This window comes from Streptomyces chattanoogensis (assembly GCF_001294335.1).
Lineage (GTDB): Bacteria > Actinomycetota > Actinomycetes > Streptomycetales > Streptomycetaceae > Streptomyces > Streptomyces chattanoogensis.
The window spans coordinates 1-57,671 of sequence record NZ_LGKG01000140.1; the positions used below are offsets into that span (position 1 = coordinate 1).

48 protein-coding genes (1 of these 48 running past the window's edge) are annotated in these 57,671 nt (G+C 69.7%); 15 read left to right on the forward strand and 33 right to left on the reverse strand.

The genetic code is table 11. The features are described from left to right. Positions 1-302: 302 nt before the first annotated feature. From ADL29_RS19345 to thyX, 3 genes are all read right to left on the reverse strand, one after another. Positions 303-1,988 carry a ribonuclease J gene (locus ADL29_RS19345; RefSeq protein WP_053924913.1) on the reverse strand — a complete coding sequence of 562 codons (1,686 nt, stop codon included), beginning with the start codon at positions 1,986-1,988 and terminating at the stop codon, positions 303-305. Between the two features lie 128 nt (positions 1,989-2,116). Next, positions 2,117-3,016, reverse strand: coding sequence for a 4-hydroxy-tetrahydrodipicolinate synthase (dapA, locus tag ADL29_RS19350; RefSeq protein ID WP_053924914.1), 900 nt, complete (start codon positions 3,014-3,016; stop codon positions 2,117-2,119). A gap of 198 nt (positions 3,017-3,214) precedes the next feature. Next, positions 3,215-3,973 (reverse strand): FAD-dependent thymidylate synthase, encoded by a 759-nt coding sequence (gene thyX / locus ADL29_RS19355; RefSeq protein ID WP_046925701.1) that lies wholly within the window; start codon positions 3,971-3,973, stop codon positions 3,215-3,217. Between the two features lie 243 nt (positions 3,974-4,216). On the opposite strand from thyX, the gene ADL29_RS19360 reads away from it, so the two are divergent. Together ADL29_RS19360 and ADL29_RS19365 are read left to right on the forward strand one after the other, a co-directional pair. Continuing rightward, positions 4,217-4,456, forward strand: a complete 240-nt coding sequence (locus ADL29_RS19360; protein ID WP_053924915.1) for a hypothetical protein — start codon at positions 4,217-4,219, stop codon at positions 4,454-4,456. Positions 4,457-4,558: 102 nt separating this feature from the next. Further along, positions 4,559-5,116: a hypothetical protein gene (locus tag ADL29_RS19365; protein ID WP_053924916.1), complete on the forward strand. Its 558-nt coding sequence runs from the start codon at positions 4,559-4,561 to the stop codon at positions 5,114-5,116. A 67-nt stretch (positions 5,117-5,183) separates the two neighbouring features. Here the strand turns inward: ADL29_RS19365 and ADL29_RS19370 are convergent, their stop codons facing one another. The 6 genes from ADL29_RS19370 to eccD form a co-directional block, all read right to left on the reverse strand. Further along, positions 5,184-5,636, reverse strand: a complete 453-nt coding sequence (locus tag ADL29_RS19370) for a tetratricopeptide repeat protein (RefSeq protein ID WP_046925704.1) — start codon at positions 5,634-5,636, stop codon at positions 5,184-5,186. A 14-nt stretch (positions 5,637-5,650) separates the two neighbouring features. Further along, positions 5,651-6,403: a 4-hydroxy-tetrahydrodipicolinate reductase gene (gene dapB / locus ADL29_RS19375; RefSeq protein ID WP_046925705.1), complete on the reverse strand. Its 753-nt coding sequence runs from the start codon at positions 6,401-6,403 to the stop codon at positions 5,651-5,653. 47 nt (positions 6,404-6,450) lie between these two features. Further along, positions 6,451-7,830 carry a M16 family metallopeptidase gene (locus ADL29_RS19380; RefSeq protein WP_053924917.1) on the reverse strand — a complete coding sequence of 460 codons (1,380 nt, stop codon included), beginning with the start codon at positions 7,828-7,830 and terminating at the stop codon, positions 6,451-6,453. Further along, entirely contained in the window at positions 7,827-10,043 is a 2,217-nt protein-coding gene (locus ADL29_RS19385; RefSeq protein WP_053924918.1) for a polyribonucleotide nucleotidyltransferase, read from the reverse strand. The genes ADL29_RS19380 and ADL29_RS19385 overlap by 4 nt, the downstream gene beginning before the upstream one ends. Before the next feature lie 269 nt (positions 10,044-10,312). Beyond that, positions 10,313-10,600: a 30S ribosomal protein S15 gene (rpsO, locus tag ADL29_RS19390; protein ID WP_006602744.1), complete on the reverse strand. Its 288-nt coding sequence runs from the start codon at positions 10,598-10,600 to the stop codon at positions 10,313-10,315. A 152-nt stretch (positions 10,601-10,752) separates the two neighbouring features. After that, the gene (gene eccD / locus ADL29_RS19395) at positions 10,753-12,216 is read right to left on the reverse strand and encodes a type VII secretion integral membrane protein EccD (RefSeq protein WP_053924919.1); all 1,464 of its coding nucleotides are present in this window, start codon (positions 12,214-12,216) and stop codon (positions 10,753-10,755) included. Positions 12,217-12,469: 253 nt separating this feature from the next. Between eccD and eccCa the strand changes: the two genes are divergently transcribed. Next, entirely contained in the window at positions 12,470-16,426 is a 3,957-nt protein-coding gene (gene eccCa, locus ADL29_RS19400; RefSeq protein ID WP_053924920.1) for a type VII secretion protein EccCa, read from the forward strand. An 82-nt stretch (positions 16,427-16,508) separates the two neighbouring features. Here the strand turns inward: eccCa and ADL29_RS19405 are convergent, their stop codons facing one another. Both ADL29_RS19405 and ADL29_RS19410 read right to left on the reverse strand, forming a co-directional pair. Then, a complete protein-coding gene (locus tag ADL29_RS19405) occupies positions 16,509-17,261 on the reverse strand; it encodes a WXG100 family type VII secretion target (RefSeq protein ID WP_078971131.1) in 753 nt (250 codons plus the stop codon). Continuing rightward, positions 17,258-17,566 (reverse strand): hypothetical protein, encoded by a 309-nt coding sequence (locus ADL29_RS19410; protein WP_046930736.1) that lies wholly within the window; start codon positions 17,564-17,566, stop codon positions 17,258-17,260. Before ADL29_RS19410 ends, ADL29_RS19405 begins: the two co-directional genes overlap by 4 nt. A gap of 237 nt (positions 17,567-17,803) precedes the next feature. Here ADL29_RS19410 and ADL29_RS19415 point away from each other — a divergent pair, with 237 nt between their 5' ends. The 3 genes from ADL29_RS19415 (at position 17,804) to ADL29_RS19425 (ending at position 22,060) form a co-directional block, all read left to right on the forward strand. Continuing rightward, on the forward strand, positions 17,804-18,205 hold the full coding sequence (locus ADL29_RS19415; RefSeq protein WP_046925711.1) for a hypothetical protein: 402 nt from the start codon (positions 17,804-17,806) through the stop codon (positions 18,203-18,205). A 427-nt stretch (positions 18,206-18,632) separates the two neighbouring features. Further along, the gene (locus ADL29_RS19420) at positions 18,633-20,738 is read left to right on the forward strand and encodes an ATP-binding protein (RefSeq protein ID WP_245689528.1); all 2,106 of its coding nucleotides are present in this window, start codon (positions 18,633-18,635) and stop codon (positions 20,736-20,738) included. Next, positions 20,735-22,060 carry an SUKH-4 family immunity protein gene (locus tag ADL29_RS19425; protein WP_053924922.1) on the forward strand — a complete coding sequence of 442 codons (1,326 nt, stop codon included), beginning with the start codon at positions 20,735-20,737 and terminating at the stop codon, positions 22,058-22,060. Before ADL29_RS19420 ends, ADL29_RS19425 begins: the two co-directional genes overlap by 4 nt. Before the next feature lie 284 nt (positions 22,061-22,344). On the opposite strand, the gene ADL29_RS19430 is transcribed toward ADL29_RS19425, so the two are convergent. Then, entirely contained in the window at positions 22,345-22,644 is a 300-nt protein-coding gene (locus ADL29_RS19430; RefSeq protein WP_078971132.1) for a hypothetical protein, read from the reverse strand. 382 nt (positions 22,645-23,026) lie between these two features. Between ADL29_RS19430 and ADL29_RS19435 the strand changes: the two genes are divergently transcribed. Then, positions 23,027-23,356: a WXG100 family type VII secretion target gene (locus ADL29_RS19435; protein WP_046925714.1), complete on the forward strand. Its 330-nt coding sequence runs from the start codon at positions 23,027-23,029 to the stop codon at positions 23,354-23,356. A gap of 199 nt (positions 23,357-23,555) precedes the next feature. Further along, positions 23,556-24,656, forward strand: coding sequence for a WXG100-like domain-containing protein (locus ADL29_RS19440; RefSeq protein WP_107095026.1), 1,101 nt, complete (start codon positions 23,556-23,558; stop codon positions 24,654-24,656). A gap of 1,005 nt (positions 24,657-25,661) precedes the next feature. Here the strand turns inward: ADL29_RS19440 and ADL29_RS41230 are convergent. The 7 genes from ADL29_RS41230 to ADL29_RS19465 form a co-directional block, all read right to left on the reverse strand. Then, complete coding sequence (locus ADL29_RS41230; RefSeq protein ID WP_078971133.1) at positions 25,662-27,020, reverse strand: S8 family serine peptidase; 1,359 nt, start codon at positions 27,018-27,020, stop codon at positions 25,662-25,664. Between the two features lie 90 nt (positions 27,021-27,110). After that, positions 27,111-28,604 carry a WXG100 family type VII secretion target gene (locus tag ADL29_RS43555; protein WP_157878541.1) on the reverse strand — a complete coding sequence of 498 codons (1,494 nt, stop codon included), beginning with the start codon at positions 28,602-28,604 and terminating at the stop codon, positions 27,111-27,113. 126 nt (positions 28,605-28,730) lie between these two features. After that, a complete protein-coding gene (locus tag ADL29_RS19445; RefSeq protein ID WP_053924924.1) occupies positions 28,731-29,045 on the reverse strand; it encodes a hypothetical protein in 315 nt (104 codons plus the stop codon). 2 nt (positions 29,046-29,047) lie between these two features. Then, positions 29,048-30,331, reverse strand: a complete 1,284-nt coding sequence (locus tag ADL29_RS19450) for a S8 family serine peptidase (RefSeq protein ID WP_053924925.1) — start codon at positions 30,329-30,331, stop codon at positions 29,048-29,050. 245 nt (positions 30,332-30,576) lie between these two features. Then, the gene (locus tag ADL29_RS19455) at positions 30,577-30,870 is read right to left on the reverse strand and encodes a WXG100 family type VII secretion target (RefSeq protein ID WP_053924926.1); all 294 of its coding nucleotides are present in this window, start codon (positions 30,868-30,870) and stop codon (positions 30,577-30,579) included. Positions 30,871-30,976: 106 nt separating this feature from the next. Further along, positions 30,977-31,303, reverse strand: coding sequence for a WXG100 family type VII secretion target (locus tag ADL29_RS19460; protein WP_053924927.1), 327 nt, complete (start codon positions 31,301-31,303; stop codon positions 30,977-30,979). Positions 31,304-31,610: 307 nt separating this feature from the next. Beyond that, positions 31,611-33,272 (reverse strand): type VII secretion protein EccB, encoded by a 1,662-nt coding sequence (locus tag ADL29_RS19465; protein ID WP_053924928.1) that lies wholly within the window; start codon positions 33,270-33,272, stop codon positions 31,611-31,613. A gap of 344 nt (positions 33,273-33,616) precedes the next feature. On the opposite strand from ADL29_RS19465, the gene eccE reads away from it, so the two are divergent. The 3 genes from eccE (at position 33,617) to ADL29_RS19480 (ending at position 38,725) form a co-directional block, all read left to right on the forward strand. Beyond that, the gene (gene eccE, locus ADL29_RS19470; protein WP_053924929.1) at positions 33,617-34,846 is read left to right on the forward strand and encodes a type VII secretion protein EccE; all 1,230 of its coding nucleotides are present in this window, start codon (positions 33,617-33,619) and stop codon (positions 34,844-34,846) included. Next, on the forward strand, positions 34,846-35,685 hold the full coding sequence (locus ADL29_RS19475; RefSeq protein ID WP_046925724.1) for a hypothetical protein: 840 nt from the start codon (positions 34,846-34,848) through the stop codon (positions 35,683-35,685). The genes eccE and ADL29_RS19475 overlap by 1 nt, the downstream gene beginning before the upstream one ends. Before the next feature lie 349 nt (positions 35,686-36,034). After that, complete coding sequence (locus ADL29_RS19480) at positions 36,035-38,725, forward strand: SCO5717 family growth-regulating ATPase (protein WP_053924930.1); 2,691 nt, start codon at positions 36,035-36,037, stop codon at positions 38,723-38,725. Between the two features lie 66 nt (positions 38,726-38,791). On the opposite strand, the gene ADL29_RS19485 is transcribed toward ADL29_RS19480, so the two are convergent. Then, positions 38,792-39,739: a bifunctional riboflavin kinase/FAD synthetase gene (locus ADL29_RS19485; protein WP_053924931.1), complete on the reverse strand. Its 948-nt coding sequence runs from the start codon at positions 39,737-39,739 to the stop codon at positions 38,792-38,794. 517 nt (positions 39,740-40,256) lie between these two features. On the opposite strand from ADL29_RS19485, the gene ADL29_RS19490 reads away from it, so the two are divergent. After that, positions 40,257-41,492 carry a hypothetical protein gene (locus ADL29_RS19490; protein ID WP_053924932.1) on the forward strand — a complete coding sequence of 412 codons (1,236 nt, stop codon included), beginning with the start codon at positions 40,257-40,259 and terminating at the stop codon, positions 41,490-41,492. Positions 41,493-41,575: 83 nt separating this feature from the next. On the opposite strand, the gene truB is transcribed toward ADL29_RS19490, so the two are convergent. The 7 genes from truB to rimP form a co-directional block, all read right to left on the reverse strand. Beyond that, positions 41,576-42,502: a tRNA pseudouridine(55) synthase TruB gene (gene truB / locus ADL29_RS19495; RefSeq protein ID WP_053924933.1), complete on the reverse strand. Its 927-nt coding sequence runs from the start codon at positions 42,500-42,502 to the stop codon at positions 41,576-41,578. Continuing rightward, positions 42,499-42,954 carry a 30S ribosome-binding factor RbfA gene (gene rbfA, locus ADL29_RS19500; protein ID WP_046925728.1) on the reverse strand — a complete coding sequence of 152 codons (456 nt, stop codon included), beginning with the start codon at positions 42,952-42,954 and terminating at the stop codon, positions 42,499-42,501. Before rbfA ends, truB begins: the two co-directional genes overlap by 4 nt. A 64-nt stretch (positions 42,955-43,018) precedes the next feature. Continuing rightward, positions 43,019-43,312 carry a DUF503 domain-containing protein gene (locus ADL29_RS19505; protein ID WP_046925729.1) on the reverse strand — a complete coding sequence of 98 codons (294 nt, stop codon included), beginning with the start codon at positions 43,310-43,312 and terminating at the stop codon, positions 43,019-43,021. Between the two features lie 138 nt (positions 43,313-43,450). Next, entirely contained in the window at positions 43,451-46,537 is a 3,087-nt protein-coding gene (infB, locus tag ADL29_RS41235; RefSeq protein WP_078971136.1) for a translation initiation factor IF-2, read from the reverse strand. Positions 46,538-46,732: 195 nt separating this feature from the next. Then, entirely contained in the window at positions 46,733-47,011 is a 279-nt protein-coding gene (locus tag ADL29_RS41240) for a YlxR family protein (RefSeq protein WP_078971137.1), read from the reverse strand. 129 nt (positions 47,012-47,140) lie between these two features. Beyond that, positions 47,141-48,133, reverse strand: a complete 993-nt coding sequence (nusA, locus tag ADL29_RS19515; RefSeq protein ID WP_053924934.1) for a transcription termination factor NusA — start codon at positions 48,131-48,133, stop codon at positions 47,141-47,143. 2 nt (positions 48,134-48,135) lie between these two features. Next, the gene (gene rimP / locus ADL29_RS19520; protein ID WP_046925731.1) at positions 48,136-48,633 is read right to left on the reverse strand and encodes a ribosome maturation factor RimP; all 498 of its coding nucleotides are present in this window, start codon (positions 48,631-48,633) and stop codon (positions 48,136-48,138) included. A 118-nt stretch (positions 48,634-48,751) separates the two neighbouring features. On the opposite strand from rimP, the gene ADL29_RS19525 reads away from it, so the two are divergent. From ADL29_RS19525 to ADL29_RS19535, 3 genes are read left to right on the forward strand one after another with little or no spacing between them, the layout of a single operon-like run. Then, complete coding sequence (locus ADL29_RS19525) at positions 48,752-49,249, forward strand: hypothetical protein (protein ID WP_245689532.1); 498 nt, start codon at positions 48,752-48,754, stop codon at positions 49,247-49,249. A 25-nt stretch (positions 49,250-49,274) separates the two neighbouring features. After that, entirely contained in the window at positions 49,275-49,745 is a 471-nt protein-coding gene (locus tag ADL29_RS19530; protein ID WP_053924936.1) for a ferritin-like domain-containing protein, read from the forward strand. Positions 49,746-49,781: 36 nt separating this feature from the next. After that, positions 49,782-50,687 (forward strand): aminoglycoside phosphotransferase family protein, encoded by a 906-nt coding sequence (locus tag ADL29_RS19535; protein ID WP_053924937.1) that lies wholly within the window; start codon positions 49,782-49,784, stop codon positions 50,685-50,687. A 157-nt stretch (positions 50,688-50,844) separates the two neighbouring features. Here the strand turns inward: ADL29_RS19535 and ADL29_RS19540 are convergent, their stop codons facing one another. The 6 genes from ADL29_RS19540 to dxr all read right to left on the reverse strand — a co-directional run. Further along, on the reverse strand, positions 50,845-52,554 hold the full coding sequence (locus tag ADL29_RS19540; RefSeq protein WP_053924938.1) for a proline--tRNA ligase: 1,710 nt from the start codon (positions 52,552-52,554) through the stop codon (positions 50,845-50,847). 98 nt (positions 52,555-52,652) lie between these two features. After that, complete coding sequence (locus tag ADL29_RS19545; protein ID WP_053924939.1) at positions 52,653-53,189, reverse strand: GNAT family N-acetyltransferase; 537 nt, start codon at positions 53,187-53,189, stop codon at positions 52,653-52,655. 126 nt (positions 53,190-53,315) lie between these two features. After that, entirely contained in the window at positions 53,316-54,161 is an 846-nt protein-coding gene (locus tag ADL29_RS19550; protein ID WP_053924940.1) for a GNAT family N-acetyltransferase, read from the reverse strand. Between the two features lie 211 nt (positions 54,162-54,372). Then, positions 54,373-55,530: a flavodoxin-dependent (E)-4-hydroxy-3-methylbut-2-enyl-diphosphate synthase gene (gene ispG, locus ADL29_RS19555; RefSeq protein WP_053924941.1), complete on the reverse strand. Its 1,158-nt coding sequence runs from the start codon at positions 55,528-55,530 to the stop codon at positions 54,373-54,375. 193 nt (positions 55,531-55,723) lie between these two features. After that, positions 55,724-57,025: a M50 family metallopeptidase gene (locus ADL29_RS19560; protein ID WP_053924942.1), complete on the reverse strand. Its 1,302-nt coding sequence runs from the start codon at positions 57,023-57,025 to the stop codon at positions 55,724-55,726. Further along, positions 57,022-57,671, reverse strand: partial view of a 1-deoxy-D-xylulose-5-phosphate reductoisomerase gene (dxr, locus tag ADL29_RS19565; RefSeq protein WP_053924970.1) — the 3' portion only. It continues 622 nt past the right edge of the window; 650 of the gene's 1,272 nt are visible here — the last part of the coding sequence; its start codon lies beyond the right edge, outside the window — the gene reads right to left on this strand; its stop codon occupies positions 57,022-57,024. The genes ADL29_RS19560 and dxr overlap by 4 nt, the downstream gene beginning before the upstream one ends.

Genomic DNA, 57,671 nt, shown 5'->3' on the forward strand with positions numbered 1-57,671 from the left:
TGACCGTCCGGCTTTCGCTTTTCGGTCTTTCCGACTTTAGCAGATCCGGGCCTCGCCGTTTCCGGTCGAATTTCGGTTCCGATTTCCCGTCGGAGGGGGCGCCTTTCGGCTTGTCCGACTTTAACAGAATGTTTTGGGTCGGAATTCCGCTACCGCGGGGGAGGCATGTCCGTACGCGCTGGCGTGCAGGGCTTCCCGTTCGGGCGGAGCCGTAAACCTACTGGAGCGGGGCGCCCGGATGCAAATCCGGGTGCCCCGCTCCGACTTGAGGACCTTCGTACGACTTCGTACGGCCTCGGGCGTCAGACCTCGACGACCACGGGGAGGATCATCGGGCGCCGACGGTAGTTGTCGGACACCCACTTGCCGACCGAGCGGCGGATCAGCTGCTGGAGCTGGTGGGGCTCGGTGATGCCGTCCTGGGCCGACTTGGCCAGGGCCTCCTCGATCTTCGGGATGACCCCCTGGAAGGCCGTGTCGTCGATGCCGGAACCGCGGGCGTGCACGTCCGGACCGCCGGTGACCTTGCCGGTGCTGCTGTCCACGACCACGAAGACCGAGATGATGCCTTCGTCGCCGAGGATGCGGCGGTCCTTGAGGTGGGTTTCGGTGACATCGCCGACCGAGAGGCCGTCGACGTAGACATAGCCCGCCTGGACCTTGCCGGCGATCTTTGCGACGCCATCGACGAGATCGACCGCGACGCCGTCCTCGGCGATGACGATGCGGTCCTTCGGTACGCCGGTCAGGGCTCCCAGTTCGGCGTTGGCGCGCAGATGGCGCCATTCGCCGTGCACCGGCATCAGGTTTCTGGGCTTGCAGATGTTGTAGAAGTATAGGAGTTCGCCGGCCGACGCATGGCCGGAGACATGCACCTTGGCGTTGCCCTTGTGGACGACGTTGGCGCCCCAGCGGGTCAGGCCGTTGATCACGCGGTAGACCGCGTTCTCGTTGCCCGGGATGAGGGAGGACGCCAGGATCACGGTGTCGCCCTGGACGATGCGGATCTGGTGGTCCCGGTTGGCCATACGGGAGAGCGCGGCCATCGGCTCGCCCTGGGAGCCGGTGCAGACCAGGACGACCTCGTCGTCGGGGAGGTCGTCGAGGGTCTTGACGTCGACGACCAGGCCCGCCGGGACATTGAGGTAACCCAGGTCGCGGGCGATGCCCATGTTGCGGACCATCGAACGGCCGACGAAGGCGACCCGGCGGCCGTATTCGTGGGCGGCGTCGAGGATCTGCTGGATGCGGTGCACATGGCTGGCGAAGCTGGCCACGATGATGCGCTTCTGGGCGTTGGCGAACACCTGGCGCAGCACGTTCGAGATGTCGCGCTCGGGCGGGACGAAGCCCGGGACCTCGGCGTTCGTGGAGTCGGAGAGGAGAAGGTCGATGCCTTCCTCGCCGAGCTTGGCGAAGGCGGGGAGGTCGGTGAGGCGGCGGTCCAGCGGGAGCTGGTCCATCTTGAAGTCGCCGGTGTGGACGATCATGCCCGCCGGAGTGCGGATGGCCACTGCCAGGGCGTCCGGGATGGAGTGGTTGACGGCCACGAACTGGCAGTCGAAGGGCCCCAGGCGCTCGCGGTCGCCCTCGGCGACCTCCAGCGTGTAGGGACGGATGCGGTGCTCCTGGAGCTTGGCCTCGATCAGGGCGAGGGTCAGCTTGGAGCCGATCAGGGGGATGTCCGGCTTCTCGCGCAGGAGATAGGGGACACCGCCGATGTGGTCCTCGTGGCCGTGCGTGAGCACGATGCCGTCGATGTCGTCGAGGCGGTCCCGGATGGACGAGAAGTCCGGCAGGATCAGGTCGATTCCGGGCTGCTCCTCCTCGGGGAAAAGCACTCCGCAGTCGACGATCAGCAGCCGGCCGCCGTACTCGAAGACCGTCATGTTGCGGCCGATCTCACCCAGGCCGCCGAGGGGGGTGACGCGCAGGCCGCCCTTGGGAAGCTTCGGCGGGGCGCCGAGCTCGGGATGCGGATGACTCAAAAGACTCTCCTCACCACACGCGCCACGCTGCCGTCGAGGCACGTGGCGCGCATGACATTCGTGCACTTGCTATGTGGCGGTTGTTGGTCGGTATGCAGTTGTGCGGTGTTCAGTTGTGAAGTCTGTGATCAGAGTTGTACCCCGCCGGCGGCAAGGTCGCGCTTGAGCTGTTCGGTCTCCTCGGGGGAGAGCTCGACCAGCGGCAGGCGCAGCGGCCCTGCGGGCAGGTCCTGAATGCCGAGGGCGGCCTTGGTGGTGATCACGCCCTGGGTGCGGAACATGCCGGTGAAGACGGGCAGCAGCTTCTGATGGATCTCGGTGGCCTTGGTGACGTCGCCGTTGATGTGGGCGTCCAGGAGGGCGCGCAGCTCGGGCGTCACGAGGTGGCTGACGACGGAGACGAAGCCCACGGCGCCGACCGAGAGCAGCGGGAGGTTGAGCATGTCGTCGCCGCTGTACCAGGCGAGACCGGAGCGGGCGATGGCCCAGCTGGCGCGGCCCAGGTCGCCCTTGGCGTCCTTGTTGGCGACGATCCGGGGGTGCTCGGCGAGCCGGACGAGGGTCTCGGTGTTGATCGGGACGCCGCTGCGGCCGGGGATGTCGTAGAGCATGACCGGCAGGTCGGTGGCGTCCGCGATGGCGGTGAAGTGACGCAGCAGGCCCTCCTGCGGGGGCTTGCTGTAGTACGGCGTCACCGCGAGCAGGCCGTGGGCGCCGGCGTCCTGGGCGGCGCGGGCGAGCTCGAGGCTGTGCCGGGTGTCGTTGGTACCGACTCCGGCCAGGACAAAGGCGCGGTCTCCGACGGCATCGACCACGGCGCGTACGAGCTGGGCTTTCTCGGCATCGCTGGTGGTCGGGGACTCACCGGTGGTGCCGCTGACGACGAGGCCGTCGTTGCCGGCGTCCACCAGATGGGCGGCGAGCCGCTGGGCGCCATCGAGGTCGAGTGCGCCATCCGCCGTGAACGGCGTGACCATGGCGGTCAGCACCCGCCCGAAGGGGGTCTGCGGTGTGGAAGTCGGAGCCATGGGTCCCACGCTACTCGTAGCGCACCTCGGGATGCGCGCCTGGGGAGCAGGGATGTGGACTCCGGCACTGCCTGCTCGGGGGTTCAAGCAGTGCCGGGTCCGTTTGTTCAGAGTAGATGAACTTCTCAAAGTGCCGCAATCCGGACACTTCAGGCATCCACTCCCCTGCCTGCGGCGCCCCGCCCGCCGCCTGGTGCTTTACGGCGCAATGCGGCCGTTCGCATTGAATGCGCCGTGGGTGAGCGGCATGAGTTCGGCCCAGTGGGCCTCCATCTGCTCGCCGACCATCTCGATCTCGCGCTGGGGGAAGGAGGGCACCTTCGCCTGCTCGTGCTGGGTGCGCAGGCCGAGGAAGTGCATCAGCGAGCGGGCGTTGCACGTCGCGTACATCGAGGAGAACAGGCCGACGGGGAGGACGGCGCGGGCCACCTCACGGGCGACGCCGGCGGCGAGCATCTCCTGGTAGGCCTCGTAGGCCTGGCGGTAGGTGTCCTCCATGACGCGGGTGGTGAGCTCGTGCTGCGCCGGGGTGCCCTCGACGAACTCGTACTTGCCGGGGCGGCCCTGCTGGACCAGCTTGCGGGACTCGCCGGGAACGTAGAAGACCGGCTCCAGCTGCCGGTAGCGGCCGGACTCCTCGTTGTACGACCAGCCGACGCGGTGCCGCATGAACTCGCGGAAGACGAAGATCGGCGCGCTGATGAAGAACGTCATGGAGTTGTGCTCGAAGGGGCTGCCGTGGCGGTCCCGCATGAGGAAGTTGATCAGGCCCTTGGAACGCTCGGGGTCCTTCTGGAGCTCCTCCAGGGACTGCTCGCCGGCCGTGGAGACGCGGGCGGCCCAGAGCACGTCACTGTCGGCCGCGCTGTGCTTGACCAGCTCGACCGTCACCTCGCTCCGGAAGCTGGCGGCTGCGCCGTCAGGGCTCTCAGTGCTCTCGGCGGGGGTGTGGGACACCGGCGGTTCCTTCCAATCGATCCTCGTGCGGCGCCCAGCCTACGGCCCGCCACCGACAGGCCGGGAAAGCTCCGGAACCGACTCCTGATACCTCGTTAGCCGCAAAACGGACCCCGCGTGCCCAGGAGTGGGCCGGCGCTTGATATTTTTCACAGAAGACGCTGAAAACGGGCACCAAACGGACGACAAAGACGTCTACCCCTGTGACAGTGCCCACTTCGAGGTTCCTAGGAGAGCCCGCTCATGTTCCGCCGGCGAGAGCCCGTCCCGTTCGCCTTCGTTGCCGAGGCAGACCGGTTCCGCAGCAATGTCACTCCCCCGCCGCGCCAGCGCGCCTCACGGACGCAGCTTCTCGGCCATTCCCTGATCACCCTGACCGTCGTGGGCGGCCTGGCCGGTGCCCTGCTGTTCGGCATTCCGTCGCTGCAGCAGGACAGCTCCGGCCCCAGCCGGGTCCATCACTCCGAGGCGGCGCACCGCTGACCGTGCGGGCGGCGGAGCGGCACCGGGTGGTTCCGCTCCGCGGGGCCCGATAGCCTCACCGGTCACAGCATCCGTATGCGTGTCCATGAGTGAGGTTCTGCCGTGCCCCTGCCCTTCCTGACGGCCGACCGCGACCTCGACGGCGGTGGCCGTACGGCGGACCGGGCCGCACTCCCGCATACCGGGCCCGACCGCTGGCGCCGTCCCTACCGCCCCGGACCGTGGCGAGTGGGGACGGCGGCGGTGTTTTTGCTGCTCGCCTCGTTCGTCCTGCTGTCGGCGATGATCATCGGGCTGGCCGGTTCGCTCACCGGCGCCGTGATCTGTGGGGTGGTCGCGGCGCTGCTGATCGCCTTCGCCCTGCGCCTGTTGCGCGCGGGGGTGTGGGTGAGCGCGAGCGGTCTGCGGCAGGTAGGACTGCTGCGTACGACGACCGATCCGTGGAGCGCCGTCGCCATGGTCCGTACGGTGCAGCAGCCGGTGCGCTGGCTGGGGCTGCCGCGTACGGTGCAGGGCCAGGCCGTGATCGTCCACCGGGTGCCGGCCGAAGAGCCCCGGGTCCTCATCACGGACCGCAACAGTGACTTCCAGTCCCGCGCCGATGCCTTCGAGCGGGCGGCGGATGTGCTGGAGGCATGGGCGGCGGAGTACCGCTCCTAGCGCGGCCACGCGGCCACGCAGCCGCCCCGGCCGGACGGCCGCCCCGCACCCCCGAGCCCGTACGGATTCAGCTCCGTACGGGCTTCTTGTCGTGCAGGGCGATGGCGTGCTGCATCGCCTTGCGGGCGCGTGGGGTGTCGCGGGCGTCGTGGTAGGCGACCGCGAGGCGGAACCAGGTGCGCCAGTCGCCGGGGGCCTCCTCCGTTTCGGCCTGCCGCCTGGCGAAGACCTCGTCGGCCGAGTCGCGGTCGATCCGGCCGCCGGGGGTGCGCCGCAGCTCGTCGACCGGCAGCCCGCCCTCGGCCTCCAGCTCGCGCGCAAGGATGCCGGCCCTGCGCGCGAACCGGGTGGTGTGCCAGAGGAACCACAGGCCGATGAACGGCAGGATCAGGACGGCGGCGCCGAAGGCGACGGTGACCGCGGTGCCCTGCTCGATGAGCAGGACGCCGCGGCTGCCGACCAAAACGAAATAGACGACGAGAACGGCCGCGAGGACGAAGTAGGTGATCTTTGCGCGCACGGTGGGGTTGCCCGTCAGCCCAGGTCGAGGAAGTTTTCCAGGCCCACTGTCAGGCCCGGGGTGGTCACCACACGGCGCGCACCGAGCAGGATGCCCGGCATGAAGCTGCTGTGGTGGAGGGAGTCGTGGCGGATGGTGAGGGTTTCCCCCTCGCCGCCGAGGAGGACCTCCTGGTGGGCCAGCAGGCCCCGCAGCCGTACGGAGTGGACGGGGATGCCGTCGACGTCCGCGCCGCGGGCACCGTCCAGGGCCGTGGTGGTGGCGTCCGGCTGCGGGGCGCTGCCCGCCTTCTTGCGGGCGGCGGCGATCAGCTGGGCCGTACGGGCCGCCGTACCGGACGGGGCGTCCGCCTTGTTCGGGTGGTGCAGCTCGATGACCTCGACGGACTCGAAGAAGCGGGCCGCCTGCTGGGCGAACTGCATGGTGAGCACCGCGCCGATGGAGAAGTTGGGTGCGATGAGCACGCCGACCTCCGGGGAGGCGGCGAGCGAGGTGCGCAGCTGCGCGAGGCGGTCGTCGGTCCAGCCGGTCGTCCCGACGACGGCGTGGATGCCGTGCCGGACGCAGAAGTCGAGGTTGCCCATCACGGCGCCCGGGGTGGTCAGCTCGACAACCACCTGGGCCTCGGCCTCGACCAGGGTCTCCAGCTTGTCGCCCCGGCCCAGGGCCGCGACCAGCTCCATGTCCTCGGCGGCCTCGACGGCCCGTACGGCCTCCGACCCGATGCGGCCCTTGGCACCCAGGACGGCCACGCGCAGCTTGCTCATCGTTTCCAGCTCTCTCTCGTGATACGGCGCTCTACGGGGTACGGCGGCTAGGCGACGGCGGCGTCGAGTCGGGCCGCCTGCCGGTCGTTCAGCGGGCCGATGACGGACAGCGAGGGGCGGGCGCCCAGGACCTCGCGGGCCACCTCGCGGACCTCGTCGGGAGTGACGGCGGCTATCCGGGCGAGCATCTCGTCGACCGACATCTGCTCTCCCCAGCACAGCTCACTTTTGCCGAGGCGGTGCATCAGCGCGCCGGTGTCCTCCAGGCCGAGGACGGTGGAGCCGCGGAGCTGGCCGATCGCGCGGCGGATCTCGTCGTCGGTGAGGCCGTCGGCGGCCACCTGGGCGAGTTCGTCGCGGCAGATCTTGAGGACGTCGTGCACCTGGTTGGGGCGGCAGCCCGCGTAGACGCCGAACAGCCCGCAGTCGGCGAAGCCGGAGGTGTATGAGTACACGCTGTAGGCCAGGCCGCGCTTCTCGCGGACCTCCTGGAAGAGGCGGGAGGACATGCCGCCGCCGAGGGCGGTGTTCAGGACGCCCATGGCCCAGCGGCGGTCGTCCGTCCGGGACATCCCGGGCACGCCGAGGATGACATGCGCCTGCTCGGTCTTGCGGCCGAGGTGTTCGACGCGGCCGGCGGTGCGCAGGGCGCGGCTGCCGGAGCGCGGGCCGATCGGGGTGGCGTCCGTACGGCCGAGGGCCCCGGCCCGCTCGAAGGCGCGGCGGACGAGGCGGACGACCTTGGCGTGGTCGATGTTGCCCGCGGCGGTGACCACGAGGTGGGTGGGGTCGTAGTGCTTCTTGTAGAAGCGGCGGATGCGCTCGGGGGTGAGGGCGTTGACGGTGTCGACGGTGCCCAGGACCGGGCGGCCGAGGGGGGTGTCGCCGAGCATGGTGTGCGCGAACAGGTCGTGCACACAGTCGCCCGGGTCGTCCTCGGTCATCGCGATCTCCTCGAGGATGACGCCGCGCTCGGCGTCCACGTCCTCGGCCTCGATCAGCGAGCCGGTGAGCATGTCGCACACCACGTCGATGGCGAGCGGCAGGTCGGCGTCGAGCACCCGCGCGTAGTAGCAGGTGTATTCCTTCGCGGTGAAGGCGTTCATCTCGCCGCCGACGGCGTCGATGGCGGCGGAGATGTCGAGTGCGCTGCGCTGTTCGGTGCCCTTGAAGAGCAGGTGCTCGAGGTAGTGCGTGGCGCCGTTGAGCGTCGGGGTCTCGTCGCGGGAGCCGACGTGGGCCCAGATGCCGAAGGTGACCGAGCGGACCGAGGGCAGCGTCTCGGTGACGATCCGCAGACCGCCGGGCAGGGTGGTCCGGCGGACCGTGCCGGCGCCCGCGGCGCCCTTGAGAAGCGTTTGGGTACGGGCGACGGCCCGCCCCTCCGAAGAGGTGCGGGCCGTCGCCTGCGAGCTACGGGACGTCACTTGTCGGCGTCGTCCTTCTTGTCGGCGTCGTCTTCACCCTCGATGACGGGGATCAGCGACAGCTTGCCGCGCTGGTCGATCTCGGCGATCTCGACCTGGACCTTGGCGCCCACCGCGAGCACGTCCTCGACGTTCTCCACGCGCTTGCCGCCGGCCAGCTTGCGGATCTGCGAGATGTGCAGCAGGCCGTCCTTGCCCGGGAGCAGGGAGACGAACGCACCGAAGGTGGTGGTCTTGACGACCGTGCCCAGGTAGCGCTCGCCGACCTCCGGCATGGTCGGGTTGGCGATGCCGTTGATCGTGGCGCGGGCGGCCTCGGCGGCCGGACCGTCGGCGGCACCGATGTAGATGGTGCCGTCGTCCTCGATCGTGATGTCGGCGCCGGTGTCCTCCTGGATCTGGTTGATCATCTTGCCCTTGGGGCCGATGACCTCACCGATCTTGTCCACCGGGATCTTGACGGTGATGATCCGCGGCGCGTTCGGGGACATCTCGTCCGGAACGTCGATCGCCTCGTTCATCACGTCCAGGATGTGCATCCGGGCGTCGCGGGCCTGCTTGAGGGCCGCGGCCAGGACGGAGGCCGGGATGCCGTCCAGCTTGGTGTCCAGCTGGAGGGCGGTCACGAAGGTCTTCGTGCCGGCGACCTTGAAGTCCATGTCACCGAACGCGTCCTCCGCACCGAGGATGTCGGTGAGGGTGACGTAGTGGGTCTCGCCGTCGATCTCCTGGGAGATCAGGCCCATGGCGATACCCGCGACCGGGGCCTTGAGCGGCACACCGGCGTTGAACAGCGACATGGTCGAGGCGCAGACCGAGCCCATGGACGTGGATCCGTTGGAGCCGAGGGCCTCGGAGACCTGACGGATCGCGTACGGGAACTCCTCGCGGGTCGGCAGCACCGGCACAATGGCGCGCTCGGCCAGCGCGCCGTGGCCGATCTCGCGGCGCTTGGGCGAGCCCACGCGGCCGGTCTCACCGACGGAGTAGGGCGGGAAGTTGTAGTTGTGCATGTAGCGCTTGCGGGTCACCGGGGAAAGGGTGTCCAGCTGCTGCTCCATGCGGAGCATGTTGAGGGTGGTGACGCCCAGGATCTGGGTCTCGCCACGCTCGAACAGGGCGGAGCCGTGCACCCGCGGGATCGCCTCGACCTCGGCGGCGAGCGTACGGATGTCCGTGAGGCCGCGGCCGTCGATGCGGACCTTGTCCTTGATGACGCGCTCGCGCACCAGGGACTTGGTCAGCGACCGGTAGGCGGCGGAGATCTCCTTCTCGCGGCCCTCGAACTCCGGCAGCAGCTTCTCGGCGGCCAGGCCCTTGACGCGGTCCAGCTCGGCCTCGCGGTCCTGCTTGCCGGCGATGGTCAGCGCCTGGGTGAGCTCGTCCTTGACGGCCTTGGTCAGCGCCTCCAGGACGTCGTCCTGGTAGTCGAGGAAGACCGGGAACTCGCCGGTCGGCTTCGCGGCCTTGGCGGCGAGGTCCGACTGGGCCTTGCACAGGACCTTGATGAAGGGCTTCGCGGCCTCGAGACCGGCGGCGACGACCTCCTCGGTGGGAGCCTCGGCACCGTCCTTGACCAGCTGGATGGTCTTCTCGGTGGCCTCGGCCTCGACCATCATGATCGCGACGTCGCCGTCGGGGAGGACCCGGCCGGCCACGACCATGTCGAAGACGGCGTCCTCGAGCTCGGTGTGCGTCGGGAACGCCACCCACTGGCCCTTGATCAGGGCGACGCGGGTGCCGCCGATGGGACCGGAGAAGGGCAGGCCGGCCAGCTGCGTGGAGCAGGAGGCGGCGTTGATGGCGACCACGTCGTAGAGGTGGTCGGGGTTGAGCGCCATGATCGTCTCAACGATCTGGATCTCGTTGCGCAGGCCCTTCTTGAAGGACGGGCGCAGCGGCCGGTCGATCAGCCGGCAGGTGAGGACGGCGTCCTCGGAGGGACGGCCCTCACGGCGGAAGAAGGAGCCGGGGATCTTCCCGGCTGCGTACATCCGCTCCTCGACGTCGACGGTCAGCGGGAAGAAGTCCAGCTGGTCCTTGGGCGTCTTGGAAGCGGAGGTGGCCGACAGCACCATGGTGTCGTCGTCCAGGTACGCCACGGCGGAACCGGCGGCCTGCTTGGCCAGGCGGCCCGTCTCGAAGCGGATGGTACGGGTGCCGAACGAACCGTTGTCGATCACGGCCTCGGCGTAGTGGGTCTCGTTCTCCACTAGGAATATCTCCTCGTCTGCGTCCGCTGCCCGTGTGGCAGCGGACCTTCTGCGGTGGAGCGCCGTACGGGCCGGTCTTCGATCGAAGCTCCCGGAGATCTCCGGGGGCCACTACCGAGGACCGGCGGCCAGGTGGCGCTCCCCTGCGTTCGCTTTTGCGATATGGCACCAGACTACAAACCTTCCGTCCACCGCGTAGTGGCGAAAGGGTCCGGCACGTATGGCAAAGGGAGCGGCCCCCGGGTGGGAACCGCTCCCTCTACGGCGTCCTACTTGGCGCCCGCCGCACCACGGCGGATGCCGAGGCGCTCGACCAGCGCACGGAAGCGCGTGATGTCCTTCTTGGCCAGGTACTGCAGCAGGCGGCGGCGCTGGCCGACCAGCAGCAGCAGACCACGGCGGGAGTGGTGGTCGTGCTTGTGGGTCTTCAGGTGCTCGGTCAGGTCCGAGATGCGGCGGGAGAGCATCGCAACCTGGACCTCGGGGGAACCGGTGTCACCCTCCTTGGTGGCGAACTCGGCCATGATCTGCTTCTTCGTTGCGGCGTCGAGCGACACGCGGACTCCTTAAGGATCTGGTCCTTGAGCGCCCCTGGTTTGCTTCACAGGGAATCTTGGATGACTCGAGCGGACCGTCACACAGCGTACCAGCAACAGAACGGCCCCCCGACCGGGTGGTCGGGGGGCCGCCGCAGGACCGTGGCCGGCCGCTAGCTGCCGGTGAGGCCGCGCACCGTGGCGTACACGTCGAGCACCGCGAGGCACAGCGGGACCAGGGACAGCAGGACCAGACCGTCGAAGATGTCGAAGATCCGGCCCCAGAAGGGGGTGACACCCTTGCGCGGGACGATCAGGCCGACGCCGACGAGGACGGCGGCGCCCACCGCGATGCTGGAGGAGAACCAGACGGTGTGGATGTTGAGCGGGCCGGAGTCGTTGAACCGGAGGAAGTCGGTGATGATGTCCGTCGGCGGGTGCAGCGCGATGCCCAGGATGAGCAGGACGATCGTCAGGATGCCGGCGATGGTGAGGCAGGCGACCTGCGCGGTGTAGTCGAAGAGCCGGGCGCGCAGCATGATCGTGATGCCGGCGGCCAGGGCCAGCAGCTGGGCCCACATGTTGTCGGAGAAGCCGAGGACGATACCGGCGGAGCCGACGACGAGGGCCGCGCAGCCGGCGACGAGGCCGAGGAGCAGCTCGTGGCCGCGCTTGGCCTGGTTGCCGATCTTGATGAAGTCGACCGACTCGGTCTCGCCGCGCTCGCCGTCGTAGCCCTTGGCGATCTGGTCGGGCGACTTGTAGCCGATGGGCAGCCGGGCGAAGCGGGCGGAGAGGCCGGGGAGCCAGGCGACCATCGCGATGGAGACGACGGCGGTGACGGCGGCGACCTCGCGGCCCTGGGCGTCGGTGAGGATCGCCGCGAAGACGGCCAGGGTGCCGATGGCGGACAGGAAGGCGGCGGCCACGAAGGGGGCGTCACCGCGCGGCAGCAGGACCACCAGCAGGATGGACGCGATCAGTACGGTCACACAGCCGACGAGGAGGTGGAGCCTGCCGGGCCCGTGGCCGGCCTCGACGGGGACGATGCCGGAGCCGGCGATCAGCAGATGGGGCAGGGACGCCAGGCCCAGGGCGATGGAGGAGCCGTGGTCGTCGTAGACCCTGGCGCGGACGCCGGACAGGGCGACCAGGACGATGCCGGTGACGCCGGCGATGATGCCGGGCAGGCGGTGCATATCGCGGTCGAGGGGGTTCGAGAACCACAGCGCGAACGCCATCATCGTGAGCAGCAGGACGCCGGCGGTGAGGCCGACGAAGTTCATCAGGTCGTCGCTCCAGCGGCTGCGGTTCTGCTTGACCGCAGAGGCGACGGCGTCGGAGACGTCGTCGAAGACCGGGAGGGGCAGCGACTCCGCGAACGGCTTCAGGAGAAGGAGGTCGCCGTCGAGGATCTGCTGCTGCGCGAGCGACTGTCCGGCGTCAAGTACCGTGCCGTCGCGGCGTACGAGGTGGTAGCCGGTCGGAGCGCCCTCGGCCTGGGACTGCCCGGAGAGCCGCAGGATCTCCGGATAAATGTCGACGAGTGCGACGTCCTCCGGCAGCGCCACGTCGATCCGTGCATCCGGCGCGGCCACTGTGACCCGGCAGAAGCCGGTGCCAGTGCTCGTGCTCACCTGGCGGTTCCCCCTATCCGTTGGGCGTTTTGTCGCGTCACGCGCCCTATATATAAAGCCGTCACTACGGGGCTGTGGCACGCTCGCGGTGCGTCAGCGTACCGTCCGTTCAGGGGGCTTACCCACCCACCCCTTGGCTTGACGCTTAACAGTAGGATCAACGCCTGCGTCGGGCCAAGCACTTGGCTCGGGGGACCGTCAGACCAACGGGGGCGGTCCGAGACTGCGAGATGCATGAAGGACTGATGCCTCGGTGAGCGTTGTCATCGTCAAGCGCCCGCCCCGCGCGCTTCCGCCCGAAGTCCCCTCGGAGGAGGTGACACTGGAGGCGCCCCCAGAGCTTCCCCGCGAAGGGGAGTCGGAGAACCTGCTGATGACCTTCATGCCCATGATGGGCATGGCGGGGTCGGCGGGCTTCCTCTTCATGGGCAACCAGCCGTTCATGAAGATCATGGGCGGCTTCATGGTGGCGTCCACCCTGGCAATGGCGATCATGCAGATCGTCAAGGCCCGCCAGGGTCCTTCCGGACAGATGGTGCAGGAGCGCCAGGACTACCTCAAGTACCTTGCGCAGAAGCGCAAGGAGGTGCGCCGGACCGCCCGTAAGCAGCGGGACGCCCAGCTCTACATCCACCCGGACCCGGCCCAGCTGTGGTCGGTGGTGGCCGAGGGCAAGCGGGTGTGGGAACGGCGGGCGACGGATCCGGACTTCGCGCAGGTACGTCTGGGGCTGGGGCCGCAGCAGCTGTCCACTCCCCTGAAGGCTCCGGAGACCGCTCCGGTCGACGAGCTGGAGCCGCTCACCGCGCATGCGATGAAGGAATTCCTGGACAAGCACGGACAGTTGGACGACCTGCCGCTGGCGGTCTCGCTGCGTGCCTTCTACCACCTGACCGTCTCGGGTGACCCCGACACGGTCTACGGCGCCTCGCGCGCCATCGTCGCCCAGCTGTGCACCCTGCACTCGCCCGAGGACCTGGTCGTGGCGGTTGTCACCGCGCCCGGTGCGGAGGCGGAGTGGGAGTGGACGAAGTGGCTGCCGCAGGTGCAGCACAAGAGCACGGACGGCGCGGGCACCCGCCGGATGGTCGTCGGCGACCTCGGTGAGATCGAGGAGCTGCTGGCGGACGAGCTGGACGGCCGCGGGCGCTTCAACCCGCAGGGCACTCCGGTGACCGACACCCCGCATGTGGTGGTCGTGCTGGACGGCGGCGACGTCCCGATGGACTCGGTGATCGCCGGGGCCGAGGGCCTGCAGGGTGTCACCATCCTGGAGGTCGTGCCGGGTGACCTGGACGAGATCCGCGGTGGTCTGGCCGTCCAGGTGTGGCCGGGCAAGCTGGTGCTGGAGTCGGCGAGCGGCGCGGTCTACCACGGCGTGTGCGACACCCTGTCGATCCCCGAGGCGGAGTCGCTGGCGCGCCAGCTGGCCCCGCTGCGGGCCGGTTCGGGTGCGGACGGCGAGGAACCGCTGCTGTCCAACCTGGACTTCACCGACCTGCTCAACATCGGCGACGCCGGTTCCGTCGACGTGTCGCGTACGTGGCGCCCCCGGACGCTGGCCGAACGGCTGCGCGTACCGCTCGGTATCGACCGCGACGGCCAGCCGGTCATGCTGGACATCAAGGAAGCCTCGCAGCAGGGCATGGGCCCGCACGGTCTGTGTGTCGGTGCGACCGGTTCCGGTAAGTCCGAGGTGCTGCGCACCCTGGTGCTGGCCCTCGCGGTCACGCACTCCTCCGAGACGTTGAACTTCATCCTCGCGGACTTCAAGGGTGGCGCCACCTTCACCGGTATGTCGGAGATGCCGCACGTCGCGGCCGTCATCACCAACCTCGGTGAGGACGTCACGCTGATCGACCGCATGCGGGACTCGATCACCGGTGAGCTCCAGCGCCGTCAGGAGCTCCTGCGCGCGGCGGGCAACTACGCCAACATCACCGACTACGAGAAGGCGCGCGCCGCGGGTGCCCCGCTCGAGCCGCTGCCGTCGCTGGTGATGATCATCGACGAGTTCTCCGAGCTGCTGGCCGCCAAGCCCGACTTCATCGAGATGTTCATCCAGATCGGCCGTATCGGCCGTTCGATGGGTGTGCACATGCTGCTCGCCTCGCAGCGTCTGGAAGAGGGCAAGCTGCGCGGTCTGGACACCTTCCTCTCCTACCGGCTGGGTCTGCGGACGTTCTCCGCCGCCGAGTCGCGGACCGCGATCGGTGTGCCGGACGCCTACCACCTGCCGAACGTCCCGGGTTCCGGCATCCTGAAGTACGACACCGAGACGATGGTCCAGTTCAAGGCCGCGTATGTCGGTGGTGTCTACCGCGGCCCGGGCGGCGGCGGACGTGGCGGCGCCGGTGGCGGGTCGACGCGGATGCCGGTGCCGTTCACCGCGGCCCCGGTCATCGAGCAGATCGTCGAGGAGCCTGTCGTCGTCGAGGCGGCGGAGCCGGAGGTGGACGACGCGCTGGCCGACACCGTGCTGGACGTCATCGTCCAGCGCATGGCAGGCCAGGGCCCGCCGGCCCACCAGGTGTGGCTGCCCCCGCTGGAGGAGCCGCCCACGGTCAACCAGCTGCTGCCGACGCTGGCCGTCACTCCCGAGCGGGGTGTCCACGCGCCGGAGTACACCGCGCTGGGCAAGCTCGTGGTGCCGGTCGCGCTGGTGGACAAGCCGTTCGAGCAGCGGCGTGACGTGATGTACCTGGACTTCTCCGCCGGTGCCGGTCACGGTCTGGTCGTGGGTGGTCCGCAGTCCGGCAAGTCGACGCTGATGCGGTCCGCCATCGCCGCGTTCGCGCTCACCCACACCCCGGCCGAGGTGCAGTTCTACTGCCTCGACTTCGGTGGCGGCGGCATGCTGACCATCGAGGACCTGCCGCACGTCGGCGGTGTCGCCTCGCGTCTGGACGCCGAGAAGGTGCGCCGTACGATCTCCGAGGTCGTCGGCATCCTCAACGAGCGTGAGGAGTTCTTCCGGGCCAACAACATCGACTCCATCTCGACCTACCGCCAGCGGCGGGCCGCGGGGACCTTCCCCGACCAGAAGTGGGGCGATGTCTTCCTGATCATCGACGGCTGGGGGACGTTCAAGACCGACTACGAGCAGATGGACCCGGTGATCCTCGACATCGCCGCCCGGGGTCTCGGTTTCGGTGTCCACCTGTTCATCTCCGCCGCGCGCTACACCGAGGTGCGGCCCGCGCTGCGCGACCAGCTCCTCAACCGCGTCGAGCTGCGTCTGGGCGACGCCATGGAGTCGGAGTTCGACCGCAAGCGCGCGGAGAACGTGCCGATGGGCAAGCCGGGCCGCGGTCTGTCGCCGGAGAAGCTGGACTTCCTGTCGGCGCTGCCGCGACTGGACGGGATGAGCGACCCGGAGACGATCAGCGACGGCATCGCCAACTTCGTCGCGACGGTCAAGGAGCACTGGCAGGGCGAGCCCGCCCCCAAGGTGCGGATGCTGCCGACGATGCTGCACGCCACCGAGCTGCCCAAGGGCAGCGACTACCCGGAGCACGGCATCGCGATCGGTGTCGACGAGGCGACGCTGTCGCCGGCGTTCATCGACTTCGAGACCGACCCGCTGCTGGTCATCTACGGCGAGAGCGAGTCCGGCAAGTCGGCGCTGCTGCGTCTGATCGCCAAGCAGCTCGCCGAGCGGTATCCCTCCGACAAGGCGCTCATGGTGGTCTCCGACTTCCGGCGTGCGCACCTCGGGGAGATTCCGGAGAGCCACCTGTACAAGTACTGCGCCGCCGGGCCGCAGCTGCAGGAGGTCATCACCGGTCTGGCCGGTTCGCTGGGCCGCCGTATGCCGGGGCCGGACGTCACGCCGGAGCAGCTGCGCAACCGCAGCTGGTACGACCTGCCGGACGCGTTCGTGATCGTGGACGACTACGACCTGGTGGCGACCAGCAGCGGCAACCCGCTGCAGCCGCTGCTGGAGTATCTGCCGTTCGCCCGTGACCTGGGTCTGCGCCTGATCATCGCGCGCAGCTCCTCGGGTGCCGGCCGGTCCTCGTTCGAGCCCGTGATGCAGCGCACCAAGGAGCTCGGTGCGCAGGGTCTGATCCTGTCCGCCGACCCGGCCGAGGGTCCGCTGATGGGCAACATCAAGGGCACGCAGATGACGCCGGGCCGCGCGACGTTCATCACGCGCAAGCACGGTGCACAGCTGGTCCAGACGGGCTGGCTGCCGCCGAACAGCTAGTCGGTCGGCGGTTGCACGGAGAACGGCGGTGGGGCGTCCCTCTTGGAGGGGCGCCCCACCGCCGTTTCTGCCGTGGCCCGCGTCAGCCGAAGGCGCCGCGCGCCGGCTTCTCCGCGTCCCCCGCCTGCCCGGCGTTCTTCGCGTCGCCCGGCGTCTCCGGCTGCGCCTTTGCCGCCGGCTTCCCGGAGCCGTCCGCCTTGCCTGGGCTGTCCGCCTTCCCGGGCTTCGCTGCCGGCTTGGCCTCCTTGGCCTCCTTGGCGTCGGGGGCCGGTGCGGCGGCCGCCGCCGGGTTGGTCCGCACGCCCTTGGCGATGCCCTCGCCGCCGCGTGTCCTGGCCGCACCGTCGCCCGCCGGCCCGAACGGGTCCGCGCCGTGCACCGCCGTGGACGTCTCCCACTTGTGCGTGACGACGGGCCCCTGGCCCTTGCCGCCGCCTCCGCCGCGCTTGCTGAACGCGCCGCCGAGGCCGCCGGCGAGCTGGCCGAGCGCCATGAAGCCGTAGGCGAAGTTGGTGCCGGAGGACTGTGAGCCGCCGGAGGAGCCGTTCGCGGACCGGTCGCTGTGGTCCTCGTCCTGTTTGTTGTCGGACTGCGCGGCGGCGGTCTCCAGATCCGCGGCGGCCAGTTCGAAGGCCGGCAGTGAATCGTCGACGGAACGCTTGAGCCGGTGCCACTCCGCCGCGAAGGCCTCGCCCGCCGGGCCGTGCCAGTTGGCCGCGGCGGCGGTGCCGACATGCCGGTCCAGGTCCCGTACGAGACCGTCGAGGTGTCTGCCCATATCCCGCCAGCCGGCCGCCGCTTCATGCAGTGCCTCGGGATTGCGCCGCTCGCTCACTTGACGCTCCGCATCATCTCGACCAGCTCTTCCTCGGCCGCCTGCGCATTCGCGACGGTCTCCCTGATGCCCCCGCCGACCTCGGCGAGCCGCTGCTGCAGCTGTACGAGGGCGTGCTCGGCCTGCTCGTACATCTCACGGAACGGCCGGGCCTCCTCGTCGCTGCCGAACCCGTCCCGCAGCGCCTCGGCATCCGCCCGTCGTCTGAATGCGGCCAGCTGCCGGCTCAGTTCTTCCGCGCGTATCTCGAGGGTCGCCGCGAGGCTGTGCAACTCCTCCGTACTGAGCCGGACTTCATCAGCCATCATTTCTCCCCGAATTTCCTCACAGCCGGCGGCTGAACTCCGCCTCAGGTCTAGCACACCGCAAAAGGCCCGGAGCGCGCTACGGAGCGGACCGGTCCGGCGGACCGCGAATACATAGCGCGCAATACGCGGCAATACCGGCAACCCCGCCTTGACGCCCTGTTCACCACCGTCATTAGACTCGGTACGCCGGTACCGCACTCGCGGTGGCTGTGCCACCACATTCAAGGGGGAGACGTGAACAACGAGCGGCAGATCCAGGACGAGGACCTGATGGACGTCGCCGCCGACCAGGAGCAGGCGCACCGGCTGCGCAAGGCCCTGAAGACGCTGGCGGACAACCCCAACGTGGACGGCAAGCTCAAGGAGATGGCCCGGGAGGTGCTCTCCGGCCGGATCGGCATGAAGGACGCCATCGAGACGCCGAGCTACATGGAGGCGCTCGGCGACCGGATGTCGGAGATCAAGCGGGCGGCCGAGAACCAGACGATGGCGGAGCGCGAGGCGTCCCGCGAGCAGTACGCCAAGTGGCAGAAGGAGCGCGAGGAGGAGGAGGACCGCGAGCGTGCCGAGCGCGACGGCCCCTCCGGCAACATCGTGACCGCACCGCGGAAGGGCGGGCGCAGCCACCGGGGCTGATCACGGTGATAACCGAAGCCCTTTCCGCGGGCGCAATACGGTTCACCTTTCCGGTACGGAAGAAATCGGACGGCCGGTCCCGGTAAGCCCGGGATCGCTCCCTTTTCCGCCGGCCGCCTGCAGATGTGCGTTCTGCAGGGGTTCTGCGGCGGTTCCGCAGAACACTGTGTGCATATTCCACGCACATTTCGCACAAGGCGATCACATCCCCGCCGTATTCGGCGGCGCCGGGCCACCGGGCCGGGCGCCGCCACACACCCCCCACCAGCCCCGGCCTGCATGTTCCGGTTACGGAACAGCCGGGCCCCGGCGGCTCCGCGCAAGCGCGCCGGATCATAAGATCGAGCAGCCACCAGCAGCTGCGAGCAGATAGACACGCAGGAATCCACGGGAGTGGAGAGCGGGATTGATGGGGGACGAGGAAGTCATGAACGCCTCAGCCGGAGGAAACGCGGCCGAAGGCGGCGCCGCCAGGCCCGCATACGAGCCGCATCCGTTCATCGGCGGCCGTACCGCCGCGCTCCGCGCCCTCGCGGCCTGGCGGATGCGGTGGCCCGGCGCGCCCCGTGTCATCGTGCTCACCGGCAGCCCGGGCAGCGGGCGCTCACGGCTGGTCCGCGGCTTTCTGATGCTGTGTGAGCCCGACTTCCGCAAGCGGCTGCCCCTGGACGACATGGATCCGGCGACCGTCCCCCCGGATCTCCCCGCGCCCGCCGTACCGGACCCCACGCTGCTCACCGCCGCCCAGGTCCAGTGGTCGATCGCCGAGCACTTCGGGCTCCGGGCCACCCGCGCCCGGGACATCTTCCCCGAACTCGCCGCGCTCGAGGAACCGGTGACGATCGTGGTGCCGGATGTCGGCCTGGCCGGCCCGGTACGCGCCGCCGGCGAACCGGCCCGCCTCGTGCGGGACGTCCTCACACCGCTCGCCGCCGTCGAAACGGTTCAGCTGCTCACCTCCGTGCCGCGTGAACTGGCCGCCGAGCTGGCCGGCACGCTGCCGCGCGGACAGGTGCAGATCATCGACCTCGACGATCCGGAGTGGGCCGACCCCGAAGGCCTGGTGTGGCACGCCGCGAACGCGCTCGACCCCGCCCTGGGGGCGCCCGAGCTCCCGTACTCCACCGATCCGGACGCCCGCCGGGCGCTCGCCCGGGCGATGGCCCGGCGCGCGGGCCCCAGCCGGCTGACCGTGCAGCTGGCGCTGCAGTCGCTGCTGATGGTGCCGGAGGGCTTCGACCCGGCCGACGAGGAGGGACTGCCGGCCGATGTCGGCGAGGCGCTGGACCTGCACGCCCGTCGTCTGGGCGCCGATCCCGGGACGCTGCGGCTGATACTGGCGCCGCTGGCGTTCGCGGAGGGCAGGGGGCTGCCCGTCGAGCTGCTGGGGACGCTGTCCACGGCCGTCGCCGGGCGCGACATGAGCCAGGACATCGCGGACGGGATGCTGCTGGCCGCCCCGTTCATCGAGCCGGTGGAGGTCGCCGCGGACGAGGACGCCGACGACGGCTCCGACGACGGCACGGGCACCGGCACCGGCACCGGCGGCAGCCGTACGCTGCTGCGCCTGATGCACCCCGGAATCGCCGAGGAGATCCGCGCCGGCCTGCCCGACGTCCGCGCGGCCCAGACCGAGATCGCCATGGCGCTGCTGGAGGCCGTGCCCGAGCAGAACTGGGCCAAGGCCGATCCCTACATACGTGACCACCTCGCGGCGCACACCCTCGAGGCCGGTCTGCTCCCCCGGCTGCTCACCGACCCGGGCCTGATGGCGCATGCGGATCCGGTGACGCTGCGGGCCGCCGTGGAGGCCGTACCGCTCGAGGAGCTGGAGGCGCCGGCCCGGACGTATCTGCGGACCGCTCCGCTGTTCACCCGGACCCAGGCGCCGGTGCAGATGCGGGCGGCGCTGCTGGAGACCGCGTTCGTCGAGGACGGGCTGGGCCCGTACGCGGAGGTGCTGCACACCCTCGGATTCGATCTGCCGTGGCGCACCCTGTGGAGCGTGCCCCTCGCCGGGGTGAGCGCGGTCACCACGGGCTCCCTGCTCCAGGAGGGCGAGGAAGCCGGTACGCGCCCGGTGGCGGCGCTCCTCGTCCCCGAGGGCACCCCCGGCTCCCGTCCGTCGCCGGGCGAGCGCGGCGGTCCGGCCCTTCTTGTGCACGACCTGCTGCGACCCGGCTATGTCGATGCCGACCCGGAGCAGGTGCTGCGGCCCTCGGACGAAGCGCGGGAGGCGGCACCGTTCGGGTTCAGCCGGGGCGCCGACTATCTGACGGTGTGGGCCCGGAAGAGCCGGCAGGCCGTCACGGCGCTGATCTCCGACACCCCGTTCACCGGCGTCGACCTCTCGCCCGACGGCGTCCTCGTCATCGCCACCGAACGCGGGGTGACGGCCCGTCAGATCCTCGCGCCCGTCCCCGCGGCGGAGCCCACCGTGCCGGACCGGGGTACCGGCACCGACGACATCGACGACACCGGCGCGTCCACCCACCCGGACTCCCCCACCGGCCTCGAAGGAGACCACTCGTGATCACCCAGGCGCAGGCACACGCCACCGCCGCCCGCTGGCTCAACCCCGAGGGGCACCAGGGCCCGCCGCGCGAAGTGGCCATGCAGGAGTTCGACCTCGGCTGGGTGGTGTGGGCCGTACCGCCGCCCCCGGAGGTCGATCCGCAGACCGGACAGCGGCGCCCGCCCGCCGAGATCGGCACCGCGTGCGGCGTCGTCGACCGTGCGTCCGGCGAGCTGACGGTGTGGCCGTCCGTACCGGTCGAGGAGGTCGTGCGGATGTACCAGCAGAAGCACGGCGCGGGCGCGGCGGCCCCCGCTGCGCCGCAGCCCCCGGTGACCGGCCCCGGCAACACCGCCGTCGCCACCTACAACGACCCGTCCACCGGCGAGGAGACCAGCCTCGTACGGCTCGCGGGCCCCGGCCTGCCGCCCGTCGAGTACCAGCTGTCCGCAGAGCTCCAGCGCCTGGGCGTCCGCGGCGAGGACGTCCGCGCCGTCCACACCGATCTGCGCCCCGCCCTGCTGCCCGGCGGCTACCCCGGCGACTTCATCTTCCGCGCCTTCCCCAACGCCCAGTTCTCCTGCACCGAGGGCTACGGCATGCGGCCCGAGGAGCGCGCCGAGGGCATCGCCGGGCTGCTGCGGCACGTCGAGATGATGCACCAGATCTCCGGGCAGCAGGCGCCGCCGCGGCCGCACCGGCTGCCGGTGCCGGAGCGGGTCGAGGCCGCACCGGCGATGCGCGATGTGGCGCTCGGCAAGCACCTCGCGGAGGTCTTCGGCCCCCAGGGCGTCTTCCGTCCCGACGCCGACGACACCGCCCCCACCCAGCTCCCCGACGCCGCGAAGAACACCCTGACCTGGGCCGGCCTGCCCACCGAGGTCCCGTACTTCTTCACCGCCGACCGGTCCGACGCCCCGCCCGCCGGCGGTCTGTTCACCGACGTGGCCACGTATCTGCGACAGACCGGCACGGAGGCCCGCCCGGAAACCCTCGAAACCCTCTCCGGCTACGTCCGCATCGGCACCGACGGCCTCTACACCATGGCCGTGCAGTGCGTCGCCCCGGAACAGAACCAGAGCCTGATCGGCACCGTCTGGGCGGTCCAGCCCACCTCCGGCGGCGGCCGCTTCGTCAACCGCACCCTCGCCGCGTATCTGCGCTCGCTCGCCCTCCTGGCGACCACGCGACAGCAGATGCAGGGCCTGGACCCGCATGCGGCGGGCACGGCGGTGGCCGGTTTCCAGGAGCAGATCGCGGCGATCGACTCGTGGGCGCTGGACGACCAGGGCAACTGGTGGTCGCTGATCATCGAGCAGATGTGGCACGGGTTGTTCTGAGGAATGAGTGGGACGTGCGGGACGTGCGGGACAGGCGGGACGGGCGGATGTCGCTGTGATGTCGCTGTTGCGGCTGCCCTTCCGGTCCCAGCGGGCCCGGCCGTTGGGCGCTTCCATAGCTGTGCGCACGCTGTAAGCCGCAACTGTGGCCGTCCGGCTTGCTGAGCCGTACGTCCGTCCGTACACGGCTTCCGCACGCCCCCGGGCCGCCGCCATATCGCCCGGCGGCACAACGGCCACAACGAGCCGACGGTCACAACAAGCAATCGCCCCGCCGCCTCCCGTCAGGGCAACAGCAACCAGTCCGCGGCGAGAGCGGCCGCGAGTCCGATACCCAGCAGCCACGTGCCCAGCCGGGTACGCCCGTTCCGGCTGAGCTCGATGACCACGCCGCAGAGCACCAGCGCGGCTCCGTAGACCCCGACCACCAGCACCGAGTGGCGGGACGCCAGGCGGATCACGAGCACCAGCGCCATCGCGCCCATCAGAACCGAGGCCACGATGATGCGTATTCGCCGTGCCTGACGGGGTGTCAGCCCTGCGCGGTCCTCGGAAAGGGGCTGCTCATTGCCGGTTGCGTCCATGAGCGGGATGCTACGGGACCGTTGATCGCCCGCGCGCCCGGATCCAGCCGCACTGCGCACCTCGAGGACACCACTCCCTCGCGACCACCTTCTCCCCCCACCCCCTCAGCACCCCGCCCCCTCACCCACCCAATGCATCCCGCCCACCCAATCCATCCCGTCCGCCCAACCGCCACAATTCCCAAACCGAACTCGAGTTCCCCAGCACCCCCTTTCTCTTCCTCCATGACCACCAAATTGCCATAACTCCTTTACGGCAACGCCACGTGAACACCCGGCACACTTCCCCGCCTTGACATGCCATCACCCGGATCGCCTAATGTGGGGTCATTAAGGAAGTGTCAAGGGCAGTACAGGGCACGGGAAAAACCGGGGGCAAAAGGTGGCAGGCAAGGCATTTGATGTCGATCCGGACGTACTGAAGGCGCAGGGCAACACCTTCGTCCATATCGGCAACGATTTCTCCACGGCCGCGAAAAAACTGCGCGACGGCCTCGAGGATGTGGACGCCGCCTTTGAGGGATGCGATTTCGGCGAAGTCTTCCTAACGATCTACAAGCCCATCTCGGAGGGCATGTTCGACTCGATGGATTCTCTCGGCGAGCGCCTTGAGGGCATCGGCGACAAGCTCCAGGGCATGGCACAGAAGTACGCCGAGTCCGACGAGCAGGGCATCCACACGATCAGCGCCGTGGGCCGCCCACAAATCTGACGCGGGGCTCAACTCACTGCGTCTGTCCAAACTCCCGGCCCCAAGCTCCAAGCTCCCGCAAGCACAGCACGCCCCGAGCTCACCCGAGCCACCACCCCTCGCACCACCCCGCTTCACCCCTCCCTTCACCCCTCCTCTCCATCGCCCTTCCACCTGACATTCGGCTACCACCGCACGGGGGACAATCACTGTGTCACTGATGCTGCCGGACCCGCTCGTCGAGGTCCTGGACCTGCTCGGTTACAGCTGGCCCAACGCCGATGAGGACAAGCTCTTCGAATGCGCCTCTGTCTGGCGGACCTTCGCCGAGCAGGCCAATCAGACACTCTCGGACGGCTCGTCGGCGGCCAATGAGGTCGTCAGCGCCAACTCGGGTGAGGCGATCGAGGGTTTCTCCAAGGAGTGGGGCGCCTTTGCCGGCAGCGGCGACAGCGGTGACCACTATCTCCGCGACGCCGCCATGGCTGCCGAGGTCATCGCCGCCGCCTTCGACGCGGCCGCCATCGCCGTTATCGCCGGCAAGGTCGCGGTCATCGCCCAGCTCGTCGCGCTGGCCATCGAACTCATCGCGGCGCAGGCGGCCGCGCCCTTCACCCTCGGCCTCTCCGAACTCGGCGCGGCAGGCGCCACTCAGGCCGCCCGGGTGATCGTCCGCCAGATCCTCGACAAGCTCAAGCGCGAGGTGATGCAGGCGGCGACCAAGGCGATGGAACACGCCACCATGGACGCCATCAAGAAGATGGCCAAGAAGGCGGTGTCCAAGGAGGCCCGCAAGCTGGCCATGGACTACGTCAAGACGACCGTCAAGGAAGAAGTCAAGGACAAGGTCGTTACCGCCGCCAAGGATTCCGCCAAGGAATTCGTCACGGAAACCGTGGTCAACGGGGCCAAGGAAAAGGCCATGGAAGCCGGCGAGGAGATGGCCGGCAACCTCGTCGGGCAGGGTATCGAGAACCACTTCGGCGCCCGCGACGGAATCGACTGGGGCGAAACAGCCGACATCGCCAAGGAAAAGGCCGGCGAATACGTCGACGACGTCAAGAAGGACGCCGTGGACCGCGTCAACGAGTACAAGGACGGCGTCACCAGCCTCGCCGACCCCCAGCACTGGGCCGACCGCGTCCAGAGCGACGCGGAAAACAAGCGGGACCAACTCATCGACCACCACACCAACCGCGGCCTCGACCACGTCCAAAGCCGCGTCGACCACCACACCGGCGGCGCCGCCAGCCGCAACCAGGACGTCACCGACGAGGCCCGCAACACCGTCTCGGACCACGTCCGCTCGGTCTTCGGCTGAGGGCGGTATCACCGCTCTCCAGGCCCGCCCATACTCCACCGCGCTTGACCCCTGGAACGCATTGGGGGCCGCAGTCTCATGCAGACTGCGGCCCCATGTCCGTATCCATTTCAAGTGTTCCGAGCTCCAGCTTTCGCTGATCCCACGCGTCTTCGGCCTGCCCGCTGCGTGCTCGCAACCGACCTTACGGACACGAACCGAGCCTGCTGGGCTGCCATGCGAGGCGGTACGGGTACGTCACAAAGCCACGGGGTCAGGGACCGCCGGGCTCCCTGCCAGACGGTTGGAAAATTGGCTCGACGGTAACCATCCGGGAATTCATGGAGCCGAGCGCGGAGCAGAGCCACAGCCCGACACTTGGGCTGCGGAGCCGCGCGTGCCATTGGCCAACCGTACGGGTCCTCTACGCCCGTCGAGCGGATATGCACTCGTGCGGCAGCCGTCTGCTATGAGCTTCGTAGCGGAAGTACTTCCAGACCCTGAGGCCATCTGCCGCTCCCCGGCACGCCCCCACTCGCCACCCACTCCCCATAGGGAGGACGTTGGCACCAGGGAGCGTTTCCCTTACACCTGCGCACCCCCAGAGCTACACCCCGCCCAGCAATGAGCGAAGCCATCATGATGCCGTGCTCCCGGAAAGCACGTTGCCCTTGAGGTCAGGACGAGAACGACTTCCTTCCGCCACGTCGTCGATGACCGTACGGCCCCAGCCAGTTCGAGCCTTCCAGACTTCAACCCCGAAGGACATCGACAGCCGTCAGCATTTCCTGACCTGACCCGCCACAGATTCCGGCATGGCGCCAGGGGCAGTGCCCCGCCACAACGGCTAGAGGCCCGCAACTTGAAAGGTTGCGGGCCTCTAGCCGTTCGATCATCTTCTTCTCTCGAGCCTTACGTTGTCCTCAATCACAACGGACCCGACCGCCTTCAAGAAAGCTCCGCTTGAAGACCTGGTCACGCATGACAACCGCCATTCCCTCAGGCGCCTGCCATTGCAGCCGTCCGCTACTGTCCCGGCGGCTGAGTGGGCGGAGCCGGCGGATAGGCCGGTGCGCCGGGCTGCTGCTGGTACGGACCGGGCTGCTGATACGGACCGGGCTGCTGCGGCATGAACCCAGGGCCACCGGGACCGCCATAGCCACCGGGGCCACCGGGCGGCGGGCCGTTCCGACCGTTCTTCTTCTGCCGGACAACCAGAATGACGATGACCGCGACAACGACAAGAACACCGGCCGCGATACCCACAATGGCACCAGTACCGAGTCCGCTGTCGCTCTTCTCAGTTGCCTGCTCATCGCCCTTAGCGGGAGCGCCGGGAGCAGTTGCTCCTCCACTGCCTGCACCCGGAGACGGCTGCGTCTCGGGAGACTTCAACGGACCATTCTTCGATCCGGCCGGAATATTCTCCGTCAGAGCGCGCAGAGGACGGATAAACCCGTACCCGTAGTGCTGGTCCGGGAGCTTCGCCCCTTGCTTGTCCGCGGGAAGGCCAGCCGTCTTGACGAGACGGTTTGCGATCTGGCCGGCGGTCAATTTGGGGAACTTAGAACGCAAGAGAGCTGCGGTGGCCGAGACGTAGGCCGTGGAGTCAGAAGTCCCGCTTGCCTGGCGGTACGGCTCTGTCGCTCCGGCAGATGTAATGTGTACACCTGGAGCCGACAGCATGACTCTGGGACCGTAATTGGACTTGTCCCAGATTTTTCCAGCTTTATCCACGGCGCCAACTGCTACGACACCAGGCGATTTAGCCAAGTCACTCATAAGGTCGGAAGATCCGTCGTTACCTGTACCGGCCACCACCAGCACATCGTGCGCCACTGCGTAGGCAATTGCCTCTTTCTCCGTGTCCATCAACACCGGAATGTTGATGGACACATTCACAACGGTGGCACCGTGATCTACCGCATACCTTACGGCACTCTCAAACCCCTCGCTGTTTCCCAAAGCGCCATGTTCAGACATGGAAATCTTCACCGGCAGAATCTTCGCGCCGGGGGCCAATCCCATTACGCCATCGCTTCGCCCAGGTCCGTGCCCGTGCCCAGCGATGAGAGAAGCCATTGCCGTGCCGTGATCGACCTGCTTCTCCTGATTGGCCGGCCCCCCCTTCACTACATCCTTGCCAGCGAGGACACTTCCGCTGAGGTCCGGATGACTGCCATCCACTCCGTCATCGATGACAGCAACCGTGACCCCCTTGCCCGTCGACTCCTTCCAAACCTGCTTGGCGTCAAAGGAATTGGCGCTCAAAGGCCACTGACGGTCTCTGATCTCATCCGCCGAAGCGATCGGTGCGGTGCCAAAGAGCAGTGCTCCCGCCACCACGCCACCGCTGACCGCACGCAGCGTCCGCGTGAGCCTCATGCCGTAACACCTCTCTTTAGCAGGATGGGGCCCGCAGCCCGAGGACTGCGGGCCCCATCGCCTTTCGCCGATTACTTGGCCGTCCGGTTCCTACTCGATGACCTTGGGTGCCACATTACGCTCTGGCGTCCAAGTCTCCTCGTCCTCTACCAGGTAGTCGGGACGCTGCCCGTTCTCACCCTTGCCCTTGTCCTTGCCTCCGTGGGCACCGGGAGCGCCGGCCATCCCCGCCGGACGACGGCCACCGGCCGCGCCCTTTTGAGTACCGCCACGGCTGCGGTGGAGGCCAGATCCGCCCTGCGCGCCGGCACCGGTCTTGCCGGCCTTGCCGACAACACCGCCCTTCTGCCGTGCCAGTGGACCACCGCGGCCCGCGCCGGCCCCCTTGGCGCCACCCTTGGCACCGCCCGCAGCACCACCCATACCGGGCATGCCGGGACGACCGCCAGCTCGCGCAGCTCCGCCTGCCCGCGCGCCTCCGGTGGTGCCGCCCATGCGGCCACCACCACCTCCGGGCATGCCCGGCATGCCCGGACCACCGATGTTCGAGCCACCCGAGCCACCGCCGGTGCCCAGGCTGCCTCCGCCGCCGCCAACGCCGAGGCCGCCACCGCCGCCACCGGGCCCGAGGCCGCCGCCACCGCCATGGAGGCCTCCGCCGCCTCCGAGGCCTTCAAGCCCCGTGTGGACAGGCGGTCCAGAGGGCGCCTTGGGCATGCTGCCGATGCCACCGTCGATGCCAGGCGTGCGCGGTGCGTCCATACCGGGGGGCGTCGAGTAGCCGCCGCCCTTCATGTCCGGGATCTTCCCCACCCCTCCGGGCGCCTTCGGGGAAGAAGGCGTCGGACCAAACGGTCCGATTGGCGGCATCATGCCAGTGTCGTGCGGATCATGCCTTGGGACGGGATTTTCCGGGTCGTCGATCCCAGTTCGCGGAGCGAGGCTCTTCGCGCCCGCCCGATACACCGTCGCCAACTGCTCCATGTAATGGGCAGCCTCGAGCTCGCGCTCCCTGTCAATCGACAGGTTGCCTCGGTTCTTGTCCATAGCATCGTAGATGCTCATGTTCGGGTTCTTGAGGTCAGCATTCAGCCCTGAGTCGTCGCGACCGTCACTCGCACCGAATGCCTTCGCACCAACAAACCCAATGCCACCGCCCAGAACGGTTGCCTTACCCGTACCCGAGTTCGCAAAGTCACGAGCGCGGTCGGCCTTTTCCTCCAGCCAGCTCGGCTCTTCGACGCCTTCGACCAGCTCCTTGACCTTGCTCAGTCGGTCGCTGATCTGGTCCAGGACTTTGCCCGCGTGTTCCGGGTACGGACCAAGGTTGGCGAATTGCTGACTGATCTTCTTCGCCGACGCTGCGAACTGATCGGCAGAGGCTCCGTGCCAGTGCTCCAGGACCTTGGCCACGGCATCGTCGAACTCCTTCTTGATGCCGCCAGCCCCGTCTTCGCCTACGAGTGAATTGTGAACCTTCTTCCAGCCCCTGGCGGCATTGGCGACTTCACCGGGGTTGGAGCCTTCCACCATCTTCTTGACCGCGTTCAGCCTCAGATCGGTGAACTGCGGGCGGCTCCGCATGATTGCGGCCGGGCCCGTGACATCAGTTGTGTCACTTCCAGCCCCGCTGGGCGTCCCTACTGTCATCTTCTGTCCCCCACTCCCTCATCGAACACGAACTGTCCCCACTGCCATCCACCCGCTGATTCACTTCATGCTGATGGTGTTGTCCGCCTCGGCGTCCTGGTACGCACCCCTGACCTTGGCCGACTTCTTCCCGTGCTTGTCGACAAGGTCCTCGACGCTCTCGATCAGGCTCTCGATCTGGTGCTTCATTGTGGCGTGCGCTTTGTAGAGCTGCTCTTGCTCCGTAAACCCGTGCCCCAAGGTCCCCGGCGCCAGATAGGTGCTGTTCTTCGCCGTGCTCTTCGAGTCACCCATGTTCTTCAGAACCTGGTTGAGCTCCTTGACCACCTGGTCCAAGGCATCCAGGTCAACCTTGTACTCGCCCGATCCACCCATGATTAAGCCTCCCCGTGTGTACCGATACCAGTCTTACGTCGCCAGTCGCGCAACGCGACGGCGGCGCCAACCACCGTGCCGACGGCCAGAAGTGCACCGCCGACAATGTAGATGGCCATGCGGATTCGCCGGTCCGCCGGGCTTTCGCCGAGGCTGACGGCGGCTGCTTCTACGCGCATGCCGACGTTTGAGTTGCCCTTGTCCGCCTGCGGAGGGCCGGTGGGCCGGGTGTTGTCGTTGAGGGCCGCTACCGGGTCGACGACGCCCCAGCCGATGAACTTGTCGGAGCCCTTCTTCACGCGCTCCGCGGTCTGCTCGAGGTGCGAGATGACTTCCCAGGGCTTCCACTTGCCGTCGCGGTCGTTCTTGTGCTTCGCGATGAGGAGGGCCGCGGCTCCCGCGGCATACGGTGAGGCGAAGCTGGTGCCCAGGTCGACGCAGTTGCCGCCCTGGGGGACGGTGGAGACCATGTCCACGCCCGGAGCGGCGAGGCTGACGAAGTCACCGGACTGGGAGAACGGCGCGCGCTCGTTGTTGCGGTCCGAGGCGGCCACCGCCATGACGTTGTCGTACTTCTTGGAGTAGGCGGCCGGCCACATCTGCTTTTCCCCGCCGTCGGCGCCGCCGTTGCCCGCCGAGGACACGATCAGAACGTGCTTCTGGCGGGCGAAGGCAATCGCGCTCTCAAGGGTGGTCAGCTGGTCCGGGGGGGCATCGGTGCCCTGGGAGATGTTGATGATGTCGACGCCCTTGGTGGCAGCGTGACGGATGAGCGTGGCGAGACTTTCGGCCGTGCCGCCCTTTTCCTTGTCCGTGTTCTTGAACGGGATGATCGTCGCCCCGGGCGCGATGCCGACGAAGCCGGAGCCGGATTTGGGGCGCGCGGCGATGATGCCCGCCACCTTCGTGCCGTGGCCGACCTGGTCAACGGTCGGCTTGCCGCCGCTCTTTTTGCCGATCAAGGTTTCGCCGCCGGAGCCGACCGCGTTATGGAGCTGCTTGTTCACCGTGTCGACGCCGGAGTCGATGACGGCCACCTTGACACCCTGGCCGTACTTCTTTCCCTCCCACATCTGCGTGGTCAGGAGGCGCTGGAGGGACCAGGGAGTCTCTTTGATGTCATCGGTGCCGAACTTGCACTCGCCGCTGTTGAGCGTCGTGTTGTCGTCCGCGACCGCCGGCGTCGCAGCCAAACAGGACATGCCGACGATGGACACCGCAGTGGCCAGTGCGCCCGCGGCTCGGCGACGGTGCCCGGCTCGTTGACCAATGGTGCGAGATCCCACGGGTTGTCTGCTCTCCATTTGCGGGGTAACGGACGGAAGGAAAGGAGGGGGAAGAGGAGAAGGAGGAGGGGGGAGGGAAGAGGAGGAGGTGACGAAGGGGTGGCGATTGTGTGGCGGAGGCGTGGGGTGTGGCGGGACGGCAGAAGGGCGAGCGCACTGGTGCAGCGCGCCCGCCCTCATTGACCACTGTGCGAGCCGTCGGGGCTGCTCAGCCGTAGGCCATCCGTACCTTCGCCGACGCGAGGTCAGCCCGCCCAGATACCGGCGTTCTTGTGCTCGGTGGCCTGGTAGTTCTGCGCGGCGTTGTCCAGCGCCTTGGCGATGGCCTCGAGCGTCGAGTGCAGAGAAGCGGCGCGCTGGTCCCACTCGCGCTGGCGGGCCTGGTAGCCCTCCTGCGCCGAGCCTTCCCAGCTCGCGGCGATCTTCTTGACGCCGGCCTCGAGGTCGTCGAGCTGCTGGCGGATGTTGTTGGCCGTGCCCCGCACGTCCTGGCTTGCCTGCTGGATCGTCGCAAAATTAACGAGGATCTGGCCTGACATGGTGTCTCCTCAGGAGTTGTTGATGCCTGGTCGATTCACAAACCGCAGAGGCCCATCGGCCGTACTGCGACTGGGCCGGTGCGCCACCGGAAGTGGCGCGGCCCCATCAGCCGAACGGCGAGTCGTTCGAGGCGGAGACGTGCGAGATCGACTGTGCCTGCTCCTCTTCGGAGGCGGAGTAGTTCTTCGTGGTCGCGTCGATCGCGTCCTTGATCTCACCCAGCAGCTGGTTGAGACGGTTGGCGTCCTCGTTCACCTTCGACTGCAGCTGGTTGTACGAGGTGGCCGCAGCACCCTTCCACCCGGACGTGATGGTGTCGACGACCGTGTTCAGGCGCGAGATCTCGCCCTGGATCGACTGGTTGACAGAGGAGATCTTGCCGCTGAACGCGACCATCTCCTCTTCAGTGGTTGTGTACTGCTGACCAGCCATAGTCAACGTCCCCCATGAGACTTGTACGTCGTGCCGTGCCGCGCCGTTGCCGGCGCCTGCGCGGTGGGCGCCACCTACTGGCGCCCTCGACCACTCTAACCACTCCACACGTCTGTTCCCAACAGAGGGAGGGCAGTTGTGACGGGATCACAACATTGTCAACTACCCGTCAGCTGCGGGTCGTTCGGTAGAATCGGACGGATGTGGCGATTCATGCCGCTATCGGGCGCCACGACGCCCTCGGGTGCGCATCACGGCAGAGGCCGCGCCGGCGCCCTGCGGGGGCACCGGCGCGGCCTTCAGCAGGTCAGGATCCCTGCGTCTTCTCCGCCGCATGGACGTCCAGGGACGGGCCCGCGGACAGCAGGTTCGACCAGGCCATCAGGATGTCCGGCTGCCGCACCCCCTTGTAGCCGAGCCGGTACATCGCCACCCCCTGCTCTTCCTTGTCGTTGCCGGCCTTGTTCTTGCTGTCGTTGTTGGTCGGCACGTTGTAGCGCAGGCCGGTGTCCGTGACGAGGAACGTGCTGCCGGAGTTCGACGTCGGGCTGGAGACGGCTCGGTAGACCAGGCCGCTGCCCGGCGTGACGTAGGCGTGGGTGCCGGAGGAGATCTTGACCGGGTAGTCGTCGCCCACCCAGGTCAGCATGTCCGGCAGGCCCTTGGGGTAGCCGAGCTTGTCCGCACCCGGGAACTTGGTGTTGGTGCCCTGGTAGGCGGTGCAGGACACGCCCGTGTCGGTGGCGTGGTTCACGCCACCGGTCTGCGACGACTCACCGAAGTTGTTGGCCATGTCGACCTCTTGCTTCGGCCACGGGTTGGGGAAGTCGCTTCCCGGGATGGGCGTGCCCAGGTAGTCCTTGAACTGACCGGTGTCCTCGTCCTTCTGCACGTTGCGGATGGACGTGGTGGCCAGACTCTTGACCACGAGCTCGTTGTCGGTCTTGGTGACGTCCTTCGCGTTCTGCCCATTGGTCAGGAACTTGGCGATGAAGTTCGACACCTTCTGGACGCCGTCGTTCGTCACGACGTACTTCTGTCCCGAAGAGGAGTCCTGGACGACGTTGCCGACCTTGTTGTCCGCCGCCGGCAGGTCGTCGTTCTGGACCTGTCGGCCCGCCCCGGGGATGGTCGGCATGTAGATCGGATAGGGGCTCTTGATCAGCGTGTTCAGCCATTCGTCGGTGACCAGCTGCGGAGGCTTGTCACCGAAGAGGATGCGCTGGATGTCCTCGTCGGCGGCCGCCTTGGTCTTGCCCCCGGGGGGCCGCTGGCCGCCGAACGTGGAGTCGAACTCGAACTTGACGCCGTGCTGGTCGACCAGGAACCGCTTCCCCTCGGAGTTCGTGACGAAGAGCGCCTGGTCGTCGTCCACCCGGCCGCCGGTCGATTCCTCGATCTTCTTCTTGTCGTTTCCGGCGAGGACGAACACGGCCTGCTGGGGCTTGCTGCCCTTGCCGCTGCCGGCGCGGTTGCACACCGCCCAGGTCTTCGGCTTGGCGACGTCGTCCTTGTCCGGGAGCCGGTCGGGCGCGAACGGGATGCCGACGGCCGGGCCGTGCGCGATCTTGGCCTTGTCCAGCTCCTCTTCCTTGACCGGCGTGACCTTGAACTTGTCGGGGTCGAGGAGCAGCCGGGCGGACGCGAGGTTCAGGACGGGGTGGAGCATTTTCTGGTCGTTGCCATTGGCGTCCTTGTGGTTCAGGACGACATAGCGGGTGGTGGACTTGTCGCCGACGATGACGTTTTCCCCCACATTGTCCCAGCCCTGCGGCGCGACGGGCTTGAGAATGCCGCATGCTCCGAATCCCACGAGCACCAGCACGCCCATCACGATGCTGGGCACCACGGCCTTCAGGGGCTTCGGCGCGCTCTCGATCGATCCATTGGGCAACGGCTTCAGAAATGCCGCATTCGTTCGCTTTCGCGCGAACGAATAGGCATTCAGCTCGTCCCGACGTGATGCCATTGTTACTTTCTCTCCCCGCCTGTCGGATCCACCTACGACCGCCCCCGGCACTCTCGCCGTAGCGCCCTCTACTATGCCGTGTGTCGATCGACCCGTACGGTACGGGTGCCACCTTCCAACGCACCAGTCTCACGGCGGCCGATACGCCTAGAGGCCACACCACCAGTAGAGGAGCAGGCCGGGGGATGTCCAGCGCCACCAGGGCTCGACGCCGCAACGGGCGGCAACAGCAGCAACAGCCTTCCGCGGCACCGCAATACGCGGGAAATGCTGACCAAAACGGCACAGCTCGGGGCAACAGAGGAAATCGCGGCCGGAGTTCGGCGCCGCGTCCGTCCGGTCCGGTGTCGCCGCGTCTGCGTCAGCAGGCCGGGAATATCGGCGGTGTTCGGGTACAGCAGCTGGCGATTGTGGAAATCGCCGCGGCGCTGGTGCTGGTGGGCCTGTCGATGCAGAATCCGGTCGCGCTGGTCGTGGCCGTCGTGCTGGCGGCCGTACTGGTCATTTTCGCGCTCGGCCGGCGCCGTAAGATCCCGCTGCCGGAGTGGATCACGACCGTGCGCGCCATGAAGCGCCGCGGCAAGGAGGGTACGGCCGCGCTGGCCGCCACCCAGGGTGTCGACCCGGCGTTCGCCCCGGTGGTGGAGTGCGATCCGGCGCTGCGCACCTACGAGTACACGACGGACGCGGATCAGCGCGCCATCGGGTTCGTCGGGGACGGCACGTTCCTGACGGTGCTGGTGCAGGTCGATGCGCGCGACGAGCCGCTGCGGCCGCAGCGGGGCAGCCACATGATGCCGCTCGAGGTGCTGCACACCGCGCTCGACGTGGAGGACATCCACCTGGAGTCGGTGCAGTTCGTGCAGTACACCCAGCCGGCGCCGGCGCCGCATCTGCCCGAACAGGCCGTCGCGGCCCGTTCGTACGCGCCGCTGCAGGCGCAGTCGCAGACGCCTGCCGTACAGCTGACGTGGATCGCGCTGAAGCTCGACCCGGAGCTGTGCGCCGAGGCCATCGAGGCCCGCGGCGGCGGGGTGGAGGGTGCCCAGCGCTCGCTGCTGCGCGCCGCCGACCAGCTCGTCAGCCGCATCAGCGCGCATGGTGTGCGCGCCAAGGTGCTCAACGAGCGTGAGGTGGTGGCCGCGGTCGGCACCGCGGTGTGCGTGAGCCCGCGGGCGGCCAACGGCGCGATGGGACGGGACGGGCGGGCCGCCCGCCGTACCCAGGAGACGACCCGGGCGATGCGCTGCGACGACCGCTGGCACTCCACCTACTGGATCGGCCGCTGGCCCCAACTCGGCCAGGGCGGTGCGCCGTTGGCGGCCGTCACCCAGCTGCTGACCAGCACCCGGGCGATGGCGAGCACCTTCTCGCTGACCGCCACGCACGGCGGCGGCCGCCTTCCGGCCATCACCGGGTACGTCCGGCTGTCGACCCGCAGCGAGAACGAACTGTCCGCGGCGCAGACCGAGTTGGAGCGCCGTTCCGGTTCCGTGAAGGTCGGTCTCGTACGGCTCGACCGCGAGCAGCTGCCCGGCCTGCTGGCCACGCTTCCCCTCGGAGGTACCCGCTGATGGCCACTCCCACCTATCAGCCCCGCGGTGTCAACGTCAGCAGCGACGGCTGGCGCACTCCCACCGGTGGTGCGAACCGCCGGCTCTCGCACCAGCCGCGTCTGGAAGAGGAGGAGCAGTCGGGGCCCACCGGTCCGAAGCCGAGGCCCGGTTTCGGGTTGCGCGGTCCGCGCCGTAACCCGCATGTCCTGACGGCCGAATCGCTCGGCTCGCTGACCCTGCCGGTCGGTGACGACGGCGTGATCATCGGTATCGACCCGCAGAACCAGCCCGCGGTGCTCAGCCTGCTGCGGCCCGCGCCGATGGAGATCGCGCTGGTCGGCAGCATGTGGATGGCCCAGGTTCTGGCGCTGCGCACGGTCGCCACCGGGGCGCGGGTCGCGGTGGAGACCGCGCGGCCGCAGGCCTGGGGGCAGATGGCGCAGGCTGCGGGCGGTGGCCAGCAGTGTGTGTCGATCCATGAGGTGCGCCAGATCGCGCCACAGGGACCGTCGGTTTCCAGCCCCGTGCTGGTCGTCCGCGACATGGGTGCCCGGCCGCCGCGCAATCAGCTCGCGCCCAGCCCCTGGCAGTCGGTGCTGACCGTGCTGCCGTTCCTCGGGCCGCGGTCGCCGCAGATGCTCGGCCGCGTCGATCTGGTGGGTCTGCAGCGGCTGTCACCCGAAGAGGCGGAAGTTGTGACGCGAATCATGCGGCTGCCCGAGCAGGTCGGTGCGGTACTGCCGACGCTCAGCGACAACGCCATGCTGTGGGCCTCGCGCGATGGCCATCAGTTCGTGATGACCCAGCCGACGGACGCGGAGACCAACCTGCTCGGCGGCCCGCGCCGTATGGACTGACCGCAGCTGCGGGCCGGTTGTGCACATGGTGCGCACGCGGCCGGCAAGGGGCATGCTTACGGGCGCATCCACGGGTGCGCCCGTAAGCATGCCGACGGGGCTTGAAGACGACATGGCATCGACTGCCGTTATGGGCCGACTCTTGATTAGGCTGTGTGGAGAGCGTTGAGAGCGCAGACGCACATCGCTACGGCAGTCCGCGGCGGCAGTCGGTACGGGGATGGAGACATGCAGTGGTGGCGCAGCCCCGGCTGATGTGTTCCGACGTCAGTTACAACCGATTCATCCGATCGATCCGCCTGTATCCGGTCCTGCCGTTCAGGTGCGTTGCAGTAGACCAGGAGGCACAGTGAGGGACCAGGAGGCTTTCCGCCCGGACGGGAACGATCCTGACGACGACCAGTCCGAGTTCGATCTGACCGGCGAATTCAAGATCGATTTCACCGCTCCGGCCTGGTATGCGAACAACGACACCAGCGGAGGCGCAGGTGCCGCCGTCGCGCCGCCTCCTGCGCCCACGCCCGCAACTCCGCCCAACGGGGCGCAGCCGCCCGTCGGGCAGCCGCTGCAGGGCCCCGCTCAGGGTGTCCCCGGTGTCCCGCCGCAGGGTGTGCCCGGGCAGGGTGCGCCGGCGCCGGTGACCCCGCCCGCGGAGGCCGCGCCGCCCGGATTCCCGATGCTGCGCCCCAACGAGACGGGCGCCCCGGCCGCGCAGGCGCCGGCCCCGCAGCCGCCCGCCGAGCCGGTGGCGGCGCCCGCCGAGGCTCCGCAGGCCGCGCCGGACGGGGAATCCGGCGAGGGCAACGTGCGTTCTGGCAGCGGTGTCGATCCCTCGTTCTCGCTCTGGGACGACGACGATGACGATGACGCGGAGCCGGCGGCGGAGGCCGCCCCGGCCGCCGGGTCTGAGGCACCGGCGCCGCAGCCGGAGGCCGCCCCGGCCGACTCTCCCGCCGAGGCGCCCGGTCCCGCGCCGCAGACGCCCGAGCAGCCCGCACCGGCCGACGCCCAGGCCGCGCAGCCCGTACCGGGCCAGCAGCCTGTGCAGGCTCAGCCGCAGCAGGGCGTGCCCGCACAGGCTCAGCCACAGCCGCAGGCCCAGCCACAGCCCCAGCAGGACGCCGCCCAGCAGGCGGTTCCGCAGCAGGCGACGCCGCAGGGTGCGCCCCAGCAGGGCGTACCACAGCAGGGCGCTCCCTGGGGTGCGGCGGCCGATGGTCAGCAGCAGGCCGGACTGCCGCCGCTGCCGCCGGAGTTCCAGCCGGCGGACCCGCGCACGGCCCAGGCCCAGCAGCCGCAGCCGCAGCCGCAGCCGCAGCAGGCTCCCGCCCAGCAGCACCCGCCCCAGCAGGCACCGCAGCAGCCCCAGGCCGGATACCCGCAGCAGGGCCAGCAGCAGCCCCCGCAGGCCTACCCGCAGCAGGGCCAGCCCGCCCAGCAGCAGCCCGCCTACGGCTATCCGCAGCCCGCGTACGGCTACCCCCAGCAGCAGGCCCAGCAGCCGCAGCAGCCGCAGCAGAACCCCAACGCGGCCGCACCGCAGTCCGCTTACGGCTATCCGCAGCAGCAGCCGCAGCAGGGCTACCCGCAGCAGGGCCAGCAGCAGGCAGCGCCCGGTTACGACCAGCAGCAGGCCCAGGCCCAGCAGGCCGCGCACGCCCAGCAGCAGGCCGCACAGGCGCAGGCCCAGGCGCAGGCCCAGGCCCAGCAGCAGGCCGCCCAGGCCCAGCCTCAGCAGCTGCAGCAGGCCCAGCCGTTCCCCGGTCAGCAGGCCGGCGACCCGAACGCCGCGAACTACGCGCAGTACTCACAGCCGGGCCAGCAGCAGCCTCAGCGGGCCGCTCCGGGCGCGCCGCTCGGTTACAGCGCCGCCGTCGAGCTGACCTCCGACCGGCTGCTGCGCAACCAGCCCAAGAAGCGCAAGCCGGGTGCCAACGCCCAGCCGTCGAAGTTCAAGCTGGGCGCGAAGAAGGAGCTGGAGGAGCGGCAGCGCAAGCTGGAGCTGATCCGTACGCCGGTGATGTCCTGCTACCGCATCGCCGTCATCAGCCTCAAGGGCGGCGTCGGCAAGACCACGACGACGACCGCGCTGGGTTCCACCCTCGCGTCCGAGCGGCAGGACAAGATCCTGGCGATCGACGCCAACCCGGACGCCGGCACCCTCGGCCGACGGGTGCGCCGCGAGACCGGTGCGACCATCCGTGACCTGGTGCAGGCGATCCCGCAGCTGCACAGCTACATGGACATCCGCCGGTTCACCTCGCAGGCCCCCTCGGGGCTGGAGATCCTCGCCAACGACGTCGACCCGGCCGTCTCGACGACCTTCAACGACGACGACTACCGGCGGGCGATCGACGTCCTCGGCAGGCAGTACCCGATCATCCTCACCGACTCGGGTACGGGTCTGCTCTACAGCGCGATGCGCGGTGTGCTCGACCTCGCCGACCAGTTGATCATCATCTCCACGCCCTCCGTGGACGGTGCGAGCAGCGCCAGCACCACCCTGGACTGGCTGTCCGCGCACGGCTACGCCGACCTGGTGCAGCGCGGTATCACGGTCATCTCCGGGGTCCGCGAGACCGGCAAGATGATCAAGATCGACGACATCGTGTCGCACTTCGAGACCCGCTGCCGCGGCGTCGTGGTCGTCCCCTTCGACGAACACCTCGCGGCCGGTGCCGAGGTCGACCTCGACATGATGCGGCCCAAGACCCGCGAGGCGTACTTCCACCTCTCGGCCCTGGTGGCCGAGGACTTCGCGCGGCAGCAGCAGGCGCAGGGCTATTACCCGCAGCAGCAGCAGATGGGCGGCGACCCGTACGCCCAGCAGCAGTACCCGCAGCAGGGGCAGCAGCCGCAGCAGGGTTATCCGCAGCAGCAGGGCCAGCCCCAGCAGCCCCCGGCCGGTTACCCGCCGCAGCAGGGCGGCTGGCAGCAGCAGCCCGCTCAGCCGCCGGCCGGCTGGCAGCAGCAACAGCCGGCTCCGGACGCACCGCTGCCGGACGGCGGCGGCTGGACGCAGCAGCAGCCTCCCCAGTAGCAGTACGGAAAAGGGGCGGGGCCCGGTACACAGGTACCGGGCCCCGCCCCTTCGTGCTGTGCGCGCTCAGCCCGCGTCGGCGATCAGCCCCCGCGCCTGCTTCACATCGATCGCCATCCGCTCCAGCAGCGCGTCGAGGGTGGCGAACTTCTCCTGGCCGCGGATGTAGGCGAGGAACTCCACGGCGACGTGCAGGCCGTACAGGTCCAGGCCGACGCGGTCGATCGCATACGCCTCGACCGTGCGCACCTTGCCGTCGAACTGCGGGTTGGTGCCGACCGAGATCGCCGCCGGCATCGCCTCGCCCTCGACGTGCAGCAGGCCCGCGTAGACGCCGTCGGCGGGGATCGCGGTGTGCGGCAGGGTCTCGACGTTGGCGGTCGGGAAGCCCAGTTCGCGGCCGCGCTGCGCACCGCGTACGACGACGCCCTCGACGCGGTGCGGCCGCCCCAGGACCTCCATGGCACCGTCCACATCGCCCTCCGCGACCAGGCGGCGGACGAGGGTGGAGGAGAACGGCTCGCCGCCGCCCGCCGTACCCCGTTCGAAGAGGTCGATGACCTCCACGGTGTAGCCGTGGGTGCGGCCGAGCTCGGCGAGGGTGGCGACCGTGCCGCTCGCCTTGTGCCCGAAGCGGAAGTTGGGGCCTTCCACGACGACCTGCGCGTGCAGCTTGTCGGCCAGCACCTTGGCCACGAAATCGGCCGGTGCCAGCTTCGAGAACTCCTTGGTGAACGGGAGGATCAGTACGGCGTCCACGCCCAGCCCGTCCATCAGCTCCGCGCGCCGGTGGTGCGGCGCGAGCAGCGGCGGATGGGTGCCAGGGCGCACGACCTCGCTCGGGTGCGGGTCGAAAGTGACGACCACCGCGGGAATGCCCAGCTCACGGGCGCGCTCGACGGCCTTGCCGATGATCAATTGGTGGCCGCGGTGCACACCGTCGTACGAGCCGATGGTGACGACGCTGCGTCCCCAGCCCTCGGGGATGTCCTCCAAGCCACGCCAGCGCTGCACTGTGCCCGCTCCTCGCCCGAACCCTTGTCCGTCCACTGCGCCACTTCGGCATGACGCAGGTCTAAGACTGCCATGCCGGGGGCGGTGCTTCGCGCGAAGGGTGCCCGACGGGGCCCTGGCTCCCGTGGGCAGGCGCGCTCGCGGCATGCCCGGCCGCCCGTCCGCCGGTCCGGCACCGGCCCGCCGGGCGCGGGCCCGCCCGGCCGCAGCGCCTCCCGGCCCGCGTCGCGGAGTGCCAACTCCGGCGCCTCCAAGGGGAGATGACGGCGTGAGCCGAGGAAACGCGCCCCCGTCCGCGCCGTGATTCACTCCGAGCGCCGCATCGAGTGAGTGAATCACCGCGTCGCAATGGACAGAGTCAGGACGAGGGGGATGGTGGACCGCGGGCCGGGCCGCCGCATCCGGCGACCGCCCGCGTTCCACCACCTTCACCGGCGTCCGCGCTCCCGCGAGCCCTCCCGTAAGGTGCACGCTCAGTCATCACGAGCAGCGAGCAGTGAGAGGCGAGAGACGCACCGTGACCCTCCACCCGGCAGACCCGGCACGCCCTGCCGAGCCCGGCACCCCGGTGGCGGCCGGCGAGCCGCCCACGGCGCGTGCGATCCGGCTGCGCACCGTCGCCCCCGCCCTGGCCGCCCTGCTCCTCCTCGGCCTGGCCCTCGCCGCCCAGGCCGCCCTCCCCCGGCTCCCCGGCGCCGTCGTGAGCTGGGGCTTCCCGCTGCTCTACGCGCTGTCCTGCGCCGCCCTGCTGGGCGCCTGCCGCGCCGTCTCCCTGACGGTGCACGGACGCCACCAGGCACGCGTGCTGCGGACGTACCCCTGGCAGCGGCTGAACGGCGCCCTGCGCCACGAGGACGACGGGCGGCGGCATCTGGTCGTGCCCGACCCCGATGTCCCGGCTGAGGAGCTACGGCTCCCCGTGGACGGCCGGTTCGGGGAGGCGTCCGGGGCGGTGTGGTTCGCCGGTGACCCACGGTTCCTGGGTGTGCTCGCGCTGCCCGGCCCCCGGCGGATGACCACGCCGGCCCGGCCCGCGGCCCGCGACACCCGGCTGCGTGCGTACGCCGGGCCGCTGAGCGCCGGAGCGCGCGCCCGCGCCCTGGCCGTGGGGGCGCGGGTGGCGCCGCCGGACGGCGCCCTCGAGGCCGGTCCCGTCCCGGCCGGCGGCCTGGCGAAGGTCGCCCTGGACCACGGGGACACCGCGGCCGGCCCGCGCCGCTCCCTCGTCCGCCGCCGGATCGCGCTGTACGGCCAACTCGTCGTGCTCGCCGGGTTCTTCGCCGCCGTCTCCCTGCGGCCCGACCCCGGCCCGCTGCTCCCGGCGGCCCTCATGGCGCTGCTCGTGGCGCCGTTCACGCTGCTGACGGCGGCGCTGGCAGCCGGCGGCACACGGCGGCTGGAGCGGACGCTGCGGACGTACCCCTGGCAGGAGCTGTACGGCGAGCCGGAGGCGACGGGGACGGCGCACGACCGCGAGATCCTGGTCCTGAGGCCGGATCGGGGCGGCTCGGTCAGGCTGCGCGCGGTCCCGCTGCGCAGGCGCTTCGACGGCGCCGAACGCTTCTGGTTCGCCGGCGATCCGAGGTACGGGGGCGCGGTGTCCGTTCCCGGAGGCGGGCGGCCCGTCCGGGTGGTCCGGGTGCAGCCGGCGCAGGCGGACCGGAAAAAGCAGCAGGCCACGCCGGAGGCGGACGCCCTCGCCGAGGCGGCGGGCCTGACGAAGAACGGCCGACCGAAGACCTGGGCGTACTGAGCGACGTACGGGGACGAAACGGCCGGTGGCCGGCCCCGGAGCGCGCATCAGCGCACCGGAACCGGCCACCGGCACCCGCGGTCTCAGCCGAAGACCGCCAGGCTCTTCGCCTTCCCGCCCTGGTTCTCCACCAGCGCCAGGAAGGTGCCGTCCGGTCCGAACGCCGCCACCGGACCGCCGGCCTCGAACCGCGGGATCGGGATCCGCGCGCCGTTCATCAGCAGCCGCGCCTGCGGCTCGGCGACATCCCAGCGGGTGAACGCCGCGGCCGCCGCCTCCCCGATCGGCATGACCGGCAGCCCCGGGCCCTCGGTGTCGTCCACCGCGGCCTGCAGCTGCTCGAGCGTGCGCGCCCGGTCCAGCTTGTACGGGCCCACCCGGGTGCGGCGCAGGGCCGTCAGATGCCCGCCGACGCCGAGCCCGGCGCCCAGGTCGCGGGCGAGCGCGCGGATGTACGTACCGGACGAGCACTCGACGGAGACCAGCAGATCGGTCACCGGGGTGCCGTCCTCCGCCTCCGTCTCGGTCACGGAATAGACCACGAACGAGGAGACGGTCACCGGCCGGGCCGGAATCTCCACGTCCTCCCCGTCGCGCACCCGCGAGTACGACCGCTTACCGTCGATCTTGATGGCGCTGACCTTCGACGGGACCTGCATGATCGCCCCGGACAGCTCCGCGACGCCCGCGTCGATGTCCTCCCGGGAGATGCCGTGCGCCGCCTTCGACGCGGTGATCTCGCCCTCGGCGTCGTCGGTGACCGTCGTCTGGCCGAGCCGGATGGTGCCGACGTACTCCTTCTCCGTCAGCGCCAGATGACCGAGCAGCTTGGTGGCCCGCTCGATGCCGAGGACGAGCACGCCCGTGGCCATCGGGTCGAGCGTGCCGGCATGCCCGACCCGGCGGGTGCGGGCCATACCGCGCATCTTCGCCACGACGTCGTGCGAAGTGAAACCGGCCGGCTTGTCGACGATGACGAGGCCGCCCGGCTTGTTGCTCTCACGCTTCATTCTGCCGCTCGGCCCTCGTCGTCCTCGTCCTCGCCCGGCTTGCGGTACGGGTCGGCGTCGCCGGCGTACTGGGCGCCCGAGGACACCTCGCGGACCTTGGCGTCCGAGGCCCGCGCCTTGTCGAGCAGGTCGTCGATCGTGCGGGCCGTCTCCGGCAGGGCGTCCGGCACGAACGCCAGGGTCGGCGTGAACTTCGTGCCGGCCGCCGCGCCGACCGCGGAGCGCAGGATGCCCTTGGCGCTCTCCAGGCCCGCGGCCGCGCTGGCGCGGTCCTCGTCGTCTCCGTAGACCGTGTAGAAGACCGTCGCCTCCCGCAGGTCGCCGGTGACCCGGGTGTCCGTGATGGTCACGTGCGTACCGAGCCGCGGGTCCTTGATTCCGCGCTGCAGCTTCTGGGCGACCACCTCCCGGATGAGGTCCGCCAGCTTCTTCGCCCGCGCATTGTCGGCCACTGGTCCGTCTCCTTCTTGTCTTCCACAATTGTGCTTCCACCGGCGGCGGCGTGCCCGGTCGGGGTCAGTCGTCGTCGCCGTGCAGCCGCCGGCGTACCGACAGCAGCTCCACTTCGGGCCGCGCGGCGACCAGGCGCTCGCAGCGGTCCATGATTTCGGTGAGATGCCCGGCGTCCCCGGACACCACCGCCAGGCCGATCAGGGCCCTGCGGTGCAGATCCTGGTCCCCGACCTCCGCGACGCTCACCGCGAACTTGCGGTGCAGCTCGGCGACGATCGGGCGGACGACGGAGCGCTTCTCCTTCAGCGACCGGACGTCGCCGAGAAGCAGGTCAAAGGACAGCGTCCCTACGTACATGCAAGACAGGTCAAGCCACCTGTGGGGCCTTAGGCATACGGATCATCCGAACCGTGGGTCATCCGAACCGTACACGCAACGGCCGGGGCCGATCGACGGATTTCCTCCGCCGACCGGCCCCTGACGCTTGCTACGCGATCAGCCGCGCGGCTTCTCCCGCATCTCGTACGTCGCGATGACGTCGTCGACCTTGATGTCGTTGTAGTTGCCGAGGTTGATACCGCCCTCGAAACCTTCGCGAATCTCGGTGACGTCGTCCTTGAAGCGACGCAGACCCTGGATGTTGAGGTCCTCCGCGACCACCTTGCCGTCGCGGATGAGGCGCGCCTTGGTGTTCCGCTTGACCTCGCCGGAGCGGATGAGCACACCCGCGATGTTGCCCAGCTTGGACGACTTGAAGACCTCGCGGATCTCCGCCGTACCGAGCTCGACCTCTTCGTACTCCGGCTTGAGCAGGCCCTTGAGCGCCGCCTCGATCTCCTCGATCGCCTGGTAGATGACCGAGTAGTAGCGGACGTCGACGCCCTCGCGCTCGGCCAGCTGCGTGGCGCGGCCTTCGGCGCGCACGTTGAAGCCGATCACGATCGCGTCGGAGCCGGTCGCCAGGTTGATGTCGGACTCGGTGACCGCACCCACGCCGCGGTGCAGCACGCGGATGTCGACCTCCTCGCCCACATCGAGCTGGAGCAGCGAGGACTCGAGAGCCTCCACCGAACCGGACGCATCGCCCTTGATGATGAGGTTGAGCTGCTGGATCTCGCCGGCCTTGAGCACCTTGTCCAGGTCCTCCATGGAGACCCGGCGGGTGCGCTTGGCGAAGGCGGCGTTCCGCTCGCGCGCGGCGCGCTTCTCGGCGATCTGACGGGCCGTACGGTCCTCGTCGACCACCAGGAAGTTGTCGCCGGCGCCCGGGACGTTGGTCAGACCCAGGACCAGGACGGGGGTCGAGGGACCCGCTTCCTCGACGTGGTTGCCCTTGTCGTCGAGCATCGCCCGGACCCGGCCGTACGCGTCGCCGACGACCATCGTCTCGCCGACGCGCAGCGTGCCGCGCTGGACCAGGACGGTCGCCACGGCGCCGCGGCCGCGGTCGAGGTGGGCCTCGATCGCGATGCCCTGCGCGTCCTGCTCCGCGTTGGCGCGCAGGTCGAGCGAGGCGTCCGCGGTGAGGACGACGGCCTCGAGCAGCTCCTCGATGTTGGTGCCCTGGCGGGCGGAGATGTCGACGAACATGGTGTCGCCGCCGTACTCCTCGGCCACCAGGCCGTACTCGGTCAGCTGACCGCGCACCTTGGTCGGGTCGGCACCCTCGACGTCGATCTTGTTGACCGCGACCACGATCGGCACGTCGGCCGCCTTGGCGTGGTTCAGAGCCTCGATCGTCTGCGGCATGACACCGTCGTTGGCCGCCACCACGAGGATCGCGATGTCGGTCGACTTGGCACCACGGGCACGCATGGCGGTGAACGCCTCGTGACCGGGGGTGTCGATGAAGGTGATCGCGCGGTCTTCGTCGTTGACCTGGGTCGTGACCTGGTACGCACCGATGTGCTGCGTGATGCCGCCGGCCTCGCCCGCGACCACGTTGGTCTTGCGGATCGCGTCCAGCAGTCGGGTCTTACCGTGGTCGACGTGACCCATGACGGTCACCACCGGCGGACGGGAGACGAGCATCTCCTCGCCGCCCTCGTTCTCGCCGAACTCGATGTCGAAGGACTCGAGCAGCTCGCGGTCCTCCTCCTCCGGGCTGACGATCTCGACGACGTAGTTCATCTCGTCGGCGAGCAGCTGCAGCGTCTCGTCGGAGACCGACTGGGTCGCGGTGACCATCTCGCCGAGGTTCAGCATGACCTGGACCAGGGACGCCGGGTTGGCGTTGATCTTCTCCGCGAAGTCCGTCAGCGAGGCACCGCGCGACAGGCGAACCGTCGCACCGTTGCCGCGCGGCAGCATGATGCCGCCGACCGACGGGGCCTGCATGGCCTCGTACTCCTGACGCCTCTGGCGCTTCGACTTGCGGCCACGACGCGCCGGACCGCCGGGACGGCCGAACGCACCCTGCGTGCCACCACGGCCACCGGGGCCGCCGGGACGACCGGCGAAGCCGGGACGACCGCCGCCGAAGCCGCCGCCACCACCGGGACCGCCGCCACCGGGACGACCGGCGAAACCGCCGCCGCCACCCGGACGACCGCCGCCGCCACCACCGGGACGACCGGCGAAACCGCCGCCACCACCGGGACGACCGGCACCACCGGGACGACCGGCACCGCCGGGACCGCGACCGCCGCCGCCACCGGGGCCCGGACGCGGGCCGGCAGCAGGACGCTGCGGCATCATGCCCGGGTTCGGACGGTTACCGCCGCCACCGGGACGCGGACCGGCGCCACCGCCGGGAGCCGCACCCTGCGGACGGGGCATGCCACCGGGGGTCGGACGTGCGCCGCCCTGGCCCTGGGGACGGGGACCACCCTGGCCGCCGCCCTGCGGACGCGGGCCGCCGGGACCGCCCTGGCCACCGGGACGCGGGGCGCCACCGGGACGGGGGGCCTGCGGACGGGCCATGCCCGTGGAGCCACCGGAGGTGAAGGGGTTGTTGCCCGGACGGGGGCCGGACGGACGGGCACCCGGACGGGGGCCCTGACGCTCGCCACCCGGACGCGGGGCGCCGCTGCGGCCCTGGCCGCCCTGGCCGGGGCCGGGACGGGAGCCGGGGCGCGGGGCGCCACCGGGACGGGGGGCCGACGGGCCGGGCGCGGGCGCGGCCGGCGGTGCCGTGAACTCGGGCTGCGCGGGGGCGGCCGGAGCGGGCTTGGGCGCCGGAGCCTTGGGGGCCGGCGTCGGACGCGGGCCCGGGGTGGGGCCGGCGGCGGGCGTGCTCTTGGGTGCTACAGGGGTCACCGGCGCCTCAGGGGCGGCCGGAGCCGGAGCCGCAGGGCCCGGCTTGGGGGCGCCCGGCTTCGGCGCAGCGGGACGCGCCGCCTGCGCCGGAGAGGGCGCCGACGGCTTCGCGGGGGCCGACTTGCGCGGTGCCGCGGGCTTCCCGGCGGCGCGGCCGCTGCCGCTGCCTGCCTGGAATGCGTCGGTCAGCTTGCGAACAACCGGCGCCTCGATCGTCGAGGACGCCGAACGGACGAATTCACCAAGTTCTTGGAGCTTGGCCATGACGACCTTGCTCTCAACACCGAACTCCTTGGCGAGTTCGTATACCCGGACCTTAGCCACTTCGCTCCTTCTAGGTCCGGGTTGTCCACCGGACCGTCGCTACTTCATGGGCGTACTCATCGCGTACTCATCGAGTGCTCATCGCAATCTCGACCTACTTCCGACTCGCGAGGTACCTGACCGCACGGTTTTCCGTGCGCTGTGCGTTCTTGCCTGTGCTTTTACTGCTGTGCGCTCTTGCCGAGAGCGGGCTGCTCACGACGCACCCCGCTCGATGACCCGACGCAATACCGTCGTGTCGAACGGCCCCGGTCCCCGAAAAGCCCGGGAAAACGCCCGGCGGCGGACCGCCAGATCGAGACAGACCAGTGTGGGGTGCACATATGCACCCCGGCCGGGCAGCGTACCGCGCTGATCGGGGGCGCACTCACCCTCGATCGCCACGATGCGCAGCAAATCGCCCTTGGCCGCTCGCTCCCGGCAACCCAGACACGTGCGCTCAGGGCATGCGCAGGCATGCGTCCGGCCAGACACTGCTTAAGTCTACCTCCCCGTACCGACCTCACCCCGATGGGGTAAAGACCGAACGTCTGATCAAAAATTCCCGCCGTCCGCCGCGACACCCCCAGGAGGGAGCCGCGGCGTCAGCGGACGGTTACCGCTTCACCCCTGCGGAGCGTGCTGCTCCGTGTCGGGCCGGATGTCGATCCGCCACCCGGTCAGCCGGGCGGCGAGCCGGGCATTCTGCCCTTCCTTGCCGATGGCCAGTGACAGCTGGTAGTCGGGCACGGTGACCCGCGCCGACCGCGCCGCCAGGTCCACGACCTCGACCTTGCTCACCCGCGCCGGCGACAGCGCATTGGCGACCAGGTCGGCCGGATCGTCCGACCAGTCCACGATGTCGATCTTCTCGCCGTGCAGCTCCGCCATGACGGCCCGCACCCGCCCGCCCATCGGCCCGATGCACGCGCCCTTGGCGTTGAGCCCGGACCGTGTCGACCGCACCGCGATCTTCGTCCGGTGCCCGGCCTCCCGCGCGATGGCGGCGATCTCCACCGACCCGTCCGCGATCTCCGGGACCTCCATCGCGAACAGCTTCTTCACCAGGTTCGGATGGGTCCGCGACAGCGTCACCGACGGCCCCCGCACACCCTTCACCACCCGCACGACATACGACCGCAGCCGCGTGCCGTGCGCGTAGTCCTCGCCGGGAACCTGCTCCTGCACCGGCAGAATGGCCTCGAGCCGGCCGATGTCCACCAGTACGTTCTTCGGGTCCTTGCCCTGCTGCACCACGCCCATGACGACATCACCCTCGCGTCCGGCGTACTCGCCGAAGGTGATCTCCTCCTCGGCGTCCCGCAGCCGCTGCAGGATGACCTGCTTGGCGGTGGTCGCCGCGATCCGTCCGAAGCCCGAGGGGGTGTCGTCGAACTCGCGCGGCTCGGCACCCTCCTCCAGGTCCTCCGGGTCCTCCTTCGCCCACACCGTCACATGTCCGGTGCTGCGGTCCAGCTCCACCCGGGCGCGCCGGCGGCTGCCCTCGGTGCGGTGGTATGCGATGAGGAGGGCCGACTCGATCGCCTCGACCAGCAGGTCGAACGAGATCTCCTTCTCCCGCACCAGACCCCGCAGGGCACTCATGTCGATGTCCACGGCTACGCCTCCTCCTTCTTCTCGTCCTTACGGCTGAACTCCAGCTCGACCCGGGCCTTGGCGATCTCGTCGAACGCAACCCGCCGCTCGGTCGGCTTGCGCCCCTTGACCCCCGGCACCTCGAGATCGAGCCCGGTCTCGTCCACGGCCATGATCCGTGCGATCAGCTCCCCGCCCTCGTGCAGCTGGGCCTTGATCAGCCGCCCGGTGGCGCGGCGGTAGTGCCGCAGCTCGGTCAGCGGCCGGTCGGCGCCGGGAGAGGTCACCTCGAGGGTGTACGGGGCGCCGCCCATCGCATCCGACTCGTCCAGTGCCTGGGAGACATCGCGGCTGAGCGCCGCGCAGTCGTCCAACTGGACGCCGTCATCGGAATCGACCACGATCCTCAGCACCCGCCGCCTGCCTGCTGGGGTCACCTCGATCTCTTCCAGATCCAGGTCTCGCGCGGCGACGAGCGGTTCAAGCAGTCCGCGCAGCCTCTCGCTCTGGGTGGTGCTCATCCGGGTGACTCCTCGGCCGCGTGTGCTGTTGTGGGTAGGTCGCGTGTCGGGTCAAAGCCTATCGGTTCCGGCGGGGTACTGACGATTCGGTGGGCGGTGACGGATACTCTCGCCTGCGGTGATCACTACGGAAGACCCCGGGAAGTGGAACGTGGCGCTCACGCGCAGAAGGACCTTGCTGGCCGGCGCCGCCCTCGGGGGCGCGGCCCTGCTCACCGGCTGTTCCGAGGACCCCGCCCCCGAACGGGACGGACACTCCTCGGCCGCCGCCCGCCTGCGCCGCGGCGCCGCCCGCGACAGCACGGCGCTGCTGGCCCGGTACGACGCAACCCTGGCCGCCCACCCGACCCTGGAGCCCGCCCTGCGCCCTTTGCGCACCGAAGTGGCCCGCCACGCCGAAGCGTTCGGCGTGTCGCACCCCTCCTCCGCCGGGCACCCCCGCCCCCAGGTTCCCAAGGACGAGCGGACGGCCCGCGCCCAGCTGGCCGACTCCGAACGCAAACTGGCCGACAAGCGCACCACGGCCCTGACCACCGCCCCACCGGAGCTGGCCCGCCTGCTCGCCTCGGTGGCCGCAGCGGGCGCGGCGCACGCGTATCTGCTGACGAAGGCATGAGCAACCACGAGAGGGCGTGCGCCCGATGAAGGACGAGGAACTGCCGGCGGCCGAGGCGGCCCTGGCCGCCGAATACGCCGCCGTGTACGGCTACGGCGTGGTCGGCGCCCGGATCTCCCCTGACCGGCGCAAGGACGCCCAGGCCGCGTACGACGCCCACCGCGCACGCCGCGATGCCCTGCACCGCACCGTACGGGACCTGGGCGGCCGCCCGCCGGCCGCAGCAGCCGCCTACGAGCTGCCCTTCCCGGTCCCGGACGCGGCGGCCGCCGCCCGCCTGGCGGCGGAACTGGAGGACCGCCTGGCGGCCGTCTACGCCGATCTCGTACGGGTCTCGGAGAAGTCCCGCCGCCTGGACGCGGCGGCCGCACTGCGCGAGGCGGCGGTACGGGCGGTGAGCTGGCGCGGCAGCGGCGTAGCCTTCCCTGGGCTCGCGGAACGGACCACGGCCGACCCGCCGCCGAATTCCCCCGGCGCACCCTCCAACGCGCTCTGAACGGCCGCACCACCCCAGGAAAAGGACAGCTCAGGCATGGCAACAGCACCCATCGAACCGCCCCAGCGGTTGGTGAGTTCGCTGAGCGGCGACCCGGAAAGCCCCGCAGGCAAGTGGCTTGCCGCACTCCCCACGCTCGTTCAGCAGCAGCTGGAAACCTGGGATCTGACGCTGGAACGGGTGCACGCCCCCGGCGGCCGCAGCAGCCTGCTGGCCCTCGTACGGCAGAAGGACGGCACCCCCGCGGCACTGAAGTTCCCCGCCCCCGGCCACCTGCACGAGGCCGAGGCCCTCGAAATATGGGACGGCTGGGGCGCCGTACGTCTCCTGCGCACCGACGGCACCACCGGAGCGCTCCTCCTGGAACGCCTGCACGGCGCGGTATCGCTGCGCTCGTTGCCCGAGGCCAAGGCCTTCCTGGAAGCAGCCGGAACGGTCCGCCGTCTCTGGGTGCAGCCGGACCCCCAGCACCCCTTCGACACACTGGCAGGCCGCACGAAGGAGGCCGTGGAGTCCCTCCGCTGGGCCGGCCCCCTCGTCCCGACGGCCGCTCCCCTGATCGACGAGGCGCAGGAACTGCGCGAATCCCTCCCCGCCACCTCCGACGAACACTTCCTCCTGCACGGGGCGTTCCGGCAGGGCAAGGTGCTGGCGGGCGACCGGACGCCGTGGCTGGCCATCGGCCCGACCCCTGTGGTCGGCGAGCGCGCCTACGACCTGGCGGCGCTCGTCCTGGACCGTTTCGAAGACCTGATGGCGGGCTCCGGCGCAGCCACGGTGGCCCGGCGCAGGGTCGCCAAACTGGCCGACTCCCTGGAGGTGGACCGGGACCGCCTGCGGGCCTGGACGCTGTACCGCGCCGTCGACGCAGGCATCCGGGAATCGGCAGCAGGCGACCGCCGCCACGGCGAACTCCTTCTGGAATTCGCCGCCTGGCTGTAGGACGTCAGCCCCCACCGGACCGGCGGCCGCCTGCGTACCGGAGGGGCCGTACCGGGGTGTCCGGAGGCGCACCCCACGCACAAAAAGACGGCTACGGCGCCCCGGCGAAGAAAACCGCCGAAACCGCCGCAGCCGACTACAAGCTCATGCCGATGCGTCAGGCACTGAGGCGAGCAACGGCCTCCTCAACCGTCAGCTCCTCGCGCTCACCGGTCCGTCGGTCCTTGACCTCGACGATGCCCTCACCGGCACGCCGACCGGCGACGACGATGGTCGGCACCCCGAGCAGCTCCGCGTCGGTGAACTTCACGCCCGGCGAAACCCCCGCCCGGTCGTCGACGAGAACGCGCAGCCCCGCGGCACCGAGCTGCTCCCCCACCGACAGCGCCAGCTCCGTCTGCTTGGCCTTGCCCGCCGCGACGACGTGCACATCGGCCGGCGCGATCTCCCGCGGCCAGCACAGGCCCTTCTCGTCGTGCGTCTGCTCGGCGAGCGCGGCCACCGCACGGGAGACCCCGATGCCGTACGAGCCCATGGTGACCCGCTCCGGCTTGCCGTTCTGGCCGAGGACGTCGAGCTCGAAGGCGTCCGCGTACTTGCGGCCGAGCTGGAAGATGTGCCCGATCTCGATGGCGCGGTCGATCTTCAGCCCCGTACCGCACTTCGGGCACGGGTCCCCCGGCTCCACGACGACCACATCGAGGTACTGGTCGACCTCGAAGTCCCGGCCCGCGACGACGTTGCGGGCGTGCTTGCCTTCCTTGTTGGCGCCGGTGACCCAGGCCGTGCCGGAGGCGACGCGGGGGTCGGCGATGTACTTGAACGCCTTGCCCGCCAGGCCCTGCGGGCCTACGTAGCCGCGGACCAGCTCGGGATGGTCCACGAAGTCCTCGGCGGTGACCAGCTCGACGGTGGCCGGGGCGAGGTGCTCACCGAGCTTGCCCATGTCCACCTCGCGGTCGCCGGGCACGCCCACCGCGACGATCTCGCCGTCGACCTTGACCAGCAGGTTCTTCAGCGTTGCGGAAGCCGGAACGCCCAGGAACTCGGCGAGCGTCTCGATGGTCGGGGTGTCGGGGGTGTCCAGCTCCTCGACGGGCCCGTGGCCCGCGCCGTCGACCGGCTCGACCTTGACCGTCACGGCCTCCGTGTTGGCCGCGTAGTCACACGCCGGGCAGTCCACGAAGGTGTCCTCACCGGCCGCCGCGGGCGCCAGGAACTCCTCGGAGGCGGAGCCGCCCATCGCGCCGGAGACGGCCGAGACGATGCGGTAGTCCAGCCCCAGCCGCTCGAAGATCCGCTGGTAGGCCTGCCGGTGCAGCGCATAGGACTGCGCCAGACCCTCGTCCGTGGTGTCGAAGCTGTACGAGTCCTTCATGTGGAACTCGCGGCCGCGCAGCACGCCGGAGCGCGGGCGGGCCTCGTCGCGGTACTTGATCTGGATCTGGTAGAGGATCACCGGCAGGTCCTTGTAGGACGTGCACTGGTCCTTGACCGTGAGGGTGAAGATCTCCTCGTGGGTGGGGCCGAGGAGGTAGTCGGCGCCCTTGCGGTCCTTGAGGCGGAAGAGGAGGTCGCCGTACTCCTCCCAGCGGCCGCTGGTCTCGTAGGGCTCCTTGGGCAGCAGGGCCGGGAGCAGAACCTCCTGGCCGCCGATGGCGTCCATCTCCTCGCGGACGACGCGGGAGACGTTCTCCAGGACCTTCATGCCCAGCGGCAGCCACGTCCAGATGCCGGCGGAGGAGCGGCGGACGTACCCGGCGCGGACGAGCAGCTTGTGGCTGGCGGTCTCGGCGTCGGCCGGGTCCTCGCGCAATGTCTTGATCATCAAGCGGGACATGCGCTGAACCTGTGCGGCGTTGGCCATGGGAGTTTCTCCTGCGTAAGAAAGGTGACTCCCAGGAGGTTAGCCGCAGGGGTGTGAACCAAGGAAATGCGTTACACCCGACGGCCTCCCGCCACCGCTCAGGGCCGTATGAGCGGCAGCGGCGCCCCCATCACGGCATACGGGGTCGGCGCGCTCGGGAACAGCACCCGCCGCGCGATGTCGCGGTACCCCAGCGACCGGTACAGCGCCCGGGCCGGGCTCTCGACGTCGATCGCGGACAGAATCGACCGCGGTTCCTGCGCCTCGTCCGTGATCCGGGTGATCAGCGTCCGGCCGATCCCGCGGCCCTGGTAGGCGGGATGCACATGCAGTTCCGTGATGACGAAGGAATCGTCCAGCCAGTGATCGAGGTGAGCGCTGCGCAGATACGGCTCGACAACGGTCGACCACCAGTGTGCGCGGTCGTTCGGCATCCCGTACACGAACCCGATGAGCCGTCCCGTGGGCGTGGTGGCCCCCAGGGCGCGCGCTCCCCGGCATCCGAGGTGGCGCAGCACGATATGCCGCCGCACCGCGACCTCGTCGTCGCTCAGCCCGAACGCGAGCGCCTGCACCGCGAGCGCGTCGTCCACGCGGGCGGCGAGATCGAGAGGGCCGACCGCGACATCATCCATGATCCGGAGCGTACAAGGCGGCGCCCCGGAAAAACACGACTAGCCAGAACATGACGTACCACAGCGGCACGGCCGACGGGCACCGCGCGGAACCCCGGCCGGCGCCCCGCGGAACCGCACCCGTGGTCAGAACAGCACGCTCATGAACGCGCCGACTTCCTCGAAGCCCACCCGCCGGTACGAGGCCCGCGCCGCGGTGTTGAAGTCGTTCACGTACAGGCTCACCACGGGCGCCACATCGCTCAGCGCATACCGCAGCACCGCCGCCATCCCGGTCTCCGACAGCCCCTTGCCCCGGTAGGCGGGATCGACCCAGACCCCTTGGATCTGGCAGGCCCGGGGGGTGGCGGCGCCGATCTCGGCCTTGAAGACGACCCGGCCGTTCTCGACCCGGGCGAAGGACCGGCCGGCTCCGACGAGCTCGGCGACCCGCGCCTGGTAGAGCAGCCCGCCGTCGCCGGCCATCGGTGAGATGCCGACCTCTTCGGTGAACATGGCCACGCACGCCGGCATGATCACGTCCATCTCGTTCTTGCGGATCCGCCGGACGTAGGGGTCGGGTGCGATCTCGGCGGACGGCGACGAGGTGACCATCAGCGGCTGGTGCGCGCGCACGTCCCTGGCCGGGCCCCAGTGCGGCTCCAGCAGCGACCACAGCTCGGCGGTGGGCTCCGCGGGCCCGACGATCGAGGAGCACCGCCGCCCCTGCCGGCGCGCCCGCTCGGCGAAGCCGTGCACGGCCTCCGAGGTGGCGCACACCGGCACGAGATTGGCCCCGGCGTAACACAGCGACTCCAGCCGCCCGCCGACGTACCAGCCCCACATCTCGCCGCCGAGCCGCCAGGGGTCGAGCCCGGCGATCCGGACGCGGGCGGCGACGAAGGCATTGGCGACCGGATCGCGGTCCAGGACCGCGAGGGCGTCCTCGAGCTCCCCGGGCTCGAGGACCTTGATGGTGGTGGTCGTCAGCACGTGTCGGAAAGCCTCACCGTTACGGGCCTGGGAGGCCAGGCGGGAGCAGGTCTTGGCACTTTACCTCCACCCGCCGGGAAGCAGCCTGCCCGCTGCGGGACGGCCCACGGAAGCGCAGGCCGCGGGCGCACCGGGACCGCGGACACACGAGAGCCCCGCGGCCCGGAGGGGGCTGCGGGGCTCGGCTGCCCGGTGGCAGCGGGCCGGCGGATCAGCCGGCGATGGCCACGGTCGGCTCGCCGGAGGCGACGCCGTCGGCCTCCATCTGCGCCGCGATCTTCAGCGCCTCTTCGATCAGCGTCTCGACGATCTTCGACTCGGGCACGGTCTTGATGACCTCGCCCTTCACGAAGATCTGGCCCTTGCCGTTGCCGGAGGCGACACCCAGGTCGGCCTCGCGGGCCTCGCCCGGACCGTTGACGACACAGCCCATGACGGCGACGCGCAGCGGCACCTCCATGCCCTCCAGGCCCGCGGTGACCTCGTCGGCGAGCTTGTAGACATCGACCTGGGCGCGTCCGCAGGAGGGGCAGGAGACGATCTCCAGCCGGCGCTGCCGCAGGTTCAGCGACTCCAGGATGGAGATCCCGACCTTGACCTCCTCGGCGGGCGGCGCGGACAGCGACACCCGGATCGTGTCGCCGATGCCCTCGCTGAGCAGCGCGCCGAAGGCGACCGCGGACTTGATGGTGCCCTGGAACGCGGGGCCGGCCTCGGTGACGCCGAGGTGCAGCGGGTAGTCGCACTGGGCGGCGAGCTGGCGGTAGGCGTTGACCATCACGACCGGGTCGTTGTGCTTGACCGAGATCTTGATGTCGCGGAAGCCGTGCTCCTCGAAGAGCGAGGCCTCCCACAGCGCGGACTCGACCAGCGCCTCGGGGGTGGCCTTGCCGTACTTCTGCAGCAGGCGCCGGTCCAGCGATCCGGCGTTGACGCCGATACGGATCGGCGTACCGGCTTCGGAGGCCGCCTTGGCGATCTCCTTGACCTTGTCGTCGAACTGCTTGATGTTGCCGGGGTTGACGCGGACGGCCGCACAGCCGGCGTCGATGGCGGCGAAGACGTACTTCGGCTGGAAGTGGATGTCCGCAATGACCGGGATCTGCGACTTCTTCGCGATGACCGGCAGGGCGTCGGCGTCGTCCTGGGTGGGGCAGGCGACCCGGACGATCTGGCAGCCGGAGGCGGTCAGCTCGGCGATCTGCTGGAGCGTGGCGCCGATGTCGGAGGTACGCGTGGTCGTCATCGACTGCACCGAGACCGGTGCGTCTCCACCGACGGCGACCGTACCGACCTGGATCTTGCGGCTGACCCGGCGGTCGGCGAGCTTGGTCGGTACGTCCGGCATTCCCAGTGAAATGGCAGTCATCTGGCGAGCAACCCCAAGGTGTGGATCAAGGTCCCGAATTCGGCGGGCTCCGGCATCCGAGATTACGTCACCAAGGTTGCGGTAGGCACATCGCTCCCCTGGGGCCCCTCGAAAGAGAACGGCCGGGCACCCCCAAACGCCATGGTGGTGCCCGGCCGCCGTCCAAACCCGCTTTCCGGCCAGAAAAGGGCTGTCAGGTCAGCTTCACCGGATTCACCACGTCGGCCACCAGCACCAGCAGCGTGAAGCAGATGAAGATCCCGGCGACGACGTAGGCGACCGGCATCAGCTTGGCCACGTCGAAGGGGCCGGGGTCGGGCCGCCGGCAGACCTTGGCGAAGGCGCGGCGGACGGCCTCCCACACGGCGCCGGCGATATGCCCGCCGTCCAGGGGGAGCAGCGGCAGCATGTTGAACAGGAACAGCGAGAGGTTGAACCCGGCGACCAGGAAGAGCATGGTCGCCACCCGCTGCTCCGGCGGGATGTCCAGGGAGAAGACCTCGCCGCCGACCCGTGCCGCGCCGACCACGCCCATCGGGGAGTCCTGCTTGCGCTCGCCGCCGTTGAACGCGGCGTCCCACAGGTCCGGGACCTTGCCGGGCAGGTGGACCAGCGAGGAGACGCCCTGCTCGACCATGTTGCCCATGCGGTCCACGGACTGGCCGAAGGACTGCTGGACGACGCCGCTGGCCGGGGTGAAGCCGAGGAATCCGGCCGTGACGAACTCGCCGGGGACGTAGCCGCCGTGCCCGTCCGTCTTGGCGACCTTGTTCTCTATCAGGTCGGCCTGCAGGGTCTTCCGGGCGCCGTGCCGCTCGACGACGATGATGGCGGGCCCGGTGGTGTCGCGGATCTGCCCCTGGAGGGTGTCCCAGTCCGGTACGGCGTGCCCGTTGAACGAAACGATCTTGTCGCCGGCCCGCAGCCCGGCGGCCTTGGCCGGCGAGTCCTTCGCACCGGCCGGGCACTTGTCGGTCTTGGCGGCCGCCGAGATGACGCACTCCGAGACCGACCCGACCTGCGTCGTCTGCGTATTGATCCCGAAGCCCATCAGCACGCTCATGAAGATCACGACCGCGAGGATCAGGTTCATGAACGGCCCGGCGAACATCACGATGATGCGCTTCCAGGGCTTACGGGTGTAGAAGAGCCGCTTCTCGTCGCCGGGCTGCAGCTCCTCGAAGGCCGCCGAGCGGGCGTCCTCGATCATGCCGCGGAACGGCGAGGTGGAGCGGGCCTGCAGCTTGCCGTCGTCGCCGGGCGGGAACATGCCGATCATGCGGATGTAGCCGCCGAGCGGGATCGCCTTGATGCCGTACTCGGTGTCGCCCTTCTTGCGGGAGAAGATCGTCGGCCCGAAGCCCACCATGTACTGCGGCACCCGGATACCGAACATCTTGGCCGTGGAGAGATGGCCGAGTTCGTGCCAGGCGATGGAGAACAGCAGGCCGACGACGAAGACGACTATGCCGAGGATGGTCATCCAGGTCGTCATGCGCGAGCCTCCGAAGGTGTCCGTGCCGCACGGGCGGCCAGTTCCCGGGCGCGGGCGCGCGCCCAGGTTTCCGCCTGCAAGACGTCCGCCACGGTCAGGGAGGTTCCCGTGCCGGGTGTGCCGTGCTCGGCGACCACTTCCGCGACCGTATCCACAATCCCTGTGAACGGCAGCCCGCCGGTCAGGAACGCATCCACGCATTCCTCGTTCGCGGCGTTGAAGACGGCGGGCGCGGTGCCGCCGAGATCACCCACGTGGCAGGCGAGCGCGACGGACGGGAAGGCCTGCGCGTCCAGCGGGAAGAACTCCCAGGTCTGCGCCTTCGTCCAGTCCACGCCGGGGGCGGCGTCCGGGACCCGCTCGGGCCAGCCCAGGCCCAGCGCGATCGGCATCCGCATATCGGGCGGGCTGGCCTGGGCGAGGGTGGAACCGTCGGTGAATTCCACCATCGAGTGGATATACGACTGCGGATGGACCACGACCTCGATGCGGTCGAAGGGGACGTCGAAGAGCAGATGCGCCTCGATGACCTCCAGGCCCTTGTTGACCAGGGTCGCGGAGTTGATGGTGACGACCGGGCCCATGGACCAGGTGGGGTGGGCGAGGGCCTGTTCGGGTGTCACCCCGGCCAGCTCCCGCTTCGTAC

Excerpts from the sequence above, each read along its gene's own strand:
- ADL29_RS19445 (WP_053924924.1), bottom strand. The coding sequence starts at position 29,045 with ATGGGTGGATCGGGCGAGTACAAGGTTGACCTGGATGCCTTGGACCAG.
- ADL29_RS19460 (WP_053924927.1), bottom strand. The coding sequence starts at position 31,303 with ATGGCTGGTCAGCAGTACACAACCACTGAAGAGGAGATGGTCGCGTTC.
- ADL29_RS19545 (WP_053924939.1), bottom strand. The coding sequence starts at position 53,189 with ATGGATGATGTCGCGGTCGGCCCTCTCGATCTCGCCGCCCGCGTGGAC.
- dapA (WP_053924914.1), bottom strand. The coding sequence starts at position 3,016 with ATGGCTCCGACTTCCACACCGCAGACCCCCTTCGGGCGGGTGCTGACC.
- ADL29_RS19420 (WP_245689528.1), top strand. The coding sequence starts at position 18,633 with ATGAACGCCTCAGCCGGAGGAAACGCGGCCGAAGGCGGCGCCGCCAGG.
- ADL29_RS19540 (WP_053924938.1), bottom strand. The coding sequence starts at position 52,554 with ATGGCCAACGCCGCACAGGTTCAGCGCATGTCCCGCTTGATGATCAAG.
- ADL29_RS19440 (WP_107095026.1), top strand. The coding sequence starts at position 23,556 with ATGCTGCCGGACCCGCTCGTCGAGGTCCTGGACCTGCTCGGTTACAGC.
- truB (WP_053924933.1), bottom strand. The coding sequence starts at position 42,502 with ATGAAGCGTGAGAGCAACAAGCCGGGCGGCCTCGTCATCGTCGACAAG.
- ADL29_RS19430 (WP_078971132.1), bottom strand. The coding sequence starts at position 22,644 with ATGGACGCAACCGGCAATGAGCAGCCCCTTTCCGAGGACCGCGCAGGG.
- ADL29_RS19475 (WP_046925724.1), top strand. The coding sequence starts at position 34,846 with ATGGCCACTCCCACCTATCAGCCCCGCGGTGTCAACGTCAGCAGCGAC.
- ADL29_RS19455 (WP_053924926.1), bottom strand. The coding sequence starts at position 30,870 with ATGTCAGGCCAGATCCTCGTTAATTTTGCGACGATCCAGCAGGCAAGC.
- ADL29_RS19360 (WP_053924915.1), top strand. The coding sequence starts at position 4,217 with ATGTTCCGCCGGCGAGAGCCCGTCCCGTTCGCCTTCGTTGCCGAGGCA.
- ispG (WP_053924941.1), bottom strand. The coding sequence starts at position 55,530 with ATGACTGCCATTTCACTGGGAATGCCGGACGTACCGACCAAGCTCGCC.
- ADL29_RS41230 (WP_078971133.1), bottom strand. The coding sequence starts at position 27,020 with ATGAGGCTCACGCGGACGCTGCGTGCGGTCAGCGGTGGCGTGGTGGCG.
- ADL29_RS19505 (WP_046925729.1), bottom strand. The coding sequence starts at position 43,312 with ATGTACGTAGGGACGCTGTCCTTTGACCTGCTTCTCGGCGACGTCCGG.
- ADL29_RS19535 (WP_053924937.1), top strand. The coding sequence starts at position 49,782 with ATGGCAACAGCACCCATCGAACCGCCCCAGCGGTTGGTGAGTTCGCTG.
- ADL29_RS19530 (WP_053924936.1), top strand. The coding sequence starts at position 49,275 with ATGAAGGACGAGGAACTGCCGGCGGCCGAGGCGGCCCTGGCCGCCGAA.
- rimP (WP_046925731.1), bottom strand. The coding sequence starts at position 48,633 with ATGAGCACCACCCAGAGCGAGAGGCTGCGCGGACTGCTTGAACCGCTC.
- ADL29_RS43555 (WP_157878541.1), bottom strand. The coding sequence starts at position 28,604 with ATGCGGAGCCGCCCGCAGTTCACCGATCTGAGGCTGAACGCGGTCAAG.
- ADL29_RS19465 (WP_053924928.1), bottom strand. The coding sequence starts at position 33,272 with ATGGCATCACGTCGGGACGAGCTGAATGCCTATTCGTTCGCGCGAAAG.
- dapB (WP_046925705.1), bottom strand. The coding sequence starts at position 6,403 with ATGAGCAAGCTGCGCGTGGCCGTCCTGGGTGCCAAGGGCCGCATCGGG.
- ADL29_RS19560 (WP_053924942.1), bottom strand. The coding sequence starts at position 57,025 with ATGACGACCTGGATGACCATCCTCGGCATAGTCGTCTTCGTCGTCGGC.
- ADL29_RS19410 (WP_046930736.1), bottom strand. The coding sequence starts at position 17,566 with ATGGCTGATGAAGTCCGGCTCAGTACGGAGGAGTTGCACAGCCTCGCG.